We start from the raw sequence: 46,282 nt of genomic DNA, 5'->3' as shown, positions 1-46,282 counted from the left end.
GTTTGGTTTCAGGACTTTTAGAAACTTTAGGAAACGGGTATTCCTTATGAACATATAAAAAAATAGGCAACCGAGGTTACCTATTATCTTTGAGATTTTAAATCCCACACGATTTGACAAAGAGCCAATAATCAGTCCTGTTGGGGCTGATTTTTTGGTTGTAGAATTGTTTCTGAATCTAAATATTTCAGTTTAATTTATTAAAGTAAAGTGCTATACTGTAAATGAATAAACTGAAAAATTGCAAAGGGTACCCTTTCTCTGTTCCATAGGAACAGAGAAAGGGTACCCTTTCTCTGTTCCATAGGAACAGAGAAACCCTAACAGCAATGACATAACTAATACTTGAGGAAGCTTTGATGGAAAAATGTAAAAATTGTGGAACTGACTTAATACCAGATGCAAAGTTTTGTATGAATTGTGGTGAAAAGGTTGACTTACAGCTGATTTGTAGTGGTTGTGGGGCCACTTTACCACCTGGTGCGGCTTTCTGCTTTAGCTGTGGTAAAGCGGTAGGTAAGCAAACAAGTGAGCTTGATTCTGTTCATGCTGATATTGCCTTAGGCGATGAAGATGAGTCAAACACTAAAGAAATTGTTCTTGGTAACGAAGAACTCATAAAATTGCGTGCTATTTACTATGACGATGTTCTTAAATTAATTAATGGTTATTCTGAGAATATGGCTGTGGGAAGAGGTCATGATGCGATATATTTCATAATCCATTCAAAACTCTATAGAACTTATCTCAAGTCGGTGAATAATTGTTTTAATTTTTTACTCTATTCTGGCGATGGGGAACTATCTAAAAGGGACCAATCTTATATTTCAGAGAAAAAAGATGAATTTCTGTCTACAGAATCGTTGGAGCTATTCAATTGGTTGCAAGAATTGGAAGAACTTTCTGATGAAGTTCTCCGAATACTTCCAAGTAAATCTAACGGAATAAAAGGATTAGCGGGGAGCTTCATTTCTGGCTATATTTCTGGCAGTGTAAACACTGAGGCCATTGATTCATTATTTGGAAATTCCTCGGAGTCCAAAGAAAAAGATGCTGTAATTAGTAAATGGGATCATACAATTGATGATGTCTTTGAAGAACTCGATAACCTATGGAATTTGTTTATAGATCTACTTGATGTTATAGAAAAAAACACAGCTATAAGTTGGGAAATCGATTCAGAAGCACTCACAGAACATTTTTCCAAGAAGAACCCGATTGAATCGGTGTTAGAAAAACACCTTGAAAAAAATGAAGAAGATTCAGCATACTTTTATTTTAATTCGGAAATTCCTGTCAAAAAGAAAGTTAACGCCAAAGAAAGCTATGTGAGACTTGATGAAGGTGAAGAAATCATTTGTCTTTATGACAGTACGCTTTTCGGTGGTGCAAAAGAAGGTATTTGTTTCACGACAACGGGTGTTTACTGGAAAGGAAGTTTTTCTGAAGGGAACTTTATAGATTATCACAATTTAGAAGAAATAACTATAAAGGAAGATACGGTATCAAAAAAAAAGCATAAAACATTATGTATAAATGGGATTCCTGCTTATGCTTTTACGGGTAACAACCTTGAATTTGGAGAAAAAATCCGAAATGCGCTAGACGAGATTAAGCATGAAATTGAGGTTGAACATGATGGAGACTAATATCAAGAACGGAGAATTTTTATGAAATCATCTAAAAACGATTCATTTCAAAGTCTTAATGATGAAGAAAAAGAAAGTAAAGAAATATCTGGTACTACTGAGAATCCACGTAATCTTAAGCTAATCATTGGCTTAATAAGTGTTTTTTTAATCATAATATCTGGCGTCCACAAAGTCTTTTGCCAATTAATGAAAAAGAAAAGGCCTGGTTCCCAAAACTTGCATTTGAATCAAAGCGCAATGGAAAGTGGCTGAATATACTTTCAGAGGACGGCAACTATATATTTGAAGCTGATCCTATTACTGAAATTGCACCGGATGAGTTTCCAATCATACTTGGTAATATGAGGATTGGAGATTTTGAATGGGAAACTGAGGATTATGTTAGGGTTGCATTTGCACACTATAAATCCGATGATAAACGTAGATTTATTGGACAATTCAAGAAAGTTTTAAAAAGTAAAGATAATACAATTAGAATTTACATCAAAATTTCTGATAGATATAATATTCAATAGAAAATTATATAAAGAAAGTGAGAAAAATCATGGACGAATTAATCAAGAAAATTGCTGGCTTTGGGGTACCTGGGATTGTACTCGTAGTGGCAATGGGGGCAACAGGCCTATCAGGTGCAGCCGCTATAACTGCGGGACTTGCATTGCTTGGACCAGGTGGAATGATTGGAGGTATCGCCATTCTTGGAATAGCAGGCCTCATTTCCCATACAATTGCGGAATATGGTGTAGACGCGGTTGTTAAGGCTGTTTGCAAGGAACAATTAAAAACTAAATCAAAAGAAGAAGTAATTGCTGAAATTGAAAAAATTCCATTTACTAAAAAAGTAAAGCTTAAAGCTATCGATGCAGTGAAGAAAGCTTGAGCTAAAGCATTTTGTCGTAGCAAAACTTCTCTTTTAAATTCTAGAACTGCACATCATACAGTTAGACATTCAGAAGGATTAAACAGCTTTATTTTCAGATTGTAGTCAATATCCACTGAGCACCAGTGGATTTTTCTATAAGTTCTTCTAACCAATTCCCAAGTACCCCCAATCCAATTAAACCAAGAAATATGCTATAATTTTCATAGTTAAATTAGAAACAATCGAGGAATTCTTGTGAAACCTATCGTTATTATAGATGCTTTAAGGACGCCGGTTGGCAAATACAATGGTGGCCTCTCAAGCTACTCAGCTGTTGAGCTTGGGACTGCTGTATCAAGCGAGCTTATCAAGCGCCAACATGATATCAAAGACCATATCGGACAAGTCATTTTTGGTAATGTCCTCCAGGCTGGTGGTGGGCAAAACGTGGCTCGTCAGATTGCCATTAACAGCGGTCTGTCTAACTCTGTGCCCGCCTCTACCATCAACGAGGTCTGCGGCTCAGGCATGAAGGCGGTCATTCTTGGCAAGCAGGCCCTCCAGCTCGGTGAAGCTGAAGTGGTCATCGCTGGTGGTGCTGAGTCCATGTCTAAAGCGCCCATCGTCAAAGACCAAAAGACCGGCGAAGAAGAGCTAAGCATGCTTAACGATGGCTTGAAAGATGCTTTCTCAGGTGAATCCATGGGCTTGATTGGTGAAACCATTGCGGATCAATTTGAGGTTGACCGTGAGACTCAAGATAGCTTTGCTCAAAATTCGCAGGAAAAAGCCCTGGCTGCTCAAGAAGCCGGCAATTTTATCGATGAAATCTTGGCGATTGATGATATGACAGAAGATGAAACGATCCGTGCCAATTCAAGTCTTGAAAAGCTGGCGACGCTTCGGACGGCCTTCAAGGAAGACGGCTCTGTCACAGCTGGAAATTCATCGCCCGTCAACGACGGTGCAGCCGCCCTGGTTATGACGACAGATGACTTTGCCCAAGAGCATAACCTGATTGCCCTCGCGAAGTTAGTGGACAGTGTAGAAGTCGGGATTGACCCGAGCATCATGGGCGTGTCGCCTATCAAGGCCATCAGAAAGCTCCTTGACAAGACCGGCATGACTGTTGATGATATCGACATTTTTGAGATCAATGAAGCCTTTGCCTCATCAAGTGTGGCGGTTAATCGTGAGTTAAATCTGCCTGAAGAAAAGGTCAATATCTACGGCGGTGCCATTGCTCTTGGCCATGCCATTGGTTCGTCTGGTGCCCGCATTTTGACCACGCTGGCTTATGCGCTGAAACGTGAAAACAAGCGCTACGGCATCGCCAGCCTCTGTATCGGCGGTGGACTGGGCCTTGCAGTTCTCTTGGAAAATCCAAATCTATGACAGAAAAAAAGTTTTACCAAATGACGCCTGAAGAACGTAGGATGACTCTTGGCTTATCTCCAGAAATGGAGGAAGTTCTGGCAAGTATGTCCTTGGACTCAGAAGTGGCGAATCATTTGATTGAGAATCAAATCTCTGAAATTGAGCTGCCCATGGGCTTAGCACAAAATTTTTCCATTAATGGAAAAAGCTATCAGGTGCCCATGGCGACGGAAGAACCTTCTGTGATTGCTGCGGCAAGTAATGGCGCAAAGATAGCTGGGGATTTTACTGCGATGATTTCGGAACGCTTGATGCGGGGGCAGATTGTCTTTTATGCTGTAAAGGAAGCAGAAGCTATTGAGCGCTATGTTGAGCAGCATGAGGCTGAGCTAATTGCCATTGCGGAAGCAGTTTATCCTAGTATCGTGAAACGTGGTGGAGGCCTCCGTGCTATTTCAAGTCGTTATTTTGAAGAAGGCTTCCTCAGTCTTGACTTCAAGATTGATGTTCAAGATGCTATGGGGGCAAACATCGTCAACAGCATTCTGGAAGGCCTTGCCAATCATTTACGGACGCTATTTCCAAATGAGGAAATCCTCTTTAGTATCCTCTCCAACTATGCGACAGAAAGCCTAGTTAAAGCAACTTGTGCTATTCCTGTAGAGAAACTTTCCAAAACTGGAAATGGACAAGAAGTAGCAGAAAAAATCCAAGCCGCTAGCCAATTCTCAAAGCTCGACCCTTATCGAGCAGCTACCCACAACAAAGGGATTATGAACGGCATCGAAGCCGTCGTCCTAGCCACAGGCAATGACAACCGAGCCGCCTCGGCCGCCATCCATGCTTATGCTTCCAAAAATGGAAGTTATCAAGGTTTGACAAGCTGGACCTTGGACGGTGATCAACTCAAAGGTGAAATCAAAATCCCCCTAGCCATCGCAAGTGTAGGTGGTGCCTTAAAGCTACTGCCTAAAGCACAAGCTGCCATGACCATCCTTGACATTAAGTCTGCAAAAGAACTCGCCCAGGTCATCGCATCAGTAGGACTCGCTCAAAACTTAGCTGCCCTCCGGGCCCTCGTCTCAGAAGGCATCCAAAAGGGGCATATGAGCTTGCAGGCTCGTACTTTGGCTATGAATGTAGGCGCTAAAGGCGATGAGATTGAGCAATTAACTGATCTTTTGAAGGCTGAAGCTGTGATGAATCAGGCCATAGCAGAAAGTCTGCTAAGAAATTTGAGAAATAAATGATTTCATATCTTGACCTGCTAAGCAAGGACGAAAAGCTCTGCTTGAAAATCGAAGCAGTGAAGCCATTTTTCAAAAGGGCGAAGAAATCTTCCTTCTAGGAGAACAACCAAAAGCACTGTACGAAATCATCTCAGGCTGTGTCAGAGGCTATTTTCTGGATGAATCAGGAAATGACTTCACCAAATGTTTTTCTGTAGAAGGCGACTTTTTTGGAACGCAGTCTTATCGGACAGGCAAAAATGCAACTTATGCTATTCAGGCCCTAGAAGAGACGAAGGCCAGGAAAATCCCTTATGCTGTCATAGACGAGCTAAGATCTAAAAATCCAAAATTCAATGCCTTTATCGAAGAGCAGTTAGAAGAAGAATTGGAGCGGACGGAAGAGCAGATGAGACTTTATTTGGTCAGCGATGCCAAAGCACGTTTGGAGACTTTTCAGCTTAGCCAGCCCGATTTATATCAAAGATTAAAACTTGAGACGATTGCCTCATATATTGGAGTCAGGCCTTCTTCCCTGAGCCGCCTTCTAAAAACTTGACCTATGTCAAGGAAATATAAGCTTCCTTCATGTATGCTAAGCATGGAGGTGTTTTATTATGGAATACACATTGATCACAGGTGCTTCATCGGGTATTGGCCTTGCACTCGCAAGGATTTTTGCAAGAAAGAAAGAGAATTTAATTTTAGTAAGCTCTCGGCCAGAGCGATTGGAGAAAGCAAAGTCAGAGCTTGAAAAAGGGCCACACGGAGAGCTTTTGACCCTTGCCTATGATTTGAGTCAAAGTGAAAATTGTCAGTTGCTTTTTGATGAAATTCAAGCGAAGAATATTTTTGTCTCGACTTTAATAAATAACGCCGGTTTTGGCTTAGCGGGGGGCATTGATGAGATTGATTTATTAGAAAAGCAAGAACTCGTCCATCTCAATGTAGAAGCAACAAGCCTATTGTGTAAGCTTTTTATCAAGGAAATGTATCAAAAAGGCAGAGGAAATATCTTAAACCTTGCCTCAACAGGGGCCTTTCAACCAGGCCCCTATACAGCCAGTTACTTTGCCAGTAAGGCCTTTGTCCTCAACTATAGCCTTGGCATCCGTTATGAGGCAAAAGCTCATGGCGTCAATGTTTCCTGTCTTTGTCCAGGAGCGACGAAAACAGACTTTTTTAAGCGTGAAGGAAAGAAGGCACCGGCTGGGGCAATGTCGGCTGAAGCTGTCGCCCACTATGCTTATCGTAAGATGATGAAGGGGAAAGCTGTGATTGTGCCGGGCTTTCAGAATCAGCTGATTCGGTATCTACCAAGGACTTTGAAAATGCATCAGGTTGCTAAAATGAAGCAGTAGCATAAATGCAGGAAGCCCGGAGAGTACTAGAGTTGTAATGATTGTAAATGAAAAATATTTACGTAGATTCTAAAAAATATTGTATTGCGGGCTACGCAAAATCCAAGGACTTCTACAAGCGTAACGGAGCGTGGGAATTTTTTCAACGTATTAGAGTTTAGACCATGTTTTGTTGAAAAAATTCCCCTTGAGCGGAGTGAAGCGAATGTTAGATATTTCCTCTTGAAGGAGGATGGAAAGGAGGAAAACTTTGTTTTCCTTATCTACCACCCTGATTGAAGAACGCAGGGTTTCAATGCTCCCCTTGGTCACATTGCTTCCTCAGCGTTCTATCAATCAGGCTGTCAAGTTTTTTTCTTGTTTTTTGCGATTGAAGTGAGCAAAAAATCTGCGGATAAGGAGTGTCAAGTTTTTTTCTTGACACTCCTCCTATACTCTGTTATAATAACTAAGAAATCAAAAATAAGAAAAGAGAAAACCATGTCTGTAAAAATTCGTATGACTCGTATGGGTTCTAAGAAAAAACCTTTCTATCGTATTAACGTTGCTGATTCACGTTCACCACGTGATGGCCGTTTCATCGAAACAGTTGGTACTTACAACCCACTCGTTGAAGAAAACCAAGTGACTTTGAAAGAAGATCGTATCCTTGACTGGATGAGCAAAGGTGCACAACCATCTGATACTGTTCGTAACATCTTGTCAAAAGCTGGCATCATGAAGAAATTCCACGAATCAAAATTCAGTAAATAATTATAAGAGCACTGGATTCAGTGCTCTTATTTTCACATAAAGGAGCGTATAGACATGACAGATGTGAAAGAATTGATTATGACCATCGTAAAGCCACTGGTCACAGAGCCTGACCAGGTCTCACTTGAGATCACTGAAGGTGAAGAATACATGGAATACCACCTCAAGGTTGCTGAAAGCGACATCGGCCGTGTGATTGGCCGTCAGGGACGGATTATTCAAGCCATCCGGACGCTGGTTTATTTTGTGCCTGTTGAGGGGAAGAAGGTTCGTTTGTTGGTGGACCAGTAAGAAATGCCTCTTAGCAGGCTTTTTTTGCTATAATAAAAGCATGACAAATTACTACAAAGTCGGCACGATTGTAAATACGCAAGGCCTCCAGGGCGAGCTCCGGATCCTTCACACGACAGACTTCCCAGAGGACCGCTTTGCCAAGGGCAGTATCCTCGCCCTTTTTGACGAGCAGGGCAACTATGTCCAGGACATGAAGGTCAAGACCGCCAAGCCTTATAAAAACATGTATTTGGTTAAATTTGACGGCTATTATCATATTAATGATGTCGAAAAATTTAAGGGGATGACCCTCCAGATTGCTGAAGAAAATCAGTCTGAGCTCTCTGATACCGAGTTTTACTATCATGAAATCATCGGCTGTAAGGTCTACGAGGATGAAGCCTACATCGGCGACATTGTCGAAATCCTCCAGCCGGGAGCTAATGACGTCTGGGTGGTCAAACGTCAAGGCAAGCGGGACCTGCTTTTGCCCTATATTCCCAGCGTGATTTTAGAGGTGAATGTGGCTGATAAACGGGTCAATGTCGACATCATGGAAGGGCTGGATGACTGATGAGGATTGATATTCTAACGATTTTTCCTGAGATGTTCAGCCCACTTGACCAGTCCATCGTCGGCAAGGCCCAGGAAAAGGAAATTGTCGAAATTCATAAGCACGACTTTCGGGAAAATGCAGATAACAAGCAGAAGCATGTGGATGATATGCCTTACGGCGGTGGGCAAGGCATGTTGCTGATGCCCCAGCCCATCTTTGACACCATGGACAAGATTCCTCACGATGGGGCCCGGGTCATCCTGATGGACCCTGCTGGTAAGCGTTTTGACCAGAAGATGGCTGAAGAGCTGGCCCAAGAAGAACAGCTAGTCTTCATCTGTGGCCACTACGAAGGCTATGACGAGCGGATTAAGAGTCTGGTGACCGATGAGGTCTCGCTAGGAGACTTTGTCCTTACCGGTGGCGAGGTTGCAGCGACGACGATGATTGACAGTGTTGTCCGCCTGATTCCAGGAGTTTTAGGCAAGCAGGCCAGCCACGAGGACGACAGCTTTTCTTCAGGCCTCCTGGAGTATCCCCAGTACACCCGGCCTGAGGACTTCCGAGGGCTGAAAGTGCCAGATGTCTTGATGAGTGGCCATCATGAAAATATCCGTAAATGGAGATTGACGGAAAGTTTAAGAAAGACCCTGGAACGCCGGCCTGACCTACTGGAAAACTACGATGCGAATCCAGAAGAAGCAAAGATTTTAAGTCAACTCAGGGCTCAAGCTGAAAATCCTGAATTATGATAAAATAGAAAAATATAGAAAAGGAAGCAAATCAAATGGCTTTAACACTCGAACGTAAACAAGAAATCGTCAATCAATTTCACTTTGATACTCGAAACCTGGAATGGGAAAAAGAAAACGGGGCACCAGAAAACGCAATGAACGTGAACCTTCAGCTCCTTGATCCTAAGGAACTTGAAGGAGGCATTGCCGAAGAAGATACCGGAATTGCGGTCATCCTCCAGTACATGCTCCCAATGGACGCCTTTGTGATTTCAGGCCTCTTGAGCCAGGTCAACATTGTAAAAAATCAAAAAATCTCAGAACAAGACGAACTCACCCAAGAAGACATGGAACAGCTCGCAGCACCTCTCTTTGACCTCCTCAAACGCCTGGTCTACGAAAACACTGAGATTGCACTGGACCAACCCGGTATTCAACTTGAATTTTAAGGATGACTATGAAATTAGCAGTAATTACAGATAGTTCTGCAGATATTGCTAGCAACTACTTGGAGCATGCAGACCTCTATCGTTTAGAAATTCCTATTTCCATTGATGGAATAGACTATGAGCCTTCAAAGATGACGCACGAAGACTGGTACGAGCTTATGCGGGCGGGCAAGGATGTCCCAAAGACTGCCCAGCCTAGTGTTGCCGTTTTATCAGAGCTCTTAAAATCCTTGCAGGAAAAGGGCTATAGCCATGTCATTGGCCTCTTTTTGAGCTCAGGGATTTCTGGCTTTTACCAAAATATCTTCTACCTGCAGGACGAATTTCCAGAAATGGAAATTAAATTCCCAGACTCACTCATCACATCGAGCCCTCTGGGTTTTATGGCTGAGCAGGCACTGGATATGGCTGCGGCAGGTAAGAGTTTTGACGAAGTCCTCAGCTTCTTGCAGTACCAGATTGATAACGACTACGCCTTTATGCTGGTCGACGACCTGCATTGGCTGGCCAAGGGAGGTCGCCTGTCTAAAGGCGGAGAAATTCTCGGCAGTCTGCTTAATATCAAGCCGATTCTTCAATTTTCCGAAGATGGAAATGTCGAAGTCTACGACAAGGTCAGGACCCAGAAGAAGTCCATGGCAGAGCTGAAGAAGCTCTTGCTCAAATTTGGAGATAAGGAAAAGCATAAAATCTTTATTATCCATGCTGAAGCGGATGAACAGGCCCAAGAACTTTATGACTACGCCATTGAACAAGGCTTTCCAGATGTGGAGAAAGTTAGCTTTGGCCCAGTCATCGTGACCCATCTAGGCCTTGGTGCCCTGGCCTATGCCATGAGTCCTAAAAAATAGCGATTATTTTATTAGCGGAAGTTCCCTCGGACTTCCCTTTTTTAATTGAAAATTTGATAAAATAGGACTTATGAAGATTGATCAGTTGCCTCTTGAATTTGAGCGGGCCAAGCCAGTATTGGAAAAAATCATTGCGGCCGGCTTTGAGGCTTATTTTGTAGGTGGGAGTGTCCGAGATGTCCTTCTAGGCCGGCCTATTCACGATGTAGATATTGCGACTTCGGCCTATCCGCAAGAAATCAAGAAGATTTTTCCCTATACGATTGATATCGGGATCGAGCACGGGACGGTCCTGGTCCTGGCTGGACGTTCAGAAGAAGAGCACTATGAGGTCACGACTTTCCGGACCGAGTCGACCTACACCGACTATCGGCGGCCCGACCATGTCGACTTTGTCAGAGACCTGTCTGAAGACCTGAAACGTAGGGACTTTACCATCAATGCCTTTGCCTGCGATATTCATGGCAATATCATCGACCAGTTTGACGGCCTTGCAGACCTTGAGGCCAAGAAAATCCGGGCGGTCGGTGCTGCCTCGGAACGCTTCAATGAAGATGCCCTTAGAATCATGAGAGCCATGCGCTTTTCAGCCACGCTTGACTTTGAGATAGAGGACTCGACCTTCGAGGCCATGAAGGCCTGTGCTCCATTATTGGAAAAAATTTCTGTCGAGCGGATTTTCATTGAGCTGGACAAGCTCTTGACGGCTGAGCACTGGGCCAGAGGCCTTGAAGCCCTCATCAGAAGCCAGGCCTATCAGCACCTGATAGAGCTAGAGCTCTCTGGCCTTGAGGCCATGCTTTCTGCCTATGGCAACTTCCAATTTCAGAATGCCGAGCAGGCCTGGTCAGCCATCTATGTCAAGCAGGAGAGTCCAGGGCTCAAGGCAATTCTCCGCAAATGGAAATGCTCCAATGCCTTTATAAAAAAGGTCACGGACATTGTCTCAGCCTATCAGCTGGAGGCCTGGACGCTGGAGAGCATTTACCAATATGGCCTGGACACGGCTGGGCTTGTCGATGAGCTCAAGCAGGCCGAAGGATTAGCGATAGAAAAAGGTCGTGCTAAGAATCTCGACGCCAGTCTTCAAATCCACGACAAATCAGAGCTTGCCCTGAGTGGAAAAGAGCTGATGGCTGCCTGCAATATCACACCTGGCCCAGAGCTTGGTCAACTGCTCAAGGCCATTGAACATCAAATTGTTAACAATAAAATCAGCAATGAGCGGGAAGCGATTCTCGCCTTTGCCAAGGAGGAACTCAAATGAAAATCAATCAAAGACCAAAAGGTTCATGTACAACTGTGCTGGCAGGTAAAAATGCGACCCTTGATGGCTCAACCCTGATTGCCCGCAATGACGACGGCCACGAAGCATTGGATGCTCAACGTTTTGTCGTCGTGCATCCTGACGAGCAACCCCGCTACTATAAGGCGGTCCTGAGCGGTCTTGAAATTGACCTACCTGAAAATCCTATGCGTTATACCTCCACACCTAACGCAGTCCTTGACAGTGGTATCTGGGCTGCGGCCGGTATTAACTCTGACAATGTCGCCATGTCAGCGACAGAGACCATCACGACCAACAGCCGGATTTTGGGTCTTGACCCCTATGTCGAAAATGGCATGGGAGAAGAAGACATCGTGACGATTGTCCTGCCCTACATCCACTCTGCCCGAGAAGGTGTGGAACGACTCGGTAGCCTCTTGGCCGAATACGGAACTTATGAGCCTAACGGCATCGCTTTTGCTGACAAGGATGAGGTCTGGTGGTTGGAAACTATCGGTGGTCATCACTGGGCTGCGGTCCGGATTCCAGACGACAGCTATGTTGTCGCTCCAAACCGGATGAACATTGACCATTTTGATTTTAATGATACTGCAAATTATTTGGCTTCTTCAGATTTGAAAGCCCTGATTGATGACAATCTCTTGAACCCAGACCTGGACGGCAATTACAACCTCCGTCACATCTTTGGTTCATCAAGCATCAAGGACACGGTCTACAACAACCCTCGGACCTGGTATGGCCAAAAGCTCTTGGGACACGTCACTGAAGACCCTCAAGACCATGATCTGCCTTTCATTGTCAAGGCCAGCCAAAAGATTTCTGTCGAAGATGTCAAGGTCCTGCTCTCTAGCCATTTTGAGAATACCAAGTACGACCCTTACGGCACGACCAACACTGAAGAAGAGAGCAAGCTTTTCCGTCCGATTGGGATCAACCGTAACCACAGCGTCCACATTCTCCAGGTCCGCAACAATGTCCCTGAGGCCCTCGCAGGAGTGCAATGGCTGGCCTTTGGTGCCAATACCTTCAACCATGTTGTGCCATTCTACACCAACGTGGAAGATACGCCAGCCTCATACCGTGATGCGACCGGCAACTACGACCCAACCAATATGTACTGGCTCTCAGCGACGACAGCTGTTCTTGGCGATAGCAACTACAACCTCTTTGTCGACCTGCGTGACATGTACGCACTGGAAACAGGTGGTAAGCTCCGTGCTATCCAAGCTGAGACGGATAAGATAGCGACAAGGGCTGCTGAGCTTCAGGAAGCCAATGAAAAGATGGCTGAGCTTGCCTTTGAGGCCCAACGTGAATTGCTGGGTCGCCTGGTCATCCTGGGTTCAGCAAATATGAAATTGCGTTTTGACTTTAACGATTAAGGATTAGAATGACAGTTTTTACCACTAACGACGGGATAAAATTGAATTATCATCTTTATGGAGAAGCTACTAAAGGGACGATGGTCTTGATTGGTGGCTATTCTTCGAGCGAGGTGACCTGGCATTTCCAGCTGGAAGACTTTGTGGAGGCTGGTTATCAGGTTCTGACCTATGACCACCGGAGCCATGGGGCCAGTGATAGGGTAGATTATGGCTTGACGATTCATCGCTTGGCCCAGGACCTGAAAGAGTTGCTAGACGGCTTGGAGATTCGCCAGCCGATTCTTGTTGGCCACTCTATGGGGGCGGCGACTATCATGGCCTTTGAAGAGCTCTATACTGACGGGGGCATTCTGGCGGTTGTCACAGAAGACCAGGGGCCTTGCTTCTTGAAGGCGGATAGTTGGCTCGATGGCTGGGGTTATGAGCTGGCCGCTCTGACTGACTTTATGAGGGATTTCCCCCGGACCAAGCTGACCCAGAAACAGCTCTCAGACGAGACCAAGCGGATTCTGGGCAAGGGGATGTATCCCTTTGACTTTAGGCGTTTCCAGCCACTCTTGCAAAATGTGATTCTGCAGGACTGGCGGGAGAATCTCAAGCGGGAGACGACGCCCCATTTATTCTTGGCGGGTGGCGAGTCGCCGATTTTCCCGCCAGAGCATGCTGTGGCTTCACTGGACCTTCAGGGGCATCCCAAGTCTGAAGCTCTGATTTTTGAGGGCTGTGGGCATATTCTCCATATTGAAGATGCGAAAAAATTTAATCAAAAAGTCTTAGATTTTTTAGACAGTCTTTGATTTTAGGAAGGCAGGGCCGGCTGGTCCTGCTTTTTGGTATCATTCGAGCTCATTTTTATCTCATGTATTTCATTTTGTTCTCATAATCTTCTCTGTTAAAATGGATTTAAAGATAAATCAGAGCTTTTGAAAGGAGCTAAGATGAGAATGAAACACATTGCACACGACGTGCATGATTACAAGATGCCTAAGACAAATTCTGTTGACAATGAAATTATGAAATTGGTCGTGGATTCCTACCTTCACGGGGCTCAGACCTGTGAGTTAGAGGACGGGACAGTCCTTGGTGTTTCCATCCATCAGGGCGACTGTGACTGCGTCCACCTCTTCATTGATGACGACCACATGGTGACCATCGAGGTGCAAAATGGCTGTAGTCGGATGTCTTGTGTGAAAACAGAAGACCTGGAAGAACATCTCGAGTATATTATTCCCTTTGCCAAGAGCCTCGGCATGGCTGAAACGGTCGTGAAACGCTCAGTGATGGAGACGGTGACGGTCTAAGCGACCCGTTCATATTTTAGAGCCTGTCTATGACAGGCTTTTTCTTAAATTTGCAATTCAAATAATTGATAAAAAAAAAGGAAAAGGATATAATTTAATGAGGAAAATTCACATTTTCACAAACTTGTAAATGTATTAAATATAGGAGAACACTTAGATGTCTAAGAAAATTGTTGTTATTGGTGCTGGTTTTGCAGGTGTCTCTGCGACCCGTAAGTTGGCAAAGAGTCTGAAAGATGCTGAAATCACAGTCATTGATAAGCATAGCTATCAGACTTCAATGACTCAGCTCCACGAAGTAGCAGCGAGCCGTGTCAAAGAAGATGCGGTCAAATATGAACTCAAGCACACGATTGGCAAGTTCAAAAATGTGAGCCTGGTCCAAGACAGCGTGGTCGAAATTGATGAAGCCAATAAGAAAGTCATCACTGAGAAGGCAAGCTATGACTATGATTTCGTCGTGGTCTCTATCGGTGCTGAACCAAATGACTTTGGTGTGCCTGGTGTTAAAGAATACGGCTATACTTTGTGGGGCATGGATGATGCGCTCCGCATCAAAGCCCGTTTGAAAGAAATGGTTCAAAAAGCTCAAAAAGAAACTGATGCTGATGAACGTAAGAAAATTTTGACATTCTCAGTCGCAGGTTCAGGTTTCACAGGGATTGAGCTTGCAGGTGAATTGATCGACTGGCGCCGTAAAGCTTCTAAAAAATATGGTATTCCTGAGTCAGAATTTACCATCAATGTCGTTGAAATGATGCCTACAATCATGAATGTTTTGGATCGTGATTTGGCAGATAAAGCGAAAGCTTACATGGAATCTAAGAACATCAACATCTTGGTAAATCATGGGATTACAGCCGTTGCTGAAGACCATATTATGGTAAATGTTGGTGGACGTGACGAAGAAAAAGTTGCTAAAGAAATCCCAGGATACACCTTGTTCTGGACAACGGGTGTTCAAGGAAATCTTGAAGCAGGAAAATACCACCTCAATGAAACTGAGCGTGGTCATCGTCTTTCAGCAAATGCACAAATGGAAGCGATCGGCTACGAAGGTCAAGGAGTCTATGTTGCCGGTGACGTTTCAGGCTTTATCGTTGACGGACGTCCACAACCACAAATCGTTGAAGCAGCTGAACAAACAGGTGCTGTGGCAGCAACAAACATCATAGCTGAAATCAAAGGCGGACAAAAAGTTGCTTTCGAAGGTCACTACCGTGGCACTTTCGTTTCAGTCGGCTCACGTTATGCCGTAGGTAAAGCTGGAAACATGAAATTCACAGGTACAGCCGCCAACTTTATGAAGCACATGGTTTACCTTGTTTATACCTTTGAAATTCGTTCAGGCAAATACTTCTTCAAGTATATTAAAGACCAACTCTTTAATCACGGAGAAGTTTAATAGAGAATAAGGCCTTTAGAGGTCTTTTTTTCTTGATTTTTGGGTCGTTCCGCTACGGAAACCAGGGCAATTTGCAGTGTGGCCGCAAGCGAAGGGCTTTGCCCTTCCATTGCTAACTCCAGAGCCCTTACGGTCTCTGGAGTTGCCAGTTTTCACTGCAAATTGCCCTGTTTTCCTCCGCTCCACTTCTACCTGAAGATTGTTTGGCTTATATCTTAGATTCTTTATCATGGTAATAAATTATGTAAAAACCCAAGTGTCGGGCGAAGGCTTAGAAGGCGGGGAATGGCTGTGTAAATAGTAAAATTGGGAGACCGTAAGGCTCCCAATTTAGGTATGAGACCGTGAATCGGTTTGCTTCTGGCCACACAGCCAATCCCCGCCTTCTGAAGCGGAGCAAGCCCGCCCTATTAGCAGAAAAGCTCAAGATAAGACTAGCCAGCCAACCGAAAAAGTGTTATAATTCACTTAGTAAATAATAACGCTTTCAGCAAGCGATTGGAGGTTAAGCATGGATAATTTGCGATATCGGAGTGTCTTTGACATTATTGGTCCTGTGATGATTGGGCCAAGTAGTTCGCACACGGCTGGTGCAGCGAGGATTGGGAAAATTGTCCGCTCCATTTTTGGAGAGTTACCGGATAAGGCAGAAATCCATCTCTATGAGTCTTTTGCCAAGACCTACAAGGGGCACGGGACTGATGTGGCCCTGGTTGCTGGTTTGCTTGACATGGACCCAGACGACAAGGACCTGCGGAATGCCCCACAGCTTGCCTACGAACAAGGGATGGAAGTCAGCTATGTGCCCCACAAGGACGATAAGGCTGACCACCCCAACACTGCCCGTCTGATTGTCTCAAAGGGTGACCGTACAATGACGGTTACTGGGATTTCCATCGGTGGTGGTCTGATTCAGGTCACTGAGCTGAATGGCTTTGACATCTCTATCTCTGCCGGCATGCCGACCTTTGTCCTGGTCCACCAGGATGTGCCAGGGATTCTCTTTCAGGTGTCGAATGTCCTTGCAAAATATGACATCAACGTTGCCCAGATGAGCGTCACTCGTGAGGCCAAGGGTGAGAAGTCTATCATGATTCTTGAGGTCGACAACAACAATGTTGAAGAAGCCTATCATGAGATGAAAGAACTCCCACGGCTCTTTGCTGTCAACTTTTTCCAATAAGGGGTAAGAAATATGTTTGTGACAATTTCAGATTTGATCGAAGAAAGTAAAAACTATAAAAGCATCGCAGAGCTCATGATTGCTGAGGAAATGGAGCAGTCAGGCCGTGACCGGGAGCAGATTTGGGAGCTCATGGAACGCAATCTCCTGACCATGAAGGGGGCTATTGAAGAAGGCCTTAAGGGCGAGAAATCTCTGACTGGCCTGACCGGTGGCGATGCCAAGAAGATGAACGAATACATCAACAAGGGCGAGACCCTTTCTGGCGAGATCATCCTCGGAGCTGCACGAGACGCTGTCGCAGTCAATGAGGTCAATGCCCAGATGGGCTTGATTTGTGCGACACCGACGGCAGGCTCTGCGGGTTGTATGCCTGGGGTCCTTCGGGCTGCCATCAAACGCCTGCTCTTGAGCCATGAAGAGCAGATTGAGTTCTTGTTCACGGCGGGTGCCTTTGGCTTGGCTATTGCCAACAATGCCACGATTTCCGGGGCTGAAGGTGGCTGTCAGGCTGAGGTCGGATCGGCCGCTGCCATGTCGTCTGCTGCACTTGTCATCGCGGCTGGCGGGACGGCTGAGCAGGCGGGCTACGCCATTGCCCTGACCCTGCAAAACATGCTGGGCCTGATCTGTGACCCTGTGGCCGGCCTCGTTGAGGTCCCTTGTGTCCACCGTAATGCCATGGGTGCCTCACAGGCCATGATTTCAGCCGATATGGCCCTGGCTGGCGTGGCTCCAGTGATTCCTGTTGATGAAGTCGTGACTTGTATGTATAATGTCGGACGGACTCTGCCATCTGCCTTCCGTGAGACGGCTGAAGGCGGTCTGGCACAAACACCAACAGGTCGTCGCCTGATGGAAGAAGTCTTTGTGACGAAGGCTTAAAATATAGCTTATTCAGTAAAAGTCGAGTCTGTTAAGGCTCGGCTTTTTTGGCTAAAAATAGTAATCCTAATTTATGAAATTTCTAAGCCCTCTATGATAAGATAGGTACAGTAAAATTTTCAGAAAACTTATAAGCCCAGGCTACTTCCTGGACTTATTTTCATGATAAAGGATGAGGCCAATAAAAGTGAGAAAGAAAAGTGGGCTGGGAGCGAGGCTCTTAGGGACGTTTTTGACTTGTTGCTTGCTGGCGGGGCTCCCGACAGGCTCTATCGCCAGCCTTTTTTCTGCTGTCAAAAATGAGTCTGTGAAGCCCGGGACGCCGCTCATCAGCTCCCTCTATCAAGAATTGACCCAGCCTCATAAGGTGTCGGCGGCGACGGATGTGCCTGTGACCATGGCCAATAACAACTTTGGCTATACCAGCTCTGTCGCTGGAAATGTCACAAAGACGGGCATAACAGTCCTCAGCAGTAAGGGGACGGCCGTCTACAGCAGTACGACTGTCTCTGACGCCAATGTCCAGGCCGCCCTTTACGCCATTTATAAACTGGCTAGTCCGACCTCTGACTACGCCCTCTATATCGGGGCTGACGTCAGCCTGAGCTCTGCGACGATGGCTAAGACTGTGATAAGTCAGCCGACGGCTAGCAATATGAACTTTGCCAGCCTGACTTCGAGCTATGCTAAGAGCCTGACTGTGATTTCTGACCCTGCAGACTCATTGACCTCTGGTCCGAGCCAGGATACAGCTTCAGCTGTGATTAGCCTGCCTCAGACTGCCTATCTTGGTGTCAATACGGCTTTTCGCAATATCACACTGGCTGGCTCGACCAAGCTCTATGCCCAGGGCAATAACCTCTCCATCCGTGGCGGGGCCTATTTTACGGGCTCTACGGTCAATATTTACGGCGGGACTGACTCAGGCAATGTCGCCCAGACCAACCTCTGGTTTGCCTCAACAGGCTCAGGAACCCTGAATATCTACGGCGGTAATGACTCAGCAGGTACGGTCACAGGCTCAACAGCGGTTAGCCTGACCAATACTTCAGGCGGGACGGTCAATGCCTATGCAGGCGGGAATGCCGGTAGCGTTTCAGGCAATACGAATTTGACCTATAACAGCAGTAATGCGACAACAGCTAATCTCTACGGAGCCTTTGCGACATCAGGTACGGTTACGGGAAATAGCTTTGTAGATGTCCTTGGAGCTACAGCTGGCAAGCTTAATGTCACAGGGACTGCCCCCAATGGCAAGGTCGCAGGTAATGTCAACCTAGGACTATCCAACCTCTCTGGGACAACGGTCGGGACGATTTACGGTGATGGGGCAACTACAGCTCCAACAACGGCCAATACTAAACGCCTCATTACGGTCTCAGTCAATAGCCCTGGCTATAATTTCACAAATGACATCAATGCCAGTAATTACAATCTGGCCAGTAATAGCGGCCTTCTCTCTTCCAGCCTGATGAACATCAACGCTGCTACAGTCCCTCAAATCTCTGGCGGGGCCGATGGCAATGATAATTTCACAAATAGCAGTACAGCAGGAAACACGAACACAGCCACGCTGTATCTTGGCTCTAGGACTGCGAGTCCAGCAGGACCGGGCAAGCTCACGGCGAATCTCATCCACAATTTTACCAGCCTGAACCTGCTAGCCAACAACGAGCTCAACCTGTCGGCCAGCTCAGGCTACATCTACAATGGCGGGACAGGTGTGACCTCAACGGCAAGCTATCAGTCCAGCTACTCTGGCTTTGGTCAGCTCAATATGGGTGAAAACTCCGGGATTGTTGATAACAGCTTGGGCGGTGGAACGCTGAATAGCAATAATGAACTGACCCCTAACAATGTGATGATTCAGGTGGGGGCCTGATCTTTGACGCCGAACAACTATCTGCGTTCTTATTACTACTATGGCTATAGTGGTGGAGCGAGCAATAGCTCTGGCGCCTATCCCATCCTCAGTTCTGACCTGATTCAAAAGACAGGCTTCACGAGTCAATCCACACTGACTTGGCAGCCTTTGGCCAGTGTTCCTTACGGGACCTATGATAATCCGGCACAGACCGGGACCTTCTGGGGTTCAACAGGGAACTACTACCAGCACTTGATGCTGATTATCCCAGCGCCAGGTGCAAAGACGACCGGGCTTAACCCTGTTGAAGTCAACGGTTATGACCCCAAGAGCGGTCAGGCTTATATCGATGACTACTTCCAGCAGACTGTCAACGGGGTGAATGTTAATAACGTCGTACTGGTTCAGGGGAATATCCGTCAGTTCCAGATTGACGGCTCAAATACGACGACCGGTGCGGGAACTTGGAATATCAACCCAAGTTTGTCGACCAACTCAGGTCAAAACGGCTTTTTTGGCTCAGGAACTTCTTTAGGCTATGCCAGCTACTTTGACAATACGGTCTCAGGTACGACTTATAACAATTTGGCAGAGCTGATTTATCCAGCTTCTTCGACCTTCTCTGTGACTAACCCAGCCACATTTAAGACCATCTCAGGCAGCGATAAGATCAACTTCATCCGACATGCCCAGGTGCAAACGCCGCAGATTGGAACCAGCCCTTCCTATGTTCAGTGGGAGTGGCCAGCCTCAGGTACAGTGGCACCTGCTGCCCCTCTGGTCTTGAGCTCAGACTCACCTATTTATAATACCAACTCAAGCTATATCAGCTATGCACCGGGGACAGCCGATGCCACTAACCCCGGCGAAGTGCCAGACTCTTCGGCTGACTATAATTATCCGACGGCCTTTACCAGCAGCTACATGCTGCAAAACAGTGCCAGCAGCTTCTGGGGCTTCTTCCCTGGCAACTTTATGAACGGCCAGAGCGTCATCAACGGGAACGCCCTGAATCCTACCAACTGGACATTGCCAACATCAAATGGCCAGAATGGGACCAGCTTCCTGATTTATAATGTCAAGCCTGATGATACAATTTCTGATAGCGGTAATGTCACCCCACCAACGCTTGAAAATCCAACGATTTCTGTTTCTGACGCTGGAATTTCCAGCCAACAGGAGCAGAAGATTGCAGCATCAAGCAACAGCTATGCCGAGATTGCAGCGCTTCTCAAGCCTACAGCAGCCTACTATGACGGCTCTAGTGCTGCTATCAGTCCCCTCCATGCAGTGATCACACCGCCTGGCGGAAGTCCGGTCACCATCAACTATACGGACGATGCAAGCTTCTCGACAGCCCTCTCTACAGCTTTGAGCAATACGGCTAATCAGGCCGTCGGCACCAAGATTGCTGTGGATTATAGCTCAGTCAACGGCCTTGCTGCGACAGGGACCATCACTGTCGAGGCAGGCTCACTCACAGCTTCTGGCGGCAATACCGTGACCCAGATTGTCAATGGCTATGCCAAAGACATGTCAGCTGCCCTTGCTTCAGGGAAGAGTGATCACGAGATTGCCCAGGACCTGATTGATTTTTCAGGGGCAACAGCGACGACAGCAAATAATGCGACCGCTAGCTCAGATAATATTACCATCATTGGCTGGGGCGAGACCACGCCTGACGGCAAAAAGTCGACCTATGCTGTGGGCCCTAATTATACGGCTACCCAGCTCTACCAGCAGATGATTCAGGACATGTCAGCAAGGACGATTCCTGCTGGGACCAAATTTCAGGTCACCTTCTCAGCTCCTGACGGCCTGGGTGGCAGCAATAGCCAGACCATTTCTATCTTGATTATCCCTGGCTCTATCACAGCTAGCAATGTGGTCCTATCCATGCAACAGGCCCAGGACATTCTTAAAAATGACAACACAGCCCAAGCCTTGGGGACAGACCTAGCAGGGGCCAACACATCAGTCGGAGCTGCTGGTGCCAACGTCAAGGCCAGCATCGGCTCGAGCACGGCTACTACCAGCCTGACCAACGCCTCAAGCGTCTACAGCTGGCTGCAAAATATTGATAAGACCTCAAGCAATCTCCAGACTACGACGCTGACCTTTGCGACCGACCAGTACGGCGTGGCGACGAGCGTCACGCTAACCGTCATGCCGGCAGGGGTCTTGACTCTGAAATCAGTGCCGAATATTGACTTTGGCAATTATACGACAGGGAATCCACCAAAGGACTGGAGCCATATCCCCATGGTCACTTCAAGCACAGCTACAGCGACCGTCTATGATAGCCGGACTTCATATCTGACAGCTTGGCAACTCACGGTCGAAGATGACCAGACAGGTAACATCTTCTCAAACGGCGGAACAATCTACAATCAAGGGGCTTCTGCCAATTCGACGGCAGTAGGAGCACTCGATGACTACAGTCCAAGCAGTCCGGAAAATATCTCTGGGACAGCCTCTGTCGTCTATGACAACCAGGCGGTCCAAGGTGGAGAAGATGCAGACGGCTTTGAGACGACCAGTATCACACCAAGATTTTACCTGTCATTCCCAGGACAGCTGGCAGGAAACCTGACTGGCCAGGACAAGCTGGTCTGGACTTTGACCAATGGACCAGGAAATTAAGCTCCCACTTAGAAAGGAGAAACATGAAAAATTACAAACAAATTCTATTTCTCCTCATCTTCTTAGGAGCTCTTTTCTTGCTTAACACAGCTACAGTAGTAGTCCAGGCTGTGTCGACCTCTACAGCGATTTTTGACTATAGCAACCAGGCCAATATGCCTGTGATCAATACAGTCACTGAAGGCGATGGGACCATCTCTGGAACCGGCCTGCCGGGCGACACGGTCACAGTGAACCTGCCCGATGGCTCACAGCTCTCAGTCCTGGTCGACAGCCAGGGCAACTGGTCGGTCAGCCTGCCCTCTGGCATCAATTTGGTCGCTGGTCAAGAGCTGTCAGCCACCCAGGCACCGACACCGCAACCAGGCGTCACGCCAAACGCTGTGGCCTCCAACCCGGCCTATGCGACCGTCCTGTCCAAAACAGCCACTGTTTCAGTCCCACCGACGATTAATCCTGTGACGGTCGACGATACGACGATTAGCGGGACCTACGGAGAGGCGGGATCGGCAGGTATCGGCGGGACCATCCTCCTGACCTTCCCTGACGGCTCATCGGCTTCAGCAAAAGTAGCGAGCGATGGGAGCTGGTCGATTAAAGTGCCGAGTAATATTAAGCTGAAAGCTGGTGATAAATTGACAGCGACCCAGACCGAGCCTAATATGGTGGTTTCCAGTCCTGTGTCTACGATAGTTTCAGCTTCAAGTCTCGCCCAGAGTTCACCGCCTGATTTCAAGCAAATTATGGCGGGCGATAGGACCATCTCTGGCACATCAGGTAAGGCAGGGACTTCAGCTGTTGGAGCGACGATAAGCATTACACTGCCTAATGGTACTATCCTGACTACTACGGTCGACGCCAATGGCAACTGGAGCCTCAATCTCCCGAACTCAGTAGAGCTCAAGGCAGGCGATAAAGTCATTGCCAGCCAGACCATTCCTGGGATGAGCGAGAGTGAGCCTGTGGAGACGACTGTTGTTGCGAGTGCTACGACCACTCCAGCCTTTCTCCTTCCATTTACAGGTGGACGAGGCCTTGGCTTGCTGGTGATTCCAGCTCTGGCCTTTATCCTCTTCGCCGGCCTTCTCTTGAGGCGAAAAAAGGAGGGTCAACATGATTAAGAAGTTAGTCATTCTCATGGTTGTCCTCTGCTCAGTGGCCTTTGTCAAGACAGCTAAGGCAGACGCTGACAATCCTCTGAGCGTCATCCCTGACTTGCCCAGCAATCAGGTCAATAAGCAGGCCAGCTGGTTTGATCTTTTACTTGGAGATGGCAAAGCGCAGGAGCTCAGCCTTGACCTGGTCAATAGTGGTCAAAAGGCTATCACAGTCGATATCAGCGTGGCCCCTGCTTTGACAAATGATAACGGTTTGATTACTTATAGTCCTTCAAGTCAGAAGCCGGATGCCTCGCTGAAATACAATCTGAAAGACTATCTTAAAGGCCCTGACAAGGTCGAGATTCCTGCTGTTTCAAGTAAGAAAGTAAGCTTTAAGCTCAAGATGCCTGAGGCTCAATTTGACGGAGTCATCGCAGGCGGGATTAACTTTAGCGTCGAAAATCAGGCCAGCTCTAACTTCAGGGTCCAGAGCCTCTACCAGTATGCCTTGGCTGTGAATCTCCAGGAGAATACAAGAGCAGTCGCTCCAAGCTTGGAGCTCGATAAACTCGAGGCTGATAATAGTAATGTTACATTAGGCCTGGCAAACCCAGCCATGGCCTATATGAACCAGCTCATGCTGGACCTCAGCCTCAAGTCAAAAGACGGCAAGGTCTACCACTATCATAGTAGTAAGCTTGAAATGGCACCAAACTCTAGTTTTAAGCTCGCTATCCCAAGAAAGCTGCTTGGGCAGGTCCCTGCAGGCGAGTATCAGGCCAGTCTGACTGCCTATGCCAAGCAAGATGCCACTGGGAAATATAGCTATCAGGGTGGTCACTACGACTATGCCTGGAAATTTAAGCAGGCTTTGACCATCAGCCAGAAGAAGGAAGCCATCGGAGAAGCAGTGACGATTAAGCCCAAGTCGAGCCTCCTGCCCTGGCTCATTATCGGAGTTAGCCTCCTCCTTGTCTTCGCTATCTTCGGAGGACTTTATTATAAAAAAGGTCGAAGCTAAGCGTTTCGGCTTTTTCTATAATTTGTGAAATTTTAATCAAAAACCTTGACAAATAAAATTTACAGGTGTAAACTATAATTAAAGACTAAGGAAAGGGGCAAAAATGGAAGTTAATATTTCGGATGCTGAGATGGTTGTCATGCGTGTGGTTTGGTCTTTGGGACAGGCGACAGTCGCAGATGTTGAAGCCCAAGTAGCGAGCCGCCATGATTGGTCGCTTCCCACAATTAAGACTTTGTTAGGTCGTTTGGTTAAGAAAGAGATGCTGAGCACAGAAAAAGAAGGTCGTCGCTTTATTTATCAAGCGACACTTTCTGAGTGTGATGCGATTCGTTTGATGAGTCAGGAGCTCTTGGACAAGGTCTGCCAGACTAAGCAAGGTCAACTGTTGGGAGATATGATTGATCAGGCAAAGCTCAGCGAGACCGATGTTGAGCTATTGATTGAGCAGTTAAAAGCTAAAAAGACAGACAATGACATCAGCTGTAGCTGTCTGGAAGACAGCAAGTCTTGTCAGTGTCAACACGTTTTATTAGCAGGTTAAAAAAAGGAGAAATATAATGTTTGGAAAAAAGATGAACTATAAGGTCGAAGGAATGACCTGCGAGCACTGTGTCAAGAAGGTCGGTGCGGCCATCGAATCTGTCGAAGGCGTCAAGTCTTGCAAGGTTGCCCTCAAGAAGCAGACAGCCGTAGTCCGCTTTACAGATGCTGATCTGGGCCTCGAAGCAGAACACAATATTTTTGAGCAGATGGAGCGTGTTGTCGACGAGGCAGGCTACCATCTTGTCGCAGAGTAAGATAGAAGCCTCCTAGGATTAGGAGCTTTTTCTTGTCGAGCAAAGAAAGGATAGAAAAATGAGAAGTCAAAACTTTGTAATTACAGGTATGACTTGTGCCAACTGTGTGACCAGCGTAAGCAAGGCCCTCAACAAGTCTGACCAGGTCATCGAGGCCAGTGTGAACCTGGCGACCGAAAAGGCCAAGGTCGTCGCTGACGACAGTCTTTCAGATGCAGACATCATTGCCCTGGTTGAAAGTGCAGGCTACGGTGCGATTGTCAATGACAAGGGCCACCAGGAGAGGATTGTCGCCCAAGAGCTCAGACGGGTCAAGCGCTTACGGCTTTCTTTGGTCGCAGGTATTATCCTTAGCCTGCCCCTCCTCATCGCCATGTTTGCCCAGCTCTTTGGCTTTGGGCATCTGGCCTGGGTTCACTTTCTTCATCAGCCACTGCTCCAGCTGATTTTGGCTACGCCGGTGCAATTTGTCATCGGGGCCAGATTTTACAAAGGGGCCTACCATGCCTTGAGAAATAAGTCGGCCAATATGGATGTCTTGGTGGCATTGGGAACATCGGTCGCCTACTTTTCCAGCCTGGTTTTAGGATTATTTATGGGCCAGGAAAAGGCTCTGAACTTCGAGTCTGCCATGGTCATCATCACGCTGGTTGTGATGGGCAAGGTCCTGGAGCAGAATGCCAAGGCTAAGACGACCGAAGCCATCACTGGCCTGATGGAGAGCCGTCTTGCAGTAGTGCACGGCCTGAACGGCGACCTGCCCCTAGAAGAAGTTAAAATCGGCGAACAAATTAAGGTCTATGCCGGCGAAAAGGTCCCACTGGATGCGAAAATCATTCAGGGTCAGGCCAGCTTTGATGAGAGCCATCTGACCGGTGAAAGCTTGCCTGTCTTAAAGGAAGAAGGAGAGCTCCTTTATGAAGGGGCGATTAACTTGGACGGCGAGATTAGGGCAGAGGTCATCCACGATATTGACCAGTCGACGATTGCCAAGATGGTCGAGATGATGTCTGAGGCCCAGGCAGTTCAGCCCAATATCCAGCGTCTGGCTGACCGGATTTCTGCCATCTTTGTGCCAATTGTCTTGGGAATTGCCCTGCTGACCTTTATAGGGACCTGGTTGATTGCTGGCAGTCTCTTGACGGCCATCATGCATGCTGTGGCAGTGCTGGTCATCGCCTGCCCTTGTGCACTGGGCCTGGCGACACCGACAGCCATTATTTCAGGGACGGGCCTGTCGGCCAAGCATGGACTCTTAGTCAAGAATGCCAATGTCTTGGAGCTTGCCCATAAGACGAAAACCATCTTTTTTGACAAGACTGGAACCCTGACGACGGGCGACTTTAAGCTGACCAATTTTGATGGCAGTGAAAGCGAGCTCAAGCTTTTAGCAAGCCTGGAGGCAGGCTCAAAGCATCCCCTGGCCAAGGCGGTCAAATACGAGGGCGAGCTCTTTGAGGTTAAGCAAATTGAGGAGCTGGCCGGCCGTGGCCTCTCAGGTCAGATTAACGCCAGTCGCTATTTTGCTGGGAATGCCAGATTGATGGCCGATATTGGTCTGGATGTCGAAGCCAGCTCAGATAGTGTCATCTATCTGGCAACGCCAGGCCATCTCCTGGCCAAAGCGGTCTTTAGCTCTGAGGTCAAGCCAGAGAGTCTTGAGACCATTGCAGAGCTCAAGCAAAGAGGCCTGAAGACCGTCATGTTGACCGGCGACAATGAAGCCTCTGCCCGCAAGGTCCAAGAAGAGCTTGGTCTTGATGAAGTCAAGGCAGGCCTTCTGCCAGAAGAAAAGGCGGGCATTATCCAGGCTGCTGAGCAGAGCATGATGGTCGGCGACGGCCTCAATGATGCGGTGGCCCTGGCATCGGCTGATGTCGGCCTTGCCATGGCGACGGGGTCAGACATTGCCATGGAGGCTGGTGACGTGACCGTGATTTCTGGTCGGATGGACAAGATTCCCCTCTTGATAGATATTTCAAAGCAGACGATTAGAAAGATTCTTCAAAATTATTTTTGGGCCTTTGTCTACAATATCATCGGGATTCCGCTGGCTGCGCTCGGCCTATTAAATCCCATGCTTGCAGCGGCTGCTATGAGCCTGTCGAGCGTTTCTGTGATATTGAATTCTTTATTACTCACGAGGGCAAAATTAAAATAAAAAAAAGCTGAGGCAGACGGATGCTCTCAGCTTTTTAATGTTATAGATTTTTCCTATCCCGTCTTTTCTTAGAAAGACAGAAATCATAGCCAATGAAGAAGAGGATGCCGAGGATAAAACTAACAATCCCAATCTTCAAGCCCTGCGGGAAGAAGCTCAGCTTGAGCTCATGCTGGCCTGCAGGCAGGTCGACCTTCATAAAGCCGTCCTGGGCCTTTTCTATCTTGACGGCCTTGCCATCGAGCTTGGCTGACCAGCCCTTGTCATAAGGGAGGCTGATGAAGACCTGGCCGGAGCTCTTAGGCGTCAGGCCCATCTCAATCCCGTTTTTGACGGTCTGACTGACGACAGGGGTCTGTCTTAGCTTGCTGATTGCCTGGCTGTAGGCCTTGGTGTCCATGGCCCAAAATGAGGTCCGGTCAAAGTTGACCGATGGATTATCAGGAAAGGCCAGCGTGACCTTGAGGGGCGTGTCCTTAGGGTAGGTCCCCAGATTAAAGAGGTCGCCACTGTCATTGCTGGCCACAGAATAGGTCGCAATCGGGCTGATGCTCTTACCCTGGTCCTCACTGACCGTGATTCTGGTCGAGCTAGCTGATTCATTGCCATAGGAAATGTTGGGCACCTTGAGATAGAGCTGGCTGTTTGCTGGGGCAGTGATACCGTAGGTCACGGAGAGGTCTGTGTTGCCAGGTGTCTTGCCAGTCAGGCTGAGGAGGCCTGAAGGATGGCTCGTGATCTTATTGTCGGTCTGCTCGCTCGTCGTATAGACCTGCTTGAAGTAGGTCAGGCTATCTTTAGCGAGGGCATTGACCAGCTTGGTCTGGTTGGCGAGTTCGTCGTCTTTAGTCAGCTTGACATCCTGGAAAGCTCCGGGAACAAAGATGCCGAGGCCTGCGACCTCCTGATTGAAATAGAGGGACTCGCCGAGCATTCTGAAGCCGTATTTTTCAGGCTGGCTTTGATTGATGTTGTAGGCGACATTGAAAAGGCTATCCATCAGGAGGCTGTTGCCCGTGTATCTCAGGTTGAGATAGGTGCTGTCGGTGTGGAAGCCGAGTTGACCCATGACCCGACTGGCATTGCTGTTTCTGACAGATGAAAATTGAGAAATGCCGTTAAAGCCGTATTTCATGCCGTCATTGGCTGTGTCAGGCGTCGTATTTTCAGTCCTGGCAAAGAGGCTGCCCTGGCGTTCCTGGATTTTCTTGACGATTGGAGCCAGGGTCTTGGCCTGGCTGTCATAGTAGCTCCGAGAGGCAAAGTGCCATTCATTTTGGATGCCGTCAAGCTGATAAAAGCTGTTCATGCCGCTTTCGGCAATCATAAAAATACTAAGAATGATAACAAATACCTTAGCCATGATCCAGCCCTTGCGATAAGCGACAAGCAGAGCCAGATAGGCCAGTAGAAAGAGCAGGCTGATGGCCAGCAGACTCAGCTTGAGGTAGCCATAGTCATTTGAAAAATAAGTCAGACTAAAGCCAGCAATCAGGAAAATAAAGACTGTGAAAATCTGCCAGAGCTTGACCTTATGCCAAAGCTCGAGGGTTTCCATTGCCAAAATCAAGACGAGAATGCTGAAGAGAAAGGCATAGCGGTGGAGGAACATGTTGGGCGAGTGCATGCCCTGCCAAAATAGATCCAGCTTTTGCAGGTAAAATGAAGCAATCAGAATGGCAAAGAGGCCAGCAAAAGCAAGCTTCGTCCTAAGGCGGATGCCCTTATTCAAAAAGAAGAGGAGGGCAAAACTCAGGGGGATCAGGCCGATATAAATCATTGGGACGGCCTGGTACTGGGTCGTGTCATAGCTACCGACAAAGTTTTTAGCAAAGAGGTCGAGGAGCTTGGAGTTTTCAGTCAGGAGGGCTGTCGTGCTGGAGAGGGCCTGGCTGTTGTTGGCCCGCAGGTCCAGGTACATGGGCAGGAGCATGATGAGGCTCGTGAGTCCAGCAAGGCCTGAAGTGACCGCAAAGTCAAGGAAGCTCCGCCAGCTCCATTTTCTAAAGGTCGAGCGGGCAAGAAAATAAAGGAGGACAAAGATGGCCACCATAAAGCCAAAATAGTAATTTTGGATAAAGAGGATGGTCAGGCTGATAAAATAAAGCCGTCTGCGACCCGCATCCTGGAGGCTGTGGAGGCCCCAGATAATCAGGGGCAGGAGGATAAAGACATCCTGCCACATGGTGATTTCGACCTGGCTGGTCAGAAAACTCATCAGGGCATAAGCCGTTGAAAAGGCGATGATGACGAGGGTCCTTGGCTTTTGATAAAGATTTCTCAGGGCAATGAAGGCTGAAAGGCCGATGGCCCCAAATTTTAAGAGAGTAATCAGGTAGAGGGCATCCGGCATGTTCTGGACATTGAAGAAGGCCGTTATTGGCATAAAGAAACTGCCCATATAATAGGCGGAAAAGGCGTAGAGATTCAGTCCAAGTCCGCTAGTAAAAGTATAGAGAAAGCCTAGCTGGTCAGGATGATGGAGGATATTGCCGTACATGCTGAGGACGGCGACGTACTGGTGGTAGGCGTCGCCTGCCAGGACAGAAGTCCCGCTCCCCCAGTAGATGCCCTCGAGGGCATAAGCCAAGCCCAAAAGGACTGCCGGAATAAGGAAGGCAGCAATCAAGGCAAACTTATATTTTTTAATGAATGAAATCATAGTCTTATTATACTATTTTGAGGGGAAATAAAAAGACTTGACTAACTCATCAAGTCTCTATTGTTCCAAAAGTTCGCTAAGCCAATCTTCACTTTCGTGATAAATCCTAATAACCTCTATCTTATCAGATAATTCAATATAGAAATATAGATACTTCCATTGAACTTTCTTACGAATAGGCTCCCGTTCAAATGGAGATACATCAGGATTCTCTTTAATATGCTCTACTGCAGTATCAAATTCCTTGTCAAATCGCTGGATAACACTTTTAGAATGAGTTTGATTAAAAAGAAACACTCGCAAACGAAAATAATCCTCTTCAGCTTGAGGTAAAAGAATTACCTCTTTACTCATACGATAACTCCGCCCTCTTTAAGCGAATATCTTCTGGGGTTGTAAACTTCCCCTCTAAACCAGAAATCAACCCTTTTTGAAGACCATACGACAAACCTAATTGAGACTTCAACTTCTCATTCTCCTTGACCAAGGCATCATATTCTCCTTTAGTAATGATGACCACTTCCTCCTCATTACCCTTAATTTTTAATAAAGCTTCCATAATTGTTACCTCGCTTTCTCTTTACCTTATTATATCACAATTAATCAAACGTAATTTAAGGACTGCCTTTTACATAAAAAGGCCCGATGATTGGGTCTTGTGGCGTGTTCCAAAAAATCCGGGAGAATGCTGTGGAGCCCGTTCGCTTGGCAAGAACTCTGAGTCAACAATGCGACCTAAGGGAGCATTAAGGGCCAGAGTTCTCCAAGAGAATCTGCGAATAAGGAAAACGAAGTTTTCCTCTTTTTATGCTAAATGGCGAGCCTTTACGGTCTCGCCTTTTGCTTTTTTCACAGTGCTTTTCAGAATTTCCTGCAGTCCACTTGGGCAGAATTATTTTTTGTTAGGGAAGATTAGTCCGCCTTGAGAAGCTTCCGGAGGGTCTCGGCGAGCTCTTCCAGGTAGTCCTGGTTATTGACCTGAGAGAGTTTGTAGCCAATGAAGTAAGGCGAGGTAATAAAACGGGGGACAATTTTACAGATGTACTGGTCTTCAAAATGGTAGAAGAAGAGGTTGTAAGAGTCGCAGTGGCCGTGCATGTAGTCGCTGAGGAGGAAGGCGGTAATCTTTTGGACCTGGTCAGCGAGCTTTTCGACGGCTGAAAGGCTACGTATGCTGACGTTAAACTCGACAAAGCCCATGACAGGGTGGTCTGAGAGAGTGATGTCGACCGAGTTTTTATGGATGAGGAGGCCGCTGAAGTTTTCTTTCTTGATTTCAGCATAGCCGTTGACATTGGGCAGGCCGACCACCTGGAAGTGGGGATGGCGAAGACTGCCACCAGACCTGGGACCAAAGTTCTTGAACATCAGGACAGAGCGGAAGTTGCCAGAGGCAATCATCTCTTCCCAGCAGTTAAAGGCAAAGCGGAAAATCTCTTGATTCTCCTTTTTTCCATAATTGGAAACGTCCCCCACGTGCTTGTCGCTCTCGATGATGACCGTCATTTCAGCCTTTTCGATAGTCGGAAATTTATTTTTCAGCCAAATCTTATGGCCGTCGGTCTTATAAATATCAGTCAGCTGGTCCACTTCACAGAAGGGACAGGCTGTATTTCCAGTCGTGGAGAATTTTACTTTATTGATTTCGGGATTAAAAACAAGCGATTCCCGGACTTGATTGCTTTCTTTTGTCATAAAAATATTTTAGCAGAATTAAGAAGTAAAAGCTGTTTGAAAAAACTGGGAAATGTGCTACAATGAGCTGTCAACATTATTACTTTCAGCCTTCAACTGATTCGTAATTCTCCTTTTTGCTGGCCTGCGGCCGGCTTGGCCCGTTGGGTTGGGGATGTTTCTAGTAGTGGAGTGCTCGCGGAACTAGCTGCGAGTGTTGCTAAGCCTTGCTTAGTCTCGCTAAAGCGAGTCGTCGCAAGGCAAAGCAACACTACTTGCGGATTTCCGCTCCGCGGATTACACGACAGCAGAGCTGTCGGTAATCCCACTACTAGAAAATCCCCTGGGTAGGAGCTTCGCTCCCGGCGTTGCCGGTCCGCTTTGCGGGTTTTGCAAAGCAAAACGGCCGAAGGCCAAAGCTATGGGATTTTTTAATAATGGAAACATCGACAGCTTTGCTGTCGTATGTTTCGCACAGGAAAGATCCGCAAGTACTATTTCTTAGGCCGATGACGGCTCCCGTAGGGAGACTAAATCGGACTTAGAAATAGTCGCAGCTAGCTTTCCGAGCACCCATTATTAAAAACATCCCAGCCAACCGCTAGGTAAAAAAGGAAAAAATTTTATAGAAAGGGATGGTGAATATAATAATGGACAATTCAAAAACAAAAGTCGTCGTCGGGATGTCCGGCGGGGTCGATAGCTCGGTCACAGCTCTCTTGCTCAAAGAGCAAGGCTATGATGTCATTGGTGTCTTCATGAAAAACTGGGACGACACGGATGAAAATGGCGTCTGCACGGCGACAGAAGACTACAAGGATGTGGCTGCGGTCGCTGACCAAATCGGGATTCCTTATTATTCTATCAACTTTGAAAAAGAATACTGGGACCGGGTCTTTGAGTATTTCTTGGCAGAATATCGGGCAGGTCGCACGCCAAATCCTGATGTCATGTGTAACAAGGAAATCAAGTTCAAGGCCTTTCTTGACTATGCCATGGCCCTCGGTGCTGATTATGTAGCGACCGGCCACTATGCCCAGGTCAAGCGGGATGAGGACGGGACCGTCCACATGCTCCGTGGGGCTGACAATAACAAGGACCAGACCTACTTCCTCAGCCAGCTCAGCCAGGAGCAACTTCAAAAGACCATGTTCCCACTGGGCCACATGGAAAAGCCTGAAGTTCGCCGGATTGCAGAAGAAGCAGGACTTGCGACAGCCAAGAAAAAGGATTCTACCGGGATTTGCTTTATCGGTGAAAAGAATTTCAAGAAATTCCTCAGTGAATACCTGCCAGCACAACCTGGCAAGATGATGACGCTCGACGGCCGGGAAATGGGGACACACGCTGGCCTCATGTACTATACTATTGGCCAACGTGGTGGCCTCGGCATTGGTGGCCAGCAGGGACAAAATGATAGCCAGCCCTGGTTTGTCATCGGTAAAGAGCTGGAGACCAACACCCTCCTGGTCGGCCAAGGCTTCCACCACGAGCACCTCTACTCAGATAGTCTCGATGCCTCAGAGCTTTCCTTTACCCGGGAAATGCCGGCTGAGTTCAGCATGTACTGCACGGCGAAGTTCCGCTATCGTCAGGCTGACACAGGCGTGACCATCCATGTCAAGGACGATAAGGTCAAGGTCGAGTTCGATGAGCCGGTCCGTGCCATCACACCAGGCCAGGCCGTTGTCTTCTATGACGGTGAAGAATGTCTGGGCGGTGCCTTGATTGACGTGGCTTATAAAGAAGAACATGTGATGCAATATCAATAAAATCGAGCGGTTGGGTAACTGACCGCTTTTTGTATATGATTTTTTAGATGCTTTTTACTTTGTTATAATTTAACTGTTATCAACTTCTAATAAACGAGGAAAAGCATGGAAAACAGGGGATACAAAATCATCCTTGCCGGTCTGATATTTTTAGGCCTCTCAATCATCGGGATTTTTACCGTAGTAAAAGCAGCAGAAGGCTATCTCCAAGAGCGGGCAAAGATAGAAGCCACAGCCCGCTCAGCCGAGATGCTAAAATTTCAAGACAGAGTAAGAGAACACCTACTCAACGGCGACTACTCCGTTCTTGAAGGGAGCTGGGAGAGTAAAGAAGACGCCTCCGAACGCTATCTTATAAAAGCCGACCAATTTTACTATAAAGACAAGTCCTACCATCTGGCTGACGGAGGCCAGGAGGCGACCGGTCTCCTCTATATCAACAGCCTCAACCGGCAGAAGCGGTCCTCGGCTAAGCTCTATTTCTATCCGGCCGGCCAGATTATCCCCGTCTATGACATCGACGGCATGACAGACTGGTCGGGGGAAAACGACCCGACAGACCGGACAAAAGACCGCCTGCTCTTTGCCCAGTCGACCTTGACGCCAGCTGAGTTGGCCAGGCGGGTCTGCTATTACACTGGAAGCTAGGCTATAAAAACTCAAAAAAAAATTAAAAAAAGAAGGATTAAGGCTTTTAATTCCTTAAAACTTGTGATATACTGGTAAACAAGGCTGTGTATCAGCTAAATTGTTGGAGGAACTCTTTTTACAAATGAACGAATTTGAAACACTATTAAACAGCGTCGAAGACGTTAAAGTACGCGATGTCGTTAAAGGCGAAATCCTTTCTGTCGACCAGGACCAAGCTACAGTAGCTATTGTTGGTACTGGTGTCGAAGGTGTCTTGACACTTCGTGAAATCACAAGCGATCGCGATGCTGACATCAATACATTCGTTAAAACTGGTGACGTGCTTGACCTTTTGGTTATCAAGCAAATCGTTGGTAAAGAATCAGAAGGTGCTAATGTCTACCTTCTCTCATTGAAACGTCTTGAAGCGCGTAAGGCTTGGACTGAACTTGAAGGCCACGAAGGCGACATCGTTACTGTTAAAGTAACAAAAGACGTCAAGGGCGGTCTCTCAGTAGACTACAATGGCGTTCGCGGATTTATCCCAGCTTCTATGATCGACACTTACTTCGTTAAAGATACGAAGAAATTTGTCGGCGAAGACATTGAAGCTAAAATCATCGAAGTCAATGCTGCTGACAACCGTTTCATCCTCAGCCGTCGTGCTGTTGTTGAAGCTGAATCAATCGAACTTCGTAAAGAAGCTTTTGCTCAACTTCAAGAAGGTGATATCGTTGAAGGTACTGTGTCACGCGTGACTAACTTTGGTGCCTTTGTAGACCTCGGTGGTATCGATGGTTTGGTTCACGTTTCTGAACTTAGCCACAGCCGCGTGAAGAACCCAGCTGACGTTGTCACTCCTGGTGACAAGGTTAACGTTAAGATCTTGAAGCTTGACGAAGAAGCTGGCCGTCTTTCACTCTCACTCAAGGCTACATTGCCTGGACCATGGGATGACATCGAAGACAAAGCTCCAGTTGGCTCAACACTTGACGGTACAGTTAAGCGTTTGACTGACTTCGGTGCCTTCGTTGAAATCTTCCCAGGTGTTGAAGGACTTGTTCACGTTTCACAAATCTCATGGGAACGTGTTGAAAATCCAAAAGACGCCCTCAAGGTTGGTCAAGAAGTGAAGGTTAAAGTCCTTGACGTGAAACCAGCTGACGAACGTATCAGCCTTTCAATCAAGGCCCTCCAAGAAGCTCCAGCCCGTGCTGAAGGTTCAAACGACGAAAAACGTGACCGCAAGCCACGTGCTCCACGTCGTGAAGCTAAACCAAGCTTCGACCTTCCAGAAACTCAAGACGGTTTCTCACTTGCTGATGTGCTTGGCGAAGACTTCGATATCAACAAGCTTTAATCAGAGTTCCATAAAAATGAAAGAGGCGGAAGCCTTTTTTGTTTTGCTCTGCGAGTGCTGTCTCATAGACATACTGATTGGCGACAAGTTCTGTCGTCATTTTTTTATAAACATTAAAATATCTGATTAAATACAATAAAATAAGCATAGTAAATCCAAAGTAATTTGAAAAAATCTTTTAGAAAGACGATATAACTGTCAAAACCTTGTATAAAAGGCTTTCTTTGTTTTATATGTCAAATAAGTCTATTTGACATATAAAATAGAATTCGTTTCAAAAAATGGACAAAAACAGAAAATATATTCAATAAAATAGATGAAAATGCCTGAAAATAGGGGTTGCAAGTAGTTCGTGTCATTCTTTACAAAGCTGTAAAATTATATTATAATTGAGGATGTGATTACTGAATTAAAAAGTTAGTCATTTTTAGCTCAGTGAATAAAAGAAATATCGAGGAAGAGGAAGAGGACACATCATTAATGAAGCAAAAATTAACGAAGTCTGACGTAAAACTCCATTACCGCATGTACAAGAGCAAGAAACGCTGGATGTACGCTGCCATCGGTACACTCTCAGCTATCGCTGGTGGTGCAGCAGTAGAACAAGCGCTCCAAGTTTCTGCTGATGATACCAATGCAGCTGCGTCTGGGACTACCATTCCATCGACTCAGGCAGGCTCCATCAGCACAAGAGCGGCAATTCAAGGTCCTGGCGAATTGACACCCGGCTCAGAATGGATCACACCAAACAGTTCATTTAGCTCTGGGGATTTTGCTACATCTGCCAACTATACCACTTATAATACCTCTGGTGATAGTGTTCCATCGGGTTCGAGTTTGAATCTGGTACAGGGAACTAAGCCAACAGTAGGTTCTGCTATCTTCAAGGGAGCGATTGATACAACTACTGGTTTCCAGTTGAACGCTCAGCTGTCGATTAGCGGCACTAGCATTTATAACTGGAATCAGTCAGGAGATGGGATTGGTTTTGTCCTTTCTCCAGCATCTGCCAGTGATTTGGCTGCCAATGCCATAAATGCAACGGGTTATAAACTCGGTATCGATGGCCTTGATGACACTTATTTCTTAGGTCGTGACCTCTATGGCAACTATGAATCAGATTCAGGCTATGCGGATGGCAATGGTACAGATGCGACCTCAACTGAAATTGTTATTCGCCATACTGATAATGCAGGTAAATTGGAACCGGCAAACTACCTTCAGGGAGCTAACAGCAATTCGACAACAGGACAAGCTTGGGATACTCTGAGCGATAATACTGGTACTTTAGGCGGTACAGGATCATCTGTGAAAGAATCTGTGATTGTGAAATGGGTGGCTGACACTGATCTTGGTCTACCGAATACCGGTGGACCAGGTAAAGTCTCAGGGACCCTTTATTATCAAATCACACCGCAAAATGGTTCAACCAAGACTCTCCAAACGACTGCGAGTCTACCAATCAATATGTCGGCAGGTTATGTGGCATCGACTGGTGGGTACGGTGGTAACTTGACCGTCAATCTCCAACAGTCAACGACTCTGCCAAAACGTGCCCAAGCCCCTGTCATCGTTAACTTTATCAATAGCAAGACGGGCGAACCTTTCAAAGGTGTGTTACCAGCAACCATCCAATCTAATGTAGGAGATTCAGTTTACGTCGCTAGTCCAGACTCAAATACAGCCTCTACTACAGGTATTGGTGGAACTTATCGCTACAAGGCAACAGCAAACATCCCTGGCGGAACATGGCTTCAATCGCCTAATCCGCTTAAGGTTGGCTTTTATGATACAACGACAATGTCGACTAACCCTAATGTCCTCGACGTCAAGTATACTCCAGCCGATGCCTCTGCCACACTTCATTACAAATGGGATCCAAACACTCCAGGTGCTGGTGCCAATGGCACACTCCAAGGTGCCCTGCCTGGAGATGAAACCTATGACAAGAATACCGGAGATGCTAACAATACCGCCTATGTTGATGGGATTGCAAAACTCTCTGGCTCAGGCGTCCCTGCCGGCTACCACATCGCGTCAGTAACTGGACCAGATGGTAAGACTTATACTGATGATCCTGCTACTGGTGATACTGCCCTTGCAGTTGCACAAAAAAACAATCCACTGGTCGTTAATGATAACAATAACGTTAGTCTCTTCACCGCAACCCTCGTTGCAAACAAAGCGACTGTCAATACAGACATCACTTTGCCAAATGGTGGCACACATACAAACACTACTTATACCGGTCTTGTGGGTGCCCCTACAGATTCGACAGGCAGCTGGGAAGATACCATCACTGACCCTAAAACTGGCTTGCATTACTACTCTGTCGTGACCGTTACTAAGCCTGGTGAAACAACAGGGACAACAAAAGGTGACGGTTATGCCCCTTCTGGTATGACTAGCTACAACGATGTCTACGTCGACGGTGAAACGGATGTCAAGGTGACTTATGTATTGAGCACACCTGAATCTCTGTCACTGTCTACAAGTAGCTCAATGTCAAGCTCAACGTCAAGTTCACTCTCAGCTTCTACATCTGAAAGTAAGAGTATGTCATTCTCAGACTCTCGCTCACTGAGTGAGGACAAGAGCGAGTCTCTCTCAACATCCTTCTCAGAGTCGAGCTCACTGTCAGCGACGAATTCTGGCTCAACATCCCTCTCTATCAGTGAGTCAACGTCGACAAGTGATAAGAACTCAACATCACGTTCACTCTCAAGCTCACTCTCAGGCTCTATCTCTATGAGCCGTAGCGAATCAACTTCATTGAGCATGAGCAAGTCAACGCAAGATTCACAAAGCAGCTCAATCTCACTGAGTACGTCAATCTCGAATTCACAATCCCTCTCATTGATTGTCAGCAAGTCAAGCTCAGTCTCTGGCTCAGCATCACTCTCAGCCTCTATCTCTGGCTCTGAGTCAAACTCTAAGAGCAAGCAGGAAAGCCAAAGCTTATCAGCTTCTAAGTCATTGTCAACCTCACTTTCTCAGTCTGAGTCGACTTCAGCCTCTATTAGCATGAGTAAGTCAAACTCTATCTCTGACTCTGCTTCAGTATCAAGCTCACTTTCTACAAGCTTGTCAAATAACCCAAGTGACACTGGCTCTGGCTCAGCATCACGTTCAACTTCTGAGTCGCTCTCAGCCTCTAAGTCGGCTTCACAATCATCAAGCCTGTCACTGAGTGAGTCACAATCAAATTCTGCGAGCATTTCAAATTCTTCAAGTCAGTCAATGTCTGCCAGCAAGTCTGAACAAGATAGCCTGTCAAGCTCTATCTCAGGCTCTATCTCAACTTCTCAGTCAAACCGTGATTCACGCTCACTTTCAGCTTCTAAATCTGAAAGTGCTTCTGAATCAAGCTCAGCATCTAGCAGTACATCGGCCAGCATCTCTGAGTCAACTTCAGCATCAAACAGCGATTCAGGCTCACTGAGTGCCTCTACAAGTTTGAGTGACTCGACATCAACATCTGACTCCAAGTCTGATTCAAGCTCAGTCTCATCTAGCTTGTCAGCAAGCAGTTCATTGTCAGACCAAAAGAGCCAGTCAGTATCAAGCTCTAAGTCAGCTAGTGCCTCAACCTCAGAATCTGAGTCAGCCTCACTCTCAGCCTCTCTCTCAGATTCTAAGAGTATCTCGTATGAAAACAGCTCATCGCTCTCAGCCTCTATCTCTAAGAGTGCCAGCATCTCTAATAATCCGAGCATGACACCGAGTGAGTCTACATCTGCCTCAAACTCTGAGAGTTATAGCCTGTCTAGCTCATTGTCTGCTTCAAGTTCTGTCTCAAACTCTAAGTCAGACTCTAAGTCTAACCAACAGAGTAGCTCTGAATCAGCCTCTAACTCTACGTCAAGCTCAGACTCAAGCTCTATCTCTGGTTCAAACTCAGCTTCACTTTCTATGAGCCGTTCAGACTCTACTGAAGAAAGCAAGTCTAACTCATCATCAGACTCAATTGTAAGCTCAGAGTCTAACTCATTGAGCCAGTCAACATCACGGTCTGACTCTAGCAGTGCTTCATTGTCTACTGAAGAAAGCAAGTCTAACTCAGCGTCACAATCTATTTCAGAATCAGAATCTCGCTCAGAATCATCATCTAAGTCTGAGGATGCTTCTCAATCTAAGTCTGAGTCACAAAGCCTCTCTAGCTCACAATCAGATTCTGAGTCTATCTCAGACTCACAGTCAAATGAGCAAAGTAAGTCAATGTCTGCCTCACAATCACTGAGCCAGTCTAAGTCTAACGAGGTCAGCCAGTCTAAGTCAGCATCTAAATCAAGCTCGACGTCAACTTCAAACTCTGAGTCTGCATCAACATCAAGCTCACGTTCAGTGTCTATCTCTAGCTCAAACTCTGAGTCTGACTCAACATCAAGCTCACTGTCAATTTCAATCTCTGACAGCAACAGGGCTTCTGAGTCTAAGTCTGAATCTGACTCAACATCAAGCTCACTTTCAGGCTCATCATCAGTGTCAGGCTCTATCTCACGCTCATTCTCAGCCAGCGGGTCTATCTCAGATAGCCGCTCAAACTCAGCATCACTGAGCGAGTCTATCTCAGCATCACGTTCAGACTCTATTTCACAATCTATCTCAGAATCAACGACACTTTCTGAGTCTAAGTCAGAATCACTCTCACAATCACTGTCTAACAGTGAAGAAAAATCTGAGTCTATCAGCGCGTCTAAGAGCAACTCTGGCTCTACATCACTTTCTCAATCGCTCTCTAAATCAGAGTCATTGAGCCAAAGCCTGTCACGCTCTGAGTCAGCTTCTAGCTCAGAATCTGCGTCTATCTCTAAGAGCTTCTCTAACAACCCAAGTGATACCGGCTCTGATTCAGCCTCACGCTCAGAATCACGCTCTCTCTCACAATCTAAGTCAGCTTCACAATCAGCTTCAAGCTCTATGAGTGAATCTCAGTCTACTTCAGCAAGTCTGAGTAACTCAGCCAGCTCATCTAAGAGCGAAAGCCTGTCAGAAGCAGAATCTGTGTCAGATAGCAACAGCCGCTCACTCAGCCAATCAATGTCAGAAGATACGTCAGAATCCCTCTCAGCAAGCAATTCTAAGAGCGAGTCACAATCATCTTCTACATCAAGCTCACAGTCAGCTTCATTGTCAGCATCAGACAGCAAGTCTAAGCAAGAGTCAACTTCACAGTCTGTCTCTCGCTCATCAAGTACATCAGAATCAAACTCTGAGTCAAGCTCAATTTCAAGCTCACTCTCAACCTCTAAGAGTCAGTCTGGTCAAGATAGCTCAAGCTTGTCAGCTTCTATCTCAGACTCTACATCAACATCAAGCTCTATCTCTGACAGTACTTCGGCTTCAATTTCTAAGTCTGAAAGCCAGTCAAACAATGAAAGTTCATCGATTTCAGCTTCTATTTCACAAAGCGAAAGTCAATCGAACCATCCAAGTCTGACACCAAGTGAGTCAAACTCAGTCTCATATAGCACAAGTGAATCTCTATCAAACTCTGAGTCAGAATCTAAGTCAGCTTCTAAGTCAGACGAGCAAAGTCAGTCTAACCAAGAAAGTGCCTCAAACTCAGCTTCACTTTCTAAGAGCGAGTCTGAAAACAACTCTGTCTCACAATCTAAGTCAGCGTCACTCTCTACATCACAAAGTAAATCTAACGAAGAAAGCCAGTCAAGCTCAGCGTCACTGTCATCTTCAAGCTCAGCGTCTAACTCTCTCAGCGACAGCACATCAGCAAGTCTCTCTATGAGCGAGTCTGAGTCTAATCGTGAGAGTGATAGTAAGTCGGCCTCTAATAGTGATAGTGAAAGTACAACGACTTCTATGAGCCGTTCACTCTCTGCTTCGCAATCATTGAGCACGTCTCTGTCTCACAGTGCTTCATTGTCAACAAGTGCTTCTGAGTCTGATTCTACTTCTACATCAAACGTGAACAGCTCAAGCTTGTCAGCGTCTATCTCAGCGAGTGAATCTGACTCTAATCGTGATAGCGAAAGCGACTTGGCAAGTCAGTCTAAATCTGAATCTAAGAGCAACAGTACATCGGCTTCTGACAGTGCTTCACTCAGTGAGTCTAAGTCTGAAAGTCGGTCTGCTTCAGCATCACTCAGCAATAGTGCTTCGGCTTCTACAAGTGCTTCATTGAGCGAGTCTCAATCTACGTCTGCTTCATTGAGGACAGCAGAACAGCTTGCCAATACCGGTGGTCGAACAGCAGGAGACGGCTATGGTTATGATAACTATGGCTATGATAACTATGGCAACACACTTCCAGATACAGGAGCAGAAGATGCGACTGCAGCTGGAGCAACAGGTCTTGGTCTTCTCGGCCTTGCGGCAGGTCTCCTAGGACTCTCTCGTAAGAAGCGAAAAGAAGAAAAATAAGATTGATTTATAATCTTAAAATTCGATGAGGAAACGTCCAATTTTGGACGTTTTTTTATGTCTTGTCCTATCCTTCAGGGGCGCTTTGCATATCATTAGAGGCTCTATGAGTTTTTTGTTAAAATTTTAATAGGAAGTTATTATAAAAAAATGAGGATAATAACGATTATTATCAGACAGGGGGAGGAAGGCCTTGACTAAAAAACATCTAAAGAAAAAACTCGGTAAAGGAGAAGTAAAAATCCACTATCGCTCATACAAGAGCAAGAAGAAGTGGATGTATGCGACATTAGGAGCCATGTCATCGATTGGTGGGATGGGGGCAGGGATTGCTGCGACGACCCTGCAGGCGACATCGGCAGCAGCGGATACAACCACGTCAGGCGGGACGGTGGTGCCGTCGACTCAGTCAAGTAGCTATAGCGGCGGCTTAATTTCCGGGCAGACAGCTACGACGCCTTTGGCGACGACTTCATCGGCATTGGCGACGACACCTTTAGACGAGTTGCAATGGGGGACTGCTCAGAGCCCGGTGAGTTCTTACGGATGGAATGGCACTTGGTACCAGTCTCCAATTCAATCGACTGACCATAGTTATGCCATTCTGCCTTATGGAAAGCCCATCAATATGGCGAATAACTTTACTTTTAGTTATTCCCAAAAGGGAGCAGCCGGGTATTCGCAAGGGGTTTATTTCGTACCCTCGAACGTTGCAGCTACTGACATTGCGACTAAAACAAGTAAAAACCTTGCAGGTCTTGGTATTGCAGGGATTCCCAATGCGGTCTTCGCAGGGCGTGATTACTATTATGACAGCAGTCAAAATGACTATCTTGGTAGTGGTTTCGGTAAAAGTCTGATAGGAACCCCTTACGGTGCCGGCTATACTTCGATGGGGGGGCAAGAAGCAATCCGGACGACCAATGGAAACGGAGATTTGACTTCACCTTCAGATACAGCCACTATTGATACGACCAATTCAGGCTCATCGTCAGGAGAGGATGTCAGGGTGGACTGGAGCCCTAATCCTGGTCAGACAATTACTTCAACGACGACGACAGTAACAGGGACCCTATCTGTCAAGACTAATGGCTATACGGCAACCTATACTAATCTAACCATGCAGCTCCAGATGAATATGGGCTTGAACTTCATTTCAGGGAACTGGTACTCTACTGAGTCTAGCGTATTGGCCCCAAGTAACCCTGGCGGTGATAATTCCGTCAACTTTACAAACGCAACACTCTCTGCCAACCCGACTAACACAGTCACGGTCAATTACGTTGATTCTACGTCAGGTAAGCAAATCAGTCCCCCTTCGACCATTACGGCCAGTCTTAACGAAAGCGTGGGAGTGGTTTCTGATCAAAGCAAGGCTGATCCGTCTGATAGTGTGGATTATCAGGCTCCTACTATCACAGGTTATACGCCAGTGCCGTCAAGAATGTATACAACGGTCACATCAGGAACAAATAGCTTGACGATGGTTTATACGCCCAACAATGAGACGGGAACAGTCAGCTATAAATGGGCTTTGGACGTACCTGGAGCCTATGGTAGCACAGGTCAGCTAGTAGCCAGCCTCCCAGGTGCCCAGACGATTCAGGGCAAATTCAATCAGCCTTACACCCTTTCAAACACTGTCACTGTCCCTGCAGGTTACCATATCTCAAATGTCCAAGCTCCCAATGGTGTTTATAGTTCACTCAGTGATTTTCTTACTAGCAATCCAAACTATCTTGATGGTAATAATGACTTCACCATCACCCTATCTGCTAATACAGCCTATCTGAATACAAGTGTGACTCCACCGGGAGGGACAACGACTACAAACAGCTATAGCGGCCCAGTCGGAAGTGCTATCTCAATCCCTGCAAACAGCTGGGCAAATACCATCACAGATGCTAGCGGAGCCAAGTGGAATTCCGTCGTGACCGTCACCAATCCTGACGCTACAAAGACGGTTTATGGTGGTGGGGCATCACCTTCTGGCATGACGACTTACACGGGCACGGGATACTATCAGAATGGCACAACAGGCGTACAGGTGACATATGTGCGTGATGTGCCGAGTTCACAGTCGACCTCGACGAGCCTCAGCACATCGAGCTCACTGTCCGCTTCGTACTCGCTCTCGGCCAGCCTATCAGCCAGTAACTTGGCTTCACAGTCACGCTCAGCTAGCTTTTCGATGAGTGGCTCTGTGTCACGCTCTGGCTCAGCCTCACTGAGCGACTCCAGCTCGCTGAGTAGCTCAAAGAGTACGTCAAGCTCGAGATCGATTTCGGCTTCGTTGAGCTTGTCCAGCTCACTCGCGACATCTAAGAGCCTGTCTATCCTGGCTTCTCAGTCAATGTCGACGAGCCTTTCGACAAGTGCCGCAAACAGTGTGTCAGCAAGTATCTCAGCATCCAGCTCGACTTCGAGCTCGTTGAAGAACTCGGCCAGCCTGTCGCTCAGTGCTTCAGAAAGTGCTGCGCAGAGCTTGTCGACCTCGCTGTCTAACTCGATTAGTCTGTCCTTTGTGGCGTCGGCTTCGAGCTCGACTTCAGGTTCAGTGTCGGCTTCGATTTCGGGGTCTATCTCAAAATCTGAGTCGACGCAAGAATCTCTGAGCGAATCCAGGTCCGTCTCTGGTTCCATTTCAGAATCTGAGTCTAGGCAAGAATCATTGAGTGAATCGCGTTCTGTTTCAGGGTCCATTTCCGTGTCTGAATCGACGAGAGAATCTTTGAGTGAGTCCAGCTCTGTTTCAGGTTCCATTTCTGGGTCTGAATCGACGAGAGAATCTTTGAGCGAATCGAGTTCTGTCTCAGGCTCTATCTCCGAGTCTGAATCGACGAGAGAATCTTTGAGCGAATCCAGCTCCGTCTCAGGCTCTATCTCCGAATCCGAGTCTGCGAAAGAATCTCTGAGCGAGTCCAGCTCCGTCTCAGGTTCCATCTCAGAATCTGAATCGACGAGAGAATCTCTGAGCGAGTCGAGCTCTGTTTCAGGTTCCATTTCCGTGTCTGAATCGACGAAAGAATCTCTTAGTGAATCGAGCTCCGTTTCAGGTTCTATCTCAGAATCTGAGTCTACGAAGGAATCTCTGAGCGAGTCGAGCTCCGTCTCCGGTTCCCTCTCAGAATCTGAATCTACGCAAGAATCCTTGAGCGAATCGAGTTCTGTTTCCGGTTCTATCTCAGAATCTGAGTCTATGAAGGAATCTCTGAGCGAATCGAGCTCCGTCTCCGGGTCTATTTCAGAATCCGAGTCTACGCAAGAATCCTTGAGTGTATCCAGCTCCATCTCAGGTTCTATCTCTGAATCAGAGTCTACACAAGAATCTCTGAGTGAGTCCAGCTCCGTCTCCGGTTCCATCTCCGAATCAGAGTCTAGTCAAGAATCTTTGAGTGAATCGAGCTCTGTCTCAGGTTCCATTTCCGAATCTGAATCTACGCAAGAATCCTTGAGTGAGTCCAGCTCCGTTTCCGGTTCCATTTCCGAATCTGAATCTACGCAAGAATCCTTGAGTGAGTCCAGCTCCGTTTCCGGTTCCATTTCAGAATCTGAGTCTACGAAGGAATCTCTGAGTGAATCCAGCTCCGTCTCAGGCTCCATTTCCGAGTCTGAATCGACGAGAGAATCTTTGAGCGAATCCAGTTCCGTCTCAGGGTCTATTTCAGAATCCGAGTCGACGCAAGAATCGTTGAGCGAATCCAGCTCCGTTTCAGGGTCTATCTCCGAATCCGAGTCTACGAAGGAAGCTCTGAGTGAATCGAGCTCCGTCTCCGGTTCCATTTCAGAGTCTGAGTCAACGAAGGAGTCTCTGAGTGAATCGAGCTCCGTTTCAGGCTCTATCTCCGAATCTGAGTCTAGGAAAGAATCCTTGAGTGAGTCCAGCTCCGTCTCCGGTTCCATTTCCGAATCTGAGTCTACACAAGAATCTCTGAGTGAGTCGAGTTCTGTTTCAGGGTCCATTTCCGAATCTGAATCTACGCAAGAATCCTTGAGCGAGTCGAGTTCTGTTTCAGGGTCCATTTCCGAATCTGAATCTACGCAAGAATCCTTGAGCGAGTCAAACTCCGTCTCAGGTTCTATCTCCGAATCTGAGTCGACGCAAGAATCTCTGAGTGAATCTAGCTCCGTTTCCGGTTCTATCTCAGAATCTGAATCGACGAGAGAATCCTTGAGCGAATCGAGCTCCCTTTCAGGCTCTATCTCCGATTCCGAGTCAACGAAGGAATCTCTGAGCGAGTCGAGTTCTATCTCCGGTTCCATTTCAGCATCTGAGTCTAGGCAAGAATCCTTTAGTGAGTCTAGCTCCGTCTCCGGTTCCATTTCAGCATCTGAATCGACGAGAGAATCTCTGAGCGAATCGAGCTCCGTCTCAGGTTCCATCTCAGAATCTGAATCTACGCAAGAATCCTTGAGCGAATCGAGTTCTGTTTCTGGTTCTATCTCCGAATCTGAGTCTATGAAGGAATCTCTGAGCGAATCGAGCTCCGTTTCAGGTTCCATTTCCGAGTCTGAATCGACGAAAGAATCTCTTAGTGAATCGAGCTCCGTTTCAGGTTCTATCTCCGAATCTGAGTCAACGAAGGAATCTCTGAGCGAGTCGAGTTCCGTCTCCGGGTCCATCTCAGAATCTGAGTCGACGAGAGAATCGTTGAGTGCATCCAGCTCCG

The 46,282-nt window shown here is 46.9% G+C and carries 35 protein-coding genes and 3 pseudogenes; 32 read left to right on the top strand and 6 right to left on the bottom strand.

The features are described 5' to 3' along the window. Positions 1–359: 359 nt before the first annotated feature. From NtB2_RS07630 to NtB2_RS07500, 27 genes and pseudogenes are all read left to right on the top strand, one after another. The gene (locus NtB2_RS07630) at positions 360–1,649 is read left to right on the top strand and encodes a zinc ribbon domain-containing protein (RefSeq protein WP_109246359.1); all 1,290 of its coding nucleotides are present in this window, start codon (positions 360–362) and stop codon (positions 1,647–1,649) included. Between the two features lie 143 nt (positions 1,650–1,792). Continuing rightward, positions 1,793–2,167, top strand: a pseudogene (locus NtB2_RS07625) (hypothetical protein); the annotation flags it as partial. 29 nt (positions 2,168–2,196) lie between these two features. Continuing rightward, entirely contained in the window at positions 2,197–2,532 is a 336-nt protein-coding gene (locus NtB2_RS07620) for a hypothetical protein (protein WP_109246357.1), read from the top strand. 237 nt (positions 2,533–2,769) lie between these two features. Then, positions 2,770–3,909 (top strand): thiolase family protein, encoded by a 1,140-nt coding sequence (locus NtB2_RS07615; protein ID WP_109246356.1) that lies wholly within the window; start codon positions 2,770–2,772, stop codon positions 3,907–3,909. Then, a complete protein-coding gene (locus NtB2_RS07610) occupies positions 3,906–5,141 on the top strand; it encodes a hydroxymethylglutaryl-CoA reductase, degradative (protein WP_109246355.1) in 1,236 nt (411 codons plus the stop codon). Before NtB2_RS07615 ends, NtB2_RS07610 begins: the two co-directional genes overlap by 4 nt. A 37-nt stretch (positions 5,142–5,178) precedes the next feature. Further along, positions 5,179–5,679, top strand: a complete 501-nt coding sequence (locus tag NtB2_RS08860; RefSeq protein WP_109246362.1) for a Crp/Fnr family transcriptional regulator — start codon at positions 5,179–5,181, stop codon at positions 5,677–5,679. A 58-nt stretch (positions 5,680–5,737) separates the two neighbouring features. Further along, positions 5,738–6,481, top strand: coding sequence for an SDR family NAD(P)-dependent oxidoreductase (locus NtB2_RS07600; RefSeq protein ID WP_109246354.1), 744 nt, complete (start codon positions 5,738–5,740; stop codon positions 6,479–6,481). Positions 6,482–6,961: 480 nt separating this feature from the next. Continuing rightward, the gene (gene rpsP / locus NtB2_RS07595) at positions 6,962–7,234 is read left to right on the top strand and encodes a 30S ribosomal protein S16 (RefSeq protein ID WP_109246353.1); all 273 of its coding nucleotides are present in this window, start codon (positions 6,962–6,964) and stop codon (positions 7,232–7,234) included. 54 nt (positions 7,235–7,288) lie between these two features. Continuing rightward, positions 7,289–7,525, top strand: coding sequence for a KH domain-containing protein (locus NtB2_RS07590; RefSeq protein WP_109246352.1), 237 nt, complete (start codon positions 7,289–7,291; stop codon positions 7,523–7,525). A 40-nt stretch (positions 7,526–7,565) separates the two neighbouring features. After that, positions 7,566–8,081, top strand: a complete 516-nt coding sequence (rimM, locus tag NtB2_RS07585) for a ribosome maturation factor RimM (RefSeq protein ID WP_109246351.1) — start codon at positions 7,566–7,568, stop codon at positions 8,079–8,081. After that, the gene (gene trmD, locus NtB2_RS07580) at positions 8,081–8,815 is read left to right on the top strand and encodes a tRNA (guanosine(37)-N1)-methyltransferase TrmD (RefSeq protein WP_109246350.1); all 735 of its coding nucleotides are present in this window, start codon (positions 8,081–8,083) and stop codon (positions 8,813–8,815) included. Before rimM ends, trmD begins: the two co-directional genes overlap by 1 nt. A gap of 35 nt (positions 8,816–8,850) precedes the next feature. Then, positions 8,851–9,246 carry a DUF1149 family protein gene (locus NtB2_RS07575; protein WP_109246349.1) on the top strand — a complete coding sequence of 132 codons (396 nt, stop codon included), beginning with the start codon at positions 8,851–8,853 and terminating at the stop codon, positions 9,244–9,246. Positions 9,247–9,254: 8 nt separating this feature from the next. Further along, on the top strand, positions 9,255–10,097 hold the full coding sequence (locus NtB2_RS07570) for a DegV family protein (protein WP_109246348.1): 843 nt from the start codon (positions 9,255–9,257) through the stop codon (positions 10,095–10,097). A gap of 70 nt (positions 10,098–10,167) precedes the next feature. Further along, complete coding sequence (locus NtB2_RS07565; protein WP_109246347.1) at positions 10,168–11,364, top strand: CCA tRNA nucleotidyltransferase; 1,197 nt, start codon at positions 10,168–10,170, stop codon at positions 11,362–11,364. Next, positions 11,361–12,767 (top strand): C69 family dipeptidase, encoded by a 1,407-nt coding sequence (locus tag NtB2_RS07560; protein ID WP_109246346.1) that lies wholly within the window; start codon positions 11,361–11,363, stop codon positions 12,765–12,767. Before NtB2_RS07565 ends, NtB2_RS07560 begins: the two co-directional genes overlap by 4 nt. A gap of 8 nt (positions 12,768–12,775) precedes the next feature. Next, entirely contained in the window at positions 12,776–13,567 is a 792-nt protein-coding gene (locus NtB2_RS07555) for an alpha/beta fold hydrolase (protein WP_109246345.1), read from the top strand. 147 nt (positions 13,568–13,714) lie between these two features. After that, positions 13,715–14,071, top strand: a complete 357-nt coding sequence (locus NtB2_RS07550) for a hypothetical protein (RefSeq protein ID WP_225867060.1) — start codon at positions 13,715–13,717, stop codon at positions 14,069–14,071. Positions 14,072–14,228: 157 nt separating this feature from the next. Beyond that, on the top strand, positions 14,229–15,476 hold the full coding sequence (locus NtB2_RS07545; protein WP_109246343.1) for an NAD(P)/FAD-dependent oxidoreductase: 1,248 nt from the start codon (positions 14,229–14,231) through the stop codon (positions 15,474–15,476). A 511-nt stretch (positions 15,477–15,987) separates the two neighbouring features. Further along, entirely contained in the window at positions 15,988–16,659 is a 672-nt protein-coding gene (gene sdaAB / locus NtB2_RS07540; protein WP_109246342.1) for an L-serine ammonia-lyase, iron-sulfur-dependent subunit beta, read from the top strand. A gap of 12 nt (positions 16,660–16,671) precedes the next feature. Beyond that, on the top strand, positions 16,672–17,544 hold the full coding sequence (gene sdaAA / locus NtB2_RS07535; protein WP_109246341.1) for an L-serine ammonia-lyase, iron-sulfur-dependent, subunit alpha: 873 nt from the start codon (positions 16,672–16,674) through the stop codon (positions 17,542–17,544). A gap of 232 nt (positions 17,545–17,776) precedes the next feature. Further along, on the top strand, positions 17,777–19,426 hold the full coding sequence (locus NtB2_RS07530) for a beta strand repeat-containing protein (protein ID WP_165814981.1): 1,650 nt from the start codon (positions 17,777–17,779) through the stop codon (positions 19,424–19,426). Positions 19,427–19,429: 3 nt separating this feature from the next. Continuing rightward, positions 19,430–22,051: a hypothetical protein gene (locus NtB2_RS07525; protein WP_109246339.1), complete on the top strand. Its 2,622-nt coding sequence runs from the start codon at positions 19,430–19,432 to the stop codon at positions 22,049–22,051. Positions 22,052–22,074: 23 nt separating this feature from the next. Then, a complete protein-coding gene (locus NtB2_RS07520; protein ID WP_109246338.1) occupies positions 22,075–23,172 on the top strand; it encodes an Ig-like domain-containing protein in 1,098 nt (365 codons plus the stop codon). Beyond that, positions 23,165–24,172, top strand: coding sequence for a DUF916 domain-containing protein (locus NtB2_RS07515; protein WP_109246337.1), 1,008 nt, complete (start codon positions 23,165–23,167; stop codon positions 24,170–24,172). The genes NtB2_RS07520 and NtB2_RS07515 overlap by 8 nt, the downstream gene beginning before the upstream one ends. Positions 24,173–24,275: 103 nt before the next feature. After that, positions 24,276–24,716, top strand: a complete 441-nt coding sequence (locus tag NtB2_RS07510; RefSeq protein ID WP_109246336.1) for a CopY/TcrY family copper transport repressor — start codon at positions 24,276–24,278, stop codon at positions 24,714–24,716. A gap of 16 nt (positions 24,717–24,732) precedes the next feature. After that, entirely contained in the window at positions 24,733–24,972 is a 240-nt protein-coding gene (locus NtB2_RS07505; protein ID WP_174683340.1) for a heavy-metal-associated domain-containing protein, read from the top strand. Between the two features lie 58 nt (positions 24,973–25,030). Beyond that, positions 25,031–27,133 carry a heavy metal translocating P-type ATPase gene (locus NtB2_RS07500; RefSeq protein ID WP_109246335.1) on the top strand — a complete coding sequence of 701 codons (2,103 nt, stop codon included), beginning with the start codon at positions 25,031–25,033 and terminating at the stop codon, positions 27,131–27,133. A 40-nt stretch (positions 27,134–27,173) separates the two neighbouring features. Here NtB2_RS07500 and NtB2_RS07495 read toward each other — a convergent pair whose 3' ends face one another. The 4 genes from NtB2_RS07495 to NtB2_RS07480 form a co-directional block, all read right to left on the bottom strand. Continuing rightward, positions 27,174–29,795, bottom strand: a complete 2,622-nt coding sequence (locus NtB2_RS07495) for a YfhO family protein (RefSeq protein ID WP_109246334.1) — start codon at positions 29,793–29,795, stop codon at positions 27,174–27,176. Between the two features lie 57 nt (positions 29,796–29,852). Then, positions 29,853–30,149 (bottom strand): type II toxin-antitoxin system RelE/ParE family toxin, encoded by a 297-nt coding sequence (locus NtB2_RS07490; RefSeq protein ID WP_109246333.1) that lies wholly within the window; start codon positions 30,147–30,149, stop codon positions 29,853–29,855. Continuing rightward, positions 30,142–30,354, bottom strand: coding sequence for a hypothetical protein (locus tag NtB2_RS07485; RefSeq protein WP_109246332.1), 213 nt, complete (start codon positions 30,352–30,354; stop codon positions 30,142–30,144). The genes NtB2_RS07490 and NtB2_RS07485 overlap by 8 nt, the downstream gene beginning before the upstream one ends. A 353-nt stretch (positions 30,355–30,707) precedes the next feature. Beyond that, the gene (locus tag NtB2_RS07480; protein ID WP_109246331.1) at positions 30,708–31,490 is read right to left on the bottom strand and encodes a DUF4931 domain-containing protein; all 783 of its coding nucleotides are present in this window, start codon (positions 31,488–31,490) and stop codon (positions 30,708–30,710) included. A 626-nt stretch (positions 31,491–32,116) separates the two neighbouring features. On the opposite strand from NtB2_RS07480, the gene mnmA reads away from it, so the two are divergent. The 5 genes and pseudogenes from mnmA to NtB2_RS08855 all read left to right on the top strand — a co-directional run. Then, positions 32,117–33,241 carry a tRNA 2-thiouridine(34) synthase MnmA gene (mnmA, locus tag NtB2_RS07475; protein WP_109246360.1) on the top strand — a complete coding sequence of 375 codons (1,125 nt, stop codon included), beginning with the start codon at positions 32,117–32,119 and terminating at the stop codon, positions 33,239–33,241. A 105-nt stretch (positions 33,242–33,346) separates the two neighbouring features. Beyond that, complete coding sequence (locus tag NtB2_RS07470; protein ID WP_109246330.1) at positions 33,347–33,889, top strand: hypothetical protein; 543 nt, start codon at positions 33,347–33,349, stop codon at positions 33,887–33,889. Between the two features lie 124 nt (positions 33,890–34,013). Then, entirely contained in the window at positions 34,014–35,231 is a 1,218-nt protein-coding gene (gene rpsA / locus NtB2_RS07465; RefSeq protein ID WP_109246329.1) for a 30S ribosomal protein S1, read from the top strand. A 480-nt stretch (positions 35,232–35,711) separates the two neighbouring features. Further along, the gene (locus NtB2_RS07460; protein ID WP_109246328.1) at positions 35,712–41,612 is read left to right on the top strand and encodes a KxYKxGKxW signal peptide domain-containing protein; all 5,901 of its coding nucleotides are present in this window, start codon (positions 35,712–35,714) and stop codon (positions 41,610–41,612) included. A 193-nt stretch (positions 41,613–41,805) separates the two neighbouring features. After that, positions 41,806–41,952, top strand: a pseudogene (locus tag NtB2_RS08855) (KxYKxGKxW signal peptide domain-containing protein); the annotation flags it as partial. 2,006 nt (positions 41,953–43,958) lie between these two features. Here the strand turns inward: NtB2_RS08855 and NtB2_RS08540 are convergent. Both NtB2_RS08540 and NtB2_RS08660 read right to left on the bottom strand, forming a co-directional pair. Continuing rightward, the gene (locus NtB2_RS08540) at positions 43,959–44,975 is read right to left on the bottom strand and encodes a hypothetical protein (protein WP_125194996.1); all 1,017 of its coding nucleotides are present in this window, start codon (positions 44,973–44,975) and stop codon (positions 43,959–43,961) included. Positions 44,976–44,993: 18 nt separating this feature from the next. Then, positions 44,994–46,282 (bottom strand): annotated as a pseudogene (locus NtB2_RS08660) (hypothetical protein); the annotation flags it as partial.

This window comes from Lactococcus termiticola, from assembly GCF_003116835.1.
In the GTDB taxonomy this organism is placed as follows: Bacteria; Bacillota; Bacilli; order Lactobacillales; family Streptococcaceae; genus Lactococcus; species Lactococcus termiticola.
This window is presented reverse-complemented; position numbering and strand designations above follow the sequence as displayed.

Excerpts from the sequence above, each read along its gene's own strand:
- NtB2_RS07630 (WP_109246359.1), top strand. The coding sequence starts at position 360 with ATGGAAAAATGTAAAAATTGTGGAACTGACTTAATACCAGATGCAAAG.
- NtB2_RS07620 (WP_109246357.1), top strand. The coding sequence starts at position 2,197 with ATGGACGAATTAATCAAGAAAATTGCTGGCTTTGGGGTACCTGGGATT.
- NtB2_RS07610 (WP_109246355.1), top strand. The coding sequence starts at position 3,906 with ATGACAGAAAAAAAGTTTTACCAAATGACGCCTGAAGAACGTAGGATG.
- NtB2_RS07600 (WP_109246354.1), top strand. The coding sequence starts at position 5,738 with ATGGAATACACATTGATCACAGGTGCTTCATCGGGTATTGGCCTTGCA.
- rpsP (WP_109246353.1), top strand. The coding sequence starts at position 6,962 with ATGTCTGTAAAAATTCGTATGACTCGTATGGGTTCTAAGAAAAAACCT.
- NtB2_RS07590 (WP_109246352.1), top strand. The coding sequence starts at position 7,289 with ATGACAGATGTGAAAGAATTGATTATGACCATCGTAAAGCCACTGGTC.
- rimM (WP_109246351.1), top strand. The coding sequence starts at position 7,566 with ATGACAAATTACTACAAAGTCGGCACGATTGTAAATACGCAAGGCCTC.
- trmD (WP_109246350.1), top strand. The coding sequence starts at position 8,081 with ATGAGGATTGATATTCTAACGATTTTTCCTGAGATGTTCAGCCCACTT.
- NtB2_RS07575 (WP_109246349.1), top strand. The coding sequence starts at position 8,851 with ATGGCTTTAACACTCGAACGTAAACAAGAAATCGTCAATCAATTTCAC.
- NtB2_RS07570 (WP_109246348.1), top strand. The coding sequence starts at position 9,255 with ATGAAATTAGCAGTAATTACAGATAGTTCTGCAGATATTGCTAGCAAC.
- NtB2_RS07565 (WP_109246347.1), top strand. The coding sequence starts at position 10,168 with ATGAAGATTGATCAGTTGCCTCTTGAATTTGAGCGGGCCAAGCCAGTA.
- NtB2_RS07560 (WP_109246346.1), top strand. The coding sequence starts at position 11,361 with ATGAAAATCAATCAAAGACCAAAAGGTTCATGTACAACTGTGCTGGCA.
- NtB2_RS07555 (WP_109246345.1), top strand. The coding sequence starts at position 12,776 with ATGACAGTTTTTACCACTAACGACGGGATAAAATTGAATTATCATCTT.
- NtB2_RS07550 (WP_225867060.1), top strand. The coding sequence starts at position 13,715 with ATGAAACACATTGCACACGACGTGCATGATTACAAGATGCCTAAGACA.
- NtB2_RS07545 (WP_109246343.1), top strand. The coding sequence starts at position 14,229 with ATGTCTAAGAAAATTGTTGTTATTGGTGCTGGTTTTGCAGGTGTCTCT.
- sdaAB (WP_109246342.1), top strand. The coding sequence starts at position 15,988 with ATGGATAATTTGCGATATCGGAGTGTCTTTGACATTATTGGTCCTGTG.
- sdaAA (WP_109246341.1), top strand. The coding sequence starts at position 16,672 with ATGTTTGTGACAATTTCAGATTTGATCGAAGAAAGTAAAAACTATAAA.
- NtB2_RS07520 (WP_109246338.1), top strand. The coding sequence starts at position 22,075 with ATGAAAAATTACAAACAAATTCTATTTCTCCTCATCTTCTTAGGAGCT.
- NtB2_RS07515 (WP_109246337.1), top strand. The coding sequence starts at position 23,165 with ATGATTAAGAAGTTAGTCATTCTCATGGTTGTCCTCTGCTCAGTGGCC.
- NtB2_RS07510 (WP_109246336.1), top strand. The coding sequence starts at position 24,276 with ATGGAAGTTAATATTTCGGATGCTGAGATGGTTGTCATGCGTGTGGTT.
- NtB2_RS07505 (WP_174683340.1), top strand. The coding sequence starts at position 24,733 with ATGTTTGGAAAAAAGATGAACTATAAGGTCGAAGGAATGACCTGCGAG.
- NtB2_RS07500 (WP_109246335.1), top strand. The coding sequence starts at position 25,031 with ATGAGAAGTCAAAACTTTGTAATTACAGGTATGACTTGTGCCAACTGT.
- NtB2_RS07495 (WP_109246334.1), bottom strand. The coding sequence starts at position 29,795 with ATGATTTCATTCATTAAAAAATATAAGTTTGCCTTGATTGCTGCCTTC.
- NtB2_RS07490 (WP_109246333.1), bottom strand. The coding sequence starts at position 30,149 with ATGAGTAAAGAGGTAATTCTTTTACCTCAAGCTGAAGAGGATTATTTT.
- NtB2_RS07485 (WP_109246332.1), bottom strand. The coding sequence starts at position 30,354 with ATGGAAGCTTTATTAAAAATTAAGGGTAATGAGGAGGAAGTGGTCATC.
- NtB2_RS07480 (WP_109246331.1), bottom strand. The coding sequence starts at position 31,490 with ATGACAAAAGAAAGCAATCAAGTCCGGGAATCGCTTGTTTTTAATCCC.
- NtB2_RS07470 (WP_109246330.1), top strand. The coding sequence starts at position 33,347 with ATGGAAAACAGGGGATACAAAATCATCCTTGCCGGTCTGATATTTTTA.
- rpsA (WP_109246329.1), top strand. The coding sequence starts at position 34,014 with ATGAACGAATTTGAAACACTATTAAACAGCGTCGAAGACGTTAAAGTA.
- NtB2_RS07460 (WP_109246328.1), top strand. The coding sequence starts at position 35,712 with ATGAAGCAAAAATTAACGAAGTCTGACGTAAAACTCCATTACCGCATG.
- NtB2_RS08540 (WP_125194996.1), bottom strand. The coding sequence starts at position 44,975 with ATGGAACCGGAGACGGAGCTGGACTCACTCAGAGATTCTTGTGTAGAC.